At 67.0% G+C, this 55,688-nt stretch carries 56 protein-coding genes (1 of these 56 running past the window's edge); 26 read left to right on the forward strand and 30 right to left on the reverse strand.

Annotation, left to right across the window (positions count from 1 at the left end):
* The first annotated feature begins 294 nt into the window (after positions 1-294).
* The gene (locus Q0982_RS17985; RefSeq protein WP_299397761.1) at positions 295-1,929 is read left to right on the forward strand and encodes a hypothetical protein; all 1,635 of its coding nucleotides are present in this window, start codon (positions 295-297) and stop codon (positions 1,927-1,929) included.
* Positions 1,926-2,099 (forward strand): hypothetical protein, encoded by a 174-nt coding sequence (locus Q0982_RS17990; RefSeq protein WP_299397762.1) that lies wholly within the window; start codon positions 1,926-1,928, stop codon positions 2,097-2,099. The genes Q0982_RS17985 and Q0982_RS17990 overlap by 4 nt, the downstream gene beginning before the upstream one ends.
* 150 nt (positions 2,100-2,249) lie before the next feature.
* Here Q0982_RS17990 and Q0982_RS17995 read toward each other — a convergent pair whose 3' ends face one another.
* The gene (locus tag Q0982_RS17995) at positions 2,250-4,214 is read right to left on the reverse strand and encodes an acetoacetate--CoA ligase (protein WP_299397764.1); all 1,965 of its coding nucleotides are present in this window, start codon (positions 4,212-4,214) and stop codon (positions 2,250-2,252) included.
* A gap of 359 nt (positions 4,215-4,573) precedes the next feature.
* On the opposite strand from Q0982_RS17995, the gene Q0982_RS18000 reads away from it, so the two are divergent.
* Complete coding sequence (locus tag Q0982_RS18000; RefSeq protein ID WP_299397771.1) at positions 4,574-5,449, forward strand: DMT family transporter; 876 nt, start codon at positions 4,574-4,576, stop codon at positions 5,447-5,449.
* On the forward strand, positions 5,446-6,405 hold the full coding sequence (locus tag Q0982_RS18005; protein WP_299397772.1) for a DMT family transporter: 960 nt from the start codon (positions 5,446-5,448) through the stop codon (positions 6,403-6,405). Before Q0982_RS18000 ends, Q0982_RS18005 begins: the two co-directional genes overlap by 4 nt.
* Before the next feature lie 36 nt (positions 6,406-6,441).
* Here the strand turns inward: Q0982_RS18005 and Q0982_RS18010 are convergent, their stop codons facing one another.
* Together Q0982_RS18010 and Q0982_RS18015 are read right to left on the reverse strand one after the other, a co-directional pair.
* Entirely contained in the window at positions 6,442-6,936 is a 495-nt protein-coding gene (locus tag Q0982_RS18010; RefSeq protein ID WP_299397774.1) for a DUF3429 domain-containing protein, read from the reverse strand.
* A gap of 3 nt (positions 6,937-6,939) precedes the next feature.
* Positions 6,940-7,479 (reverse strand): YkvA family protein, encoded by a 540-nt coding sequence (locus tag Q0982_RS18015; protein ID WP_299397775.1) that lies wholly within the window; start codon positions 7,477-7,479, stop codon positions 6,940-6,942.
* 167 nt (positions 7,480-7,646) lie between these two features.
* Between Q0982_RS18015 and Q0982_RS18020 the strand changes: the two genes are divergently transcribed.
* The gene (locus tag Q0982_RS18020; RefSeq protein ID WP_299397777.1) at positions 7,647-8,714 is read left to right on the forward strand and encodes an aromatic ring-hydroxylating dioxygenase subunit alpha; all 1,068 of its coding nucleotides are present in this window, start codon (positions 7,647-7,649) and stop codon (positions 8,712-8,714) included.
* A 27-nt stretch (positions 8,715-8,741) separates the two neighbouring features.
* Here Q0982_RS18020 and Q0982_RS18025 read toward each other — a convergent pair whose 3' ends face one another.
* Positions 8,742-9,635, reverse strand: coding sequence for a LysR family transcriptional regulator (locus tag Q0982_RS18025; RefSeq protein ID WP_299397778.1), 894 nt, complete (start codon positions 9,633-9,635; stop codon positions 8,742-8,744).
* Positions 9,636-9,781: 146 nt separating this feature from the next.
* On the opposite strand from Q0982_RS18025, the gene Q0982_RS18030 reads away from it, so the two are divergent.
* The gene (locus Q0982_RS18030; protein ID WP_299397780.1) at positions 9,782-10,111 is read left to right on the forward strand and encodes a cupin domain-containing protein; all 330 of its coding nucleotides are present in this window, start codon (positions 9,782-9,784) and stop codon (positions 10,109-10,111) included.
* 52 nt (positions 10,112-10,163) lie between these two features.
* Here the strand turns inward: Q0982_RS18030 and Q0982_RS18035 are convergent, their stop codons facing one another.
* From Q0982_RS18035 to Q0982_RS18080, 10 genes are all read right to left on the reverse strand, one after another.
* Positions 10,164-11,384 (reverse strand): GNAT family N-acetyltransferase, encoded by a 1,221-nt coding sequence (locus Q0982_RS18035; protein ID WP_299397781.1) that lies wholly within the window; start codon positions 11,382-11,384, stop codon positions 10,164-10,166.
* 57 nt (positions 11,385-11,441) lie between these two features.
* On the reverse strand, positions 11,442-13,463 hold the full coding sequence (locus tag Q0982_RS18040; RefSeq protein WP_299397783.1) for a PAS domain-containing sensor histidine kinase: 2,022 nt from the start codon (positions 13,461-13,463) through the stop codon (positions 11,442-11,444).
* 310 nt (positions 13,464-13,773) lie between these two features.
* Complete coding sequence (locus Q0982_RS18045; protein ID WP_299397784.1) at positions 13,774-15,288, reverse strand: hypothetical protein; 1,515 nt, start codon at positions 15,286-15,288, stop codon at positions 13,774-13,776.
* 144 nt (positions 15,289-15,432) lie between these two features.
* Positions 15,433-16,152: an ABC-type transport auxiliary lipoprotein family protein gene (locus Q0982_RS18050; protein WP_299397787.1), complete on the reverse strand. Its 720-nt coding sequence runs from the start codon at positions 16,150-16,152 to the stop codon at positions 15,433-15,435.
* Entirely contained in the window at positions 16,139-17,167 is a 1,029-nt protein-coding gene (locus Q0982_RS18055) for an MlaD family protein (protein ID WP_299397788.1), read from the reverse strand. Before Q0982_RS18055 ends, Q0982_RS18050 begins: the two co-directional genes overlap by 14 nt.
* Positions 17,168-17,204: 37 nt before the next feature.
* Positions 17,205-18,104, reverse strand: a complete 900-nt coding sequence (locus Q0982_RS18060) for an ABC transporter ATP-binding protein (RefSeq protein WP_299397790.1) — start codon at positions 18,102-18,104, stop codon at positions 17,205-17,207.
* Positions 18,105-18,108: 4 nt separating this feature from the next.
* Positions 18,109-19,257: an MlaE family lipid ABC transporter permease subunit gene (locus Q0982_RS18065; protein ID WP_299397791.1), complete on the reverse strand. Its 1,149-nt coding sequence runs from the start codon at positions 19,255-19,257 to the stop codon at positions 18,109-18,111.
* 189 nt (positions 19,258-19,446) lie between these two features.
* Positions 19,447-19,941: an OsmC family protein gene (locus Q0982_RS18070; RefSeq protein ID WP_299397793.1), complete on the reverse strand. Its 495-nt coding sequence runs from the start codon at positions 19,939-19,941 to the stop codon at positions 19,447-19,449.
* Between the two features lie 64 nt (positions 19,942-20,005).
* Positions 20,006-21,355 (reverse strand): tetratricopeptide repeat protein, encoded by a 1,350-nt coding sequence (locus tag Q0982_RS18075; RefSeq protein WP_299397794.1) that lies wholly within the window; start codon positions 21,353-21,355, stop codon positions 20,006-20,008.
* A gap of 90 nt (positions 21,356-21,445) precedes the next feature.
* Complete coding sequence (locus tag Q0982_RS18080) at positions 21,446-21,847, reverse strand: hypothetical protein (RefSeq protein WP_299397796.1); 402 nt, start codon at positions 21,845-21,847, stop codon at positions 21,446-21,448.
* Positions 21,848-21,992: 145 nt separating this feature from the next.
* On the opposite strand from Q0982_RS18080, the gene Q0982_RS18085 reads away from it, so the two are divergent.
* Entirely contained in the window at positions 21,993-22,499 is a 507-nt protein-coding gene (locus tag Q0982_RS18085; RefSeq protein WP_299397798.1) for a DUF427 domain-containing protein, read from the forward strand.
* Between the two features lie 58 nt (positions 22,500-22,557).
* Here the strand turns inward: Q0982_RS18085 and Q0982_RS18090 are convergent, their stop codons facing one another.
* Positions 22,558-23,133: a cysteine hydrolase family protein gene (locus Q0982_RS18090; protein WP_299397799.1), complete on the reverse strand. Its 576-nt coding sequence runs from the start codon at positions 23,131-23,133 to the stop codon at positions 22,558-22,560.
* 72 nt (positions 23,134-23,205) lie between these two features.
* On the opposite strand from Q0982_RS18090, the gene Q0982_RS18095 reads away from it, so the two are divergent.
* Positions 23,206-24,231, forward strand: a complete 1,026-nt coding sequence (locus Q0982_RS18095) for a GlxA family transcriptional regulator (RefSeq protein WP_299397801.1) — start codon at positions 23,206-23,208, stop codon at positions 24,229-24,231.
* 4 nt (positions 24,232-24,235) lie between these two features.
* Here the strand turns inward: Q0982_RS18095 and Q0982_RS18100 are convergent, their stop codons facing one another.
* Positions 24,236-24,658 (reverse strand): NUDIX hydrolase, encoded by a 423-nt coding sequence (locus Q0982_RS18100; RefSeq protein WP_299397802.1) that lies wholly within the window; start codon positions 24,656-24,658, stop codon positions 24,236-24,238.
* Positions 24,659-24,940: 282 nt separating this feature from the next.
* On the opposite strand from Q0982_RS18100, the gene Q0982_RS18105 reads away from it, so the two are divergent.
* Both Q0982_RS18105 and Q0982_RS18110 read left to right on the forward strand, forming a co-directional pair.
* On the forward strand, positions 24,941-25,393 hold the full coding sequence (locus Q0982_RS18105; protein WP_299397804.1) for a hypothetical protein: 453 nt from the start codon (positions 24,941-24,943) through the stop codon (positions 25,391-25,393).
* A gap of 211 nt (positions 25,394-25,604) precedes the next feature.
* The gene (locus tag Q0982_RS18110) at positions 25,605-26,054 is read left to right on the forward strand and encodes a DUF695 domain-containing protein (protein ID WP_299397805.1); all 450 of its coding nucleotides are present in this window, start codon (positions 25,605-25,607) and stop codon (positions 26,052-26,054) included.
* A gap of 93 nt (positions 26,055-26,147) precedes the next feature.
* Here the strand turns inward: Q0982_RS18110 and Q0982_RS18115 are convergent, their stop codons facing one another.
* Positions 26,148-26,732, reverse strand: coding sequence for a TetR/AcrR family transcriptional regulator (locus Q0982_RS18115; RefSeq protein WP_299397807.1), 585 nt, complete (start codon positions 26,730-26,732; stop codon positions 26,148-26,150).
* 139 nt (positions 26,733-26,871) lie between these two features.
* On the opposite strand from Q0982_RS18115, the gene Q0982_RS18120 reads away from it, so the two are divergent.
* From Q0982_RS18120 to Q0982_RS18135, 4 genes are all read left to right on the forward strand, one after another.
* Entirely contained in the window at positions 26,872-27,717 is an 846-nt protein-coding gene (locus tag Q0982_RS18120; protein WP_299397808.1) for a sterol desaturase family protein, read from the forward strand.
* A gap of 458 nt (positions 27,718-28,175) precedes the next feature.
* Entirely contained in the window at positions 28,176-31,340 is a 3,165-nt protein-coding gene (locus Q0982_RS18125) for an Ig-like domain-containing protein (RefSeq protein WP_299397810.1), read from the forward strand.
* Positions 31,341-31,524: 184 nt separating this feature from the next.
* Positions 31,525-32,727, forward strand: coding sequence for a phosphoglycerate kinase (pgk, locus tag Q0982_RS18130; protein ID WP_299397811.1), 1,203 nt, complete (start codon positions 31,525-31,527; stop codon positions 32,725-32,727).
* A gap of 164 nt (positions 32,728-32,891) precedes the next feature.
* Positions 32,892-33,185: a GYD domain-containing protein gene (locus Q0982_RS18135; protein WP_299397813.1), complete on the forward strand. Its 294-nt coding sequence runs from the start codon at positions 32,892-32,894 to the stop codon at positions 33,183-33,185.
* 12 nt (positions 33,186-33,197) lie between these two features.
* Here Q0982_RS18135 and Q0982_RS18140 read toward each other — a convergent pair whose 3' ends face one another.
* The 6 genes from Q0982_RS18140 to Q0982_RS18165 all read right to left on the reverse strand — a co-directional run bounded on the left by Q0982_RS18140 (position 33,198) and on the right by Q0982_RS18165 (position 39,181).
* Complete coding sequence (locus Q0982_RS18140; RefSeq protein ID WP_299397814.1) at positions 33,198-33,824, reverse strand: LysE family translocator; 627 nt, start codon at positions 33,822-33,824, stop codon at positions 33,198-33,200.
* An 80-nt stretch (positions 33,825-33,904) separates the two neighbouring features.
* Entirely contained in the window at positions 33,905-35,101 is a 1,197-nt protein-coding gene (locus Q0982_RS18145; protein WP_299397816.1) for a cupin domain-containing protein, read from the reverse strand.
* A gap of 105 nt (positions 35,102-35,206) precedes the next feature.
* Positions 35,207-35,566, reverse strand: coding sequence for an AzlD domain-containing protein (locus Q0982_RS18150; RefSeq protein ID WP_299397817.1), 360 nt, complete (start codon positions 35,564-35,566; stop codon positions 35,207-35,209).
* Entirely contained in the window at positions 35,559-36,329 is a 771-nt protein-coding gene (locus tag Q0982_RS18155) for an AzlC family ABC transporter permease (RefSeq protein ID WP_299397904.1), read from the reverse strand. The genes Q0982_RS18150 and Q0982_RS18155 overlap by 8 nt, the downstream gene beginning before the upstream one ends.
* Positions 36,330-36,424: 95 nt before the next feature.
* The gene (locus Q0982_RS18160; protein ID WP_299397819.1) at positions 36,425-38,023 is read right to left on the reverse strand and encodes a PAS domain-containing hybrid sensor histidine kinase/response regulator; all 1,599 of its coding nucleotides are present in this window, start codon (positions 38,021-38,023) and stop codon (positions 36,425-36,427) included.
* 9 nt (positions 38,024-38,032) lie between these two features.
* Positions 38,033-39,181 (reverse strand): DUF2336 domain-containing protein, encoded by a 1,149-nt coding sequence (locus Q0982_RS18165; protein ID WP_299397820.1) that lies wholly within the window; start codon positions 39,179-39,181, stop codon positions 38,033-38,035.
* Positions 39,182-39,721: 540 nt separating this feature from the next.
* Between Q0982_RS18165 and Q0982_RS18170 the strand changes: the two genes are divergently transcribed.
* From Q0982_RS18170 to Q0982_RS18180, 3 genes are all read left to right on the forward strand, one after another.
* Positions 39,722-39,952: a hypothetical protein gene (locus Q0982_RS18170; RefSeq protein ID WP_299397822.1), complete on the forward strand. Its 231-nt coding sequence runs from the start codon at positions 39,722-39,724 to the stop codon at positions 39,950-39,952.
* Positions 39,953-40,054: 102 nt separating this feature from the next.
* Entirely contained in the window at positions 40,055-40,642 is a 588-nt protein-coding gene (locus Q0982_RS18175; protein ID WP_299397823.1) for an NUDIX hydrolase, read from the forward strand.
* 147 nt (positions 40,643-40,789) lie between these two features.
* Complete coding sequence (locus Q0982_RS18180) at positions 40,790-41,137, forward strand: Rap1a/Tai family immunity protein (protein ID WP_299397905.1); 348 nt, start codon at positions 40,790-40,792, stop codon at positions 41,135-41,137.
* Between the two features lie 13 nt (positions 41,138-41,150).
* On the opposite strand, the gene Q0982_RS18185 is transcribed toward Q0982_RS18180, so the two are convergent.
* The 3 genes from Q0982_RS18185 to Q0982_RS18195 all read right to left on the reverse strand — a co-directional run bounded on the left by Q0982_RS18185 (position 41,151) and on the right by Q0982_RS18195 (position 44,408).
* A complete protein-coding gene (locus Q0982_RS18185; RefSeq protein WP_299397825.1) occupies positions 41,151-41,996 on the reverse strand; it encodes an ion transporter in 846 nt (281 codons plus the stop codon).
* 150 nt (positions 41,997-42,146) lie between these two features.
* Positions 42,147-43,397, reverse strand: coding sequence for an ATP-binding protein (locus Q0982_RS18190; protein WP_299397826.1), 1,251 nt, complete (start codon positions 43,395-43,397; stop codon positions 42,147-42,149).
* Between the two features lie 96 nt (positions 43,398-43,493).
* Complete coding sequence (locus tag Q0982_RS18195; RefSeq protein ID WP_299397828.1) at positions 43,494-44,408, reverse strand: LysR family transcriptional regulator; 915 nt, start codon at positions 44,406-44,408, stop codon at positions 43,494-43,496.
* Between the two features lie 139 nt (positions 44,409-44,547).
* Between Q0982_RS18195 and Q0982_RS18200 the strand changes: the two genes are divergently transcribed.
* Positions 44,548-44,979, forward strand: a complete 432-nt coding sequence (locus Q0982_RS18200) for a DoxX family protein (protein ID WP_299397829.1) — start codon at positions 44,548-44,550, stop codon at positions 44,977-44,979.
* Positions 44,980-45,081: 102 nt separating this feature from the next.
* Complete coding sequence (locus tag Q0982_RS18205) at positions 45,082-46,041, forward strand: glutathione S-transferase family protein (RefSeq protein WP_299397831.1); 960 nt, start codon at positions 45,082-45,084, stop codon at positions 46,039-46,041.
* 242 nt (positions 46,042-46,283) lie between these two features.
* Here Q0982_RS18205 and ftsY read toward each other — a convergent pair whose 3' ends face one another.
* The 3 genes from ftsY to dapF are packed head-to-tail and all read right to left on the reverse strand — an operon-like array spanning position 46,284 to position 49,393.
* Positions 46,284-47,231: a signal recognition particle-docking protein FtsY gene (gene ftsY / locus Q0982_RS18210; RefSeq protein WP_322097061.1), complete on the reverse strand. Its 948-nt coding sequence runs from the start codon at positions 47,229-47,231 to the stop codon at positions 46,284-46,286.
* Between the two features lie 9 nt (positions 47,232-47,240).
* Positions 47,241-48,539 (reverse strand): tRNA (N(6)-L-threonylcarbamoyladenosine(37)-C(2))-methylthiotransferase MtaB, encoded by a 1,299-nt coding sequence (gene mtaB / locus Q0982_RS18215; RefSeq protein ID WP_299397832.1) that lies wholly within the window; start codon positions 48,537-48,539, stop codon positions 47,241-47,243.
* Complete coding sequence (dapF, locus tag Q0982_RS18220; RefSeq protein WP_299397834.1) at positions 48,536-49,393, reverse strand: diaminopimelate epimerase; 858 nt, start codon at positions 49,391-49,393, stop codon at positions 48,536-48,538. The genes mtaB and dapF overlap by 4 nt, the downstream gene beginning before the upstream one ends.
* A gap of 475 nt (positions 49,394-49,868) precedes the next feature.
* On the opposite strand from dapF, the gene Q0982_RS18225 reads away from it, so the two are divergent.
* A complete protein-coding gene (locus tag Q0982_RS18225; RefSeq protein ID WP_299397836.1) occupies positions 49,869-50,186 on the forward strand; it encodes a hypothetical protein in 318 nt (105 codons plus the stop codon).
* A gap of 136 nt (positions 50,187-50,322) precedes the next feature.
* Here the strand turns inward: Q0982_RS18225 and Q0982_RS18230 are convergent, their stop codons facing one another.
* Entirely contained in the window at positions 50,323-51,015 is a 693-nt protein-coding gene (locus Q0982_RS18230; protein WP_299397838.1) for a hypothetical protein, read from the reverse strand.
* Positions 51,016-51,192: 177 nt separating this feature from the next.
* Between Q0982_RS18230 and Q0982_RS18235 the strand changes: the two genes are divergently transcribed.
* From Q0982_RS18235 to trmD, 6 genes are all read left to right on the forward strand, one after another.
* Positions 51,193-52,035, forward strand: a complete 843-nt coding sequence (locus tag Q0982_RS18235) for a hypothetical protein (protein WP_299397841.1) — start codon at positions 51,193-51,195, stop codon at positions 52,033-52,035.
* Between the two features lie 303 nt (positions 52,036-52,338).
* Positions 52,339-52,545 (forward strand): cold-shock protein, encoded by a 207-nt coding sequence (locus Q0982_RS18240; RefSeq protein ID WP_167222589.1) that lies wholly within the window; start codon positions 52,339-52,341, stop codon positions 52,543-52,545.
* 364 nt (positions 52,546-52,909) lie between these two features.
* Positions 52,910-54,283, forward strand: coding sequence for a signal recognition particle protein (gene ffh / locus Q0982_RS18245; RefSeq protein WP_299397846.1), 1,374 nt, complete (start codon positions 52,910-52,912; stop codon positions 54,281-54,283).
* Between the two features lie 73 nt (positions 54,284-54,356).
* Positions 54,357-54,815, forward strand: a complete 459-nt coding sequence (gene rpsP, locus Q0982_RS18250) for a 30S ribosomal protein S16 (RefSeq protein WP_299397849.1) — start codon at positions 54,357-54,359, stop codon at positions 54,813-54,815.
* Positions 54,816-54,845: 30 nt separating this feature from the next.
* A complete protein-coding gene (rimM, locus tag Q0982_RS18255; protein ID WP_299397851.1) occupies positions 54,846-55,403 on the forward strand; it encodes a ribosome maturation factor RimM in 558 nt (185 codons plus the stop codon).
* A 122-nt stretch (positions 55,404-55,525) separates the two neighbouring features.
* Positions 55,526-55,688: the 5' end (the start) of a tRNA (guanosine(37)-N1)-methyltransferase TrmD gene (gene trmD / locus Q0982_RS18260; protein WP_299397854.1), read on the forward strand. 590 nt of this gene lie beyond the right edge of the window; only the first 163 of its 753 coding nucleotides appear in the window; its start codon is at positions 55,526-55,528; its stop codon lies off the right edge, out of view.

Genomic DNA, 55,688 nt, shown 5'->3' on the forward strand with positions numbered 1-55,688 from the left:
GCCCTGGAGGTGCTGATGCGTCAGCATGACATCAAGTTTGAAGATGTGGACGCGATAGGCAGCGGTTTCGGCTCCGGTGTCGACTCATCGGATTGGAGCCAAACGGAAATCTCCGAGACCGAAGAATCCGATTACTAGTGATGACTACGTCTGAGCGAGATCTATGGATCACGGAGCAGGGGACGATCAGCGATCGCGGGCGCGCCGCGCTGGAGGGCCGGCGACCCGCCCATACCCCCGGGCGGCATCCGGATGTGATCCGGCCGGTCCGGTCGGGGAAGTTTGGAGGGGGAGATGTCAGATAAATCAGTTAAGGCATTGTCACCGGCGCCGAAAACGGCAGTACTGCAGTCCGTCGGCAAGAAGACGGCGCACAACGCGGCGCAGTTCCACGAGTGCAGTGTTGTGCCGGAGACCAAACACGTGCCGGCGTCGGGTCACGACGGTTCCGATGTGGAAGAAGAAACAGTGCACCTCAACTTCTCCAACTACTTCGGCAATGAATCCAAACTCGATGACCGCGAGAACTCCAGCAGCTCAAGCGTGACCATCGGCAAAAGCCCCATCCACAGCGCAGACGCCTTCGACACCAAAGACTTCCGCCGCCTCGGCAGCAAGGATAGCATTCTTTATCCAGATCCGTCGCTGCTGAGGCGCGAAGACTCTCTCATTGGCAGTCGTGAATGGACTGAAATTAGTAGTCGCCGACGAACTGACACTAGTAATCGTCGATCGACTGACTCGAGTCAGTCGACGTCTTCGCTCACGAGGGCGACGACGTCTGTGGCCATGTCGCAAGAGCGCCATATCCCTCCGACGAGCATCACGATCAAAGCCCGGAACGAGTTGACCCCGATCAATTGGGCGGTGATCGGGGCCTTAGTGGGCGTGGCGGTTTTGGGCACGGCCGGTACACTTTTGGTCCCCGTGATAGGATCGGCGGTCGGCGCCTATGCTGGTGCCTATGGTGGTGCCGTTGTTGGTGGACTCCTTGGTGGGCTCCTTGGTGGGGGGGCTGGGTTCAAGTTCGGTGACCACAAGATGATCAAGGACTCTCATGAGGGCCACATCAAAGCGGCGCTGCAGTGGTTCCAAGATAAGGGCCACAGGTTCATGGACGAGGAGCGTTGGAATCTGGCGAACACGGGGTCGCCCACGCAATGGTGGGATTTGCTGCACGTGCCGGCCGAGCACTCATGGTCGAGCAAGGGGGTGGCAAAAAAGGAGGACAGGCAATTGATCCGCGCGGCGCTGATCATGGCGGTGGCCAAGACGAATGGGGAAGCCTGGCGGCGACTGGAGGCGGCGCAGCAGATCAAGGCGCGGCTGCTGAGCACACCGGAGAAGGGCGGGCGGGGCTACAGCGTGCTGGATCCGGATGACCACCACAGCTTTGAACCGGCCAGAGTCTGGAGTGCGGTTGAGGCGTTTCGCATGGAGGACAAGCTGAAAAAGATCGGCAATGAACTAGGGGACGCGGACCACGAGTTCGCCGCCGACTATCGCGAACTCGTCGACGAAGGCATGCTGAAGCCCCACGAAAGGGCCCGACTCTACTGGACCTATCCGCAGCACCTGAAGCAATTGTTCGTCCATGTCGATCGCATCAGTAAGGAAGATTCCGGCAAAATCCGTAAGGCGCTGTTGCTGTGTGCTGCCACAGAGGGGTACACAAACGCGAATATACTGAAAGAAAAGCTGTGTGAGGCCGTCTCAGAGTCAGCCCCCGGAAAATCCGGGCGCCCTCGCGCTCTTATGCGCCTCCCTGATGCCTCCTTCGGGCCCCGCGTCAGGAACTACCTGAGCCAACCAGCTTTCACATCGCCGGAATTGAGGGGGCTGGTGGAGAGCTGGGGCGGCTCTTCGCCACGGCTTAGGTCAGGCAAAAACCCAAGTCCAAATGCACAAGAGCCAAGTCTAAAGACTTGACCTTATATAGCAAGAAGCTCGAAGGCTTCTTGAACACCGGCGTGCCTGGCACGAGTTCCATGCAGCGGATGGCCGAGGTCTCGCTGGAGCGCGCGGAGGTCGAGGTGGTGCTGGCCGCTTACACCACGCCCCGCCGCTCCCTTAGATTTAGGGGTGCCTCCGCAGCATGAGGTCAGCGCGTTGGCATTGGCCCAAGCCTCACCCTGAGGAAGCCCCGCAAGGGGCTGTCTCGAAGGATGATCAAGGGCTCCATCCTCTGATGGCGATCGGATCATGTTTTGCCGCAACCACGAAGTGGTGCCGTCAAAACATGATCCGATCTAGCTCTGCAGCTCCTTGAGGCCGCGGTAGAGCTCCAGGGCCTCCGGATTGGCCAGGGCTTCGATGTTTTTGATGGCGCGGTCGTGGACGATGTCGCGCACCGCCAGTTCGACGATCTTGCCGCTCTTGGTGCGCGGGATGTCGGCGACCTGCACCACCTTGGCCGGCACGTGGCGCGGCGTCGCGCCGCTGCGGATCTGCCCTTTGATCTGCGCCACCAGGTCGTCGTCCAGCACTGCGCCGGGGCGCAGCTTGACGAAGAGCACGACGCGCACGTCGCCCTGCCAGTCCTGGCCGATGACGATGGACTCCTCCACCGCCTCCAGCTTCTCCACCTGCCGGTAGATTTCCGCCGTGCCGATGCGCACGCCGCCGGGGTTGAGGGTGGCGTCGGAACGCCCGTAGACGATGATGCCGCCATGCTCGGTCAGCTCGACGAAATCGCCGTGATGCCAGATGTTGGGATAGGTCTCGAAATAGGCGGCGCGGTAGCGCGCGCCGCCGGGGTCGTCCCAGAAGCCGATGGGCATGCAGGGGAAGGGCTTCACGCAGACCAGCTCGCCCTTTTCGCCGCGCACCGGCTGCCCGCGATCGTTATAGACCTCCACGGCCATGCCGAGGCCGCGGCGCTGGATCTCGCCGCGCCAGACCGGGCCGACGGGGTTGCCGCCGACAAAGCAGGAGATGATGTCGGTGCCGCCGGCGATCGACGACAGGCAGACGTCTTTCTTGATGTGCTCGTAGACGTAGTCGAAACCCTCCGGCACCAGCGGCGAGCCGGTCGAGGTGACGAGGCGCAGCGCCGAGAGATCGTGGTTCGCCTGCGGATCGAGGCCGGCCTTGCCGAGGGCGTCGATGTACTTCGCCGAGGTGCCGAAGAGCGTCGCTTGCTCCGCCTCGGCGAAGTCGAAGAGGATGTTGCCGTCGGGCGCGAAGGGCGAGCCGTCGTAGAGCAGAAGCGTGGCTTCGGAGGCGAGCCCGGGGACCAGCCAGTTCCACATCATCCAGCCGCAGGTGGTGAAGTAGAAGACCCGGTCCCCCGGCTTCACGTCGCAGAGCAGCTTGTGCTCCTTCAGGTGCTGCAGCAGGGTGCCGCCGATGCCGTGGACGATGCACTTCGGCTTCCCGGTCGTGCCGCTGGAAAACATGATGTAGAGCGGCGCGTTGAAGGGCTGGCGTGCGAAGGCGATCTCGCCCGCCTCGAAGGGCGCGACGAAGTCGGCGAGGGGAACGGCGCGGTCGATGGCGGAGACGTCGGGGGCGGCCTCGGTATAGGGCACCACCACGATCTTCGCGAGGCTCGGCATCTGGGCGGTGAACTCGGCCACGCGAGGGCGCGAGTCCAGGGTCTTGCCGTTGTAGTGGTAGCCGTCGGCGCAGAACAGCACCTTGGGCTCGATCTGGCCGAAGCGGTCCAGCACCCCCTGCACGCCGAAGTCCGGCGAGCAGGAGGACCAGACGGCGCCCAGCGCCGTCGCCGCCAGCATGGCGATCACCGTCTCCGGCATGTTGGGCAGGAAGCCGGCGACCCGGTCGCCCGGCCCGACGCCTTCGGCGGCCAGGGCCTGGCTCAGGCGGGAGACCTGCTCGTAGACCGCGCGGTGGGAGAGGCGGCGCTTCACTTTGTCCTCGCCCCAGAACACCATGGCGTCGCCGTCTTCGCCGGGTTCACCAGGGCGCCGCCGCAGCAGGTTCTCGGCGAAGTTGACCCTTGCTTCCGGGAAGAAGCGGGCGCCGGGCATCTTGTCGCCGTCGACCAGCACGGGACCGCCGGCATCGGCGATCACGCCGCAGAAATCCCAGACCGCTTGCCAGAACTGGGCCGGTTCCGCGACCGACCAGTCGTAGAGCGCGTCGTAGCCGCTCAGCCGGGTGCCCCGGTCCTGGTTCACCTGTGCGATGAAGGCGGTCAGGTTGGCATCGGCAATCCGCTCCCGCGAGGGCTGCCAAAGCGGTTCCGTCATGGTGTCTCCCTGTAGACGCGTGGTTTTTTCGGTCCGCCCGGCAAGGCGGCCGTTTCGCGCAGTATGGCGAAGCCGCCCTCCCCGATCCAGGCCCGATCCAGGCCCGATCCAGGCCCGATCCAGGCCCGATCCAGACCCGATCAGGGCCGGAACCGGGGTGCCACGGGTCGTTCGAGGACCATCCCTGGGCCATCCCTGGGTCATCCCAGGGCGACGGCGGGGGGCCTGCATGGCTGCCCTGCGCCCGCGTGGGTGGTGACGCTTCCGGCTTCACACTAAAATAGCGGTCCATGCCTTCCTCCATGACTCCTCGCGCGGGCGGAAGGAGCCTTCCCGCGCCGCTTCAGGGCGCGATCTACATGATCACCGCTGCTCTGCTCTTCGCGGTGATGAACGCGACCATCAAGCTCGCCGCGGCGGAAGGCCTGCACCCCTTTCAGATCGCCTTTTTCCGCAACAGCTTCGCCCTGGCCTTCATGCTGCCCTGGCTCGCCCGCATGGGCCGGGAAGGGCTGCGCACCGAACGCCTGAAGGTGCATTTCTGGCGCGCCGGCATCGGGTTGATCGCCATGCTGTGCTGGTTTACCGCCGTTGTGCGCATGCCGATGGCGGAGGCGGTGGCGCTCAACTTTACGGTGCCCCTCTTCGCCACTGCCGGTGCGGCGATTTTCCTGGGCGAGGTGGTGCGGGCCCGGCGCTGGACCGCCACCATCATCGGCTTCCTCGGCGTGCTCATCATCCTGCGGCCCGGCTTTGCCGAGATTACCCCGGTGATGGCGCTGCCGGTCATCGCCGCCTGCTTCATGGCCGTCACGGTACTGATCGTGAAGTCGCTGTCGCGCACCGAAGACCCCATGGTGGTGGTGCTCTACATGAACCTGCTGCTGACGCCGCTGTCGCTGATCCCTGCGCTCTTCGTGTGGCAGATGCCCAGCCTCTGGGCGCTCATGCTGATGGCGCTGGTTGGCGGCTGCGCCGTGCTCGCCCACATCGCCTTCACCCGTTCCTTCGCCCTGGCCGATGCCTCGGCGGTGCTGCCCTTTGACTACGCGCGCCTGCCCTTCGTCGCCGCCATCGGCTTTCTGCTGTTTGCCGAAGTGCCCGACGTCTGGACCTGGATCGGCGCTGCCGTTATTGCGGCCTCCGCGGTCTACATCGCCCACCGCGAAACCAAGGTGGCGCGGGAACGCGCGACGCATCGTCCGGGCAGCGAAGCGGTGAAGGCCAAGACGTGACGGAACCCGCCGCCGATCCGGACTCAGTTCAAGGAGAACACCGGGGGCTGATCGCCGCCTGGCTGCGGCTCTCGCCCAACCACCGGGGCGCGCTCTGGATGATCGGGGCAAGCCTCGGCTTCACGATCAACTCGGCCTTCGTGAAAACGCTCAGCGCCGAGGGCCTGGACACCTTCCAGATCGCCTTTGCCCGCGCGCTCTTCTCCGCCCTCGTGCTGGCGCCGTTCTTCTATCGGGCCGGGCTCGGCGTGCTGCGCAGCACGGTGCCGGGACTGCATGGGATCCGCGCGGTCAGCGGCTCGCTGGCGATGGTCTGCGGCTTCTATGCCGTCGGCCAGCTCCCCCTGGCCGAGTTCACGGCGCTCACCTTCACCCAGCCGCTGTTCGTCATCCTGCTGGCGGTGCTGATCCTCAAAGAGAACGTGCGCTGGCGCCGCTGGCTGGCGACCGCCATCGGCTTTCTCGGCGTCCTGATCATGGTGCGTCCGGGGGCCGCCGCCTTCGATCCTGCGGCCCTGATCGCCCTGGCCTCGGTCTTCGGCATCTCCCTGGCGGTGACGCTGGTGAAGAAGCTGCCGCCGGGCGAAAGCCACGTGACCATGCTCGCCTACTTCTGCATCGCCTCCATCGTCATGACCGCAGCGCCGGCGCTGGCCGCGTGGCAGGCGCCGAGCCTCTCTCAGTGGGGGCTGCTGGCGGCCATCGGTGTCCTGGGCATCGCCTCCCAGGCCATGATCATCCGCGCCTACCGCAACGGCGAGGCCAGTTTCGTCGCGCCCTTCGACTATCTGAAGCTGATCCTGGCCGGCCTCATCGGTTTTCTGGTTTTCGCCGAGATCCCGGATCACTGGACCGTGGCCGGCGCGGTCGTGATCGTTGGCTCGACCTTCTACATCGCCCGCAGAGAGGCCGCCCGGCAGCCGGCAGAGCCGCGGCCTGCGGCGCCCCTCGCATAGCGTACCGGCGCCGCTTCGACGAAAGCCGGGAACGCCTTAAACGCCGACCACCAGCGCGCCGTAGGAGCTGACGAGTGCGGCGATGACAATGATGGTGAGCGGCTTGCGCAGCGCCTTGTACCAGGCAGGCGTGTTGTCGGCGGCGATGCTGCGCAGGTCGCCGAAGTAGACCCCGGCAAAGCCGACCGCCATCAGGATCAGGCCGTAAGCAGGGTTCAGCAGCAGGGCCAGCCAACCGGCGAGCGCCGGCACGACGGACCAGCCGAGACGGCGGAAGGTCATGGCGCCGGGCCCGCCGGCCATGGCGAGGCCCCAGTGGACGGCGCCCATGAACGACAGGATCACGGCGCCGTAGGCGAGCTGGATGTCGAGGGCAATCAGGCTCCGCGGGTAGCCGGCGGTCCAGACTCCCAAGGCTGATGCGAGAAAGGGAATCAACCCCGCGAAGCCCAACACCAGGGCGGGCCGCGGTACGGCCGCCAGGGTTGTCCGGCCCGGGGCCGCCTTGCTTGGAGTTGCCCTGCCGGCCATTCCTTAGGGCGTGCTTTCCTTGAGGCCGCCATCCCTGGGGCCGCCGTCCCTGGGGCCGCCGTCCCTGGGGCCGCTGTCCCTGGGGCCGCCGTCCTTGAAGCTGCCGTCCTTGAAGCCGAGCTGGACCAGCGCCCTGCGCGCGCGGTGGCGGTGGCGGCCCTTCACGTGGCCGGAGACCAAGCTGATGGTGGTGAAGAGCACGGTCGCGTCGTCGGTGAAGCCGAGGCCGGCGATAAAGTCCGGGATTATGTCGGCAGGCAGGATGAAGTAGGCCAGCGCCGCCATCAGCAGCGCCTTGACCCTGAGGGGCGTCCCCGGGTCGGTGGCGCAGTAGTAGGCGGCCGTGGCTTCATCGAGGAAGGGAACCCTGCCCAGAACCAGGCGGGCCTTGGCCCAGAAGCCGCTTCGCACCGCGGCCTCATCGCGGCGGTGGCGTTCCGCGTCATAGGGCACCAGGGCTGCGCCGGTGCTGGGGACGGTGCCGCTGTTCGGGTTGGTCAGCCGAGCCTCGGCCCGCTTGGGCGCTGTTCCGGGATCGCTCATGAGCCAAATATGGTCCGTCCTCCAGCCGGGTGCAACGGCGGCCCTCTCGGCCAGGCCGTTTCCCGCCACCTGCAGGCTGGCAGGCCCTTTTCGCAGGCTCTTCTCCGGGACTGGTCCAAGACTGGCCGCCCCTGTATTTTCGTCGCCGTTGGAGGATACGGGACACCATGCTGGCAAGCGCGCCGCTGCTGCTGCACAACTTCTGGTATCTGGTCCTGCCGGCCGCGAAACTGCGGCGCGGGGAGATGCGTAAGGCTCGGCTTCTGAGCGAGCCGCTGCTGCTTTGCCGCGCCCGGGACGGCAGCGTCTTTGCGCTGCGCGATATCTGCCCGCACCGCGGTATTCCCCTGTCCTACGGCCGCTTCGACGGGCGGGAGGTGGAGTGCTGCTATCATGGCTGGCGCTTCGGCGCCGACGGCCGCTGCACCGCCATCCCGTCCCTGACGCCGGACCAGCCGATGGATGTGGGCAAGATCCGCTGCGGCGCCTATCCCTGCCGCGAGGTGCAAGGCAACATCTGGGTCTACATGCCGGAGAAGTCGGCGCGCCTGCCGCGCGCCGACGGCGACGGGCTGCCGCCGGTGCCGGAACTGCCCGGCTTAGGGGATGCGCCGCCGCAGATTTCCATCTCCCAAGTCTTTCCCTGCGACTGCGACCAGGCGGCTTTCGGTCTGATGGACCCGACCCATGCCGCCTTCGTCCATACCTCCTGGTGGTGGAAGAAGAACGCCACCACCTTGCGCCAGAAGGAAAAGCACTTCGAGCCGGCACCGCTCGGCTGGCGGATGAAGCGCCACCCCCTGCCGCCGCAGAACCGGGCCTACCGCGTGTTTCTCGGCGACGGCGCCACCACCGAGATCACCTACGCCTTGCCGGGCCTGCGCATCGAACTGATCGAGGGCGCCCGGCATTCCGCCGCCGGCCTTACTGCCATCACGCCGCTCAGCGAAACCGAGACCGAGGTTCATCAGGCGCTCTACTGGACCCTGCCCTGGACGGCGCCGTTGAGGCCCCTGGCGCGCCGCCTGGCGCACATCTTTCTCGCCCAGGACAGGAAGGTCGTCATCAAGCAGCAGGAAGGCCTCGCTCACGGCCCCAACCTGATGCTCATCGACGATGCCGACACCCAGGCCAAGTGGTACCACCGCCTGAAGCGCGAATGGCTTGATGCCGCGCGGGAGGGCCGACCCTTTGAGAATCCGATCAAGGCCAAGACCCTGCAGTGGCGGAGCTGAGGATGCACAGATGAGAAATCCGGCTGCCTAACCCCTGAGAGCCGCCCGGTTGTCGTCGAGCAGGAGGGCCAGGGCGTCGCGGGCCACCCGGCTGCGCGGCAGATGAGAGACGCGCCGCGCGACCAGCAGGCTGAGCGGCAGGCGCCCAAGCCGCTCGGCGGGAAACCAGCACTCCAGCGCCCGGTTGCGGTCACCGACGATGCTGGGCAGAAGGGTGGCGCCGAGATGGCGTTTGGCGGCGGCGAGACGCAGCGCTGCCGAGTTGCTGCGCAGCACGACCTCGGCGCCACGGCCGCCCCGGCTGAGCCAGCGCTGCGGGGCCACATGCCCGGCCGATTCGTCAAAGGCGATCAGGCGATGCCCGTCGAAGCGGTCGGGGGCCGGTGCGCGGCCGTAACGTCTTGTGTAGACCCGCGAGGCATAGAGGCCGAACCCGATCTCCGCTTCGGCCTCGGTCGCAAAGTCCCTTTCCCGGGCGGCATCGAAGCGGAGGGCCAGATCGGTTTCGCGTCTTGCCAGGATGGCGGTCGGGCTGCCGGTGACGACTTCCAGACAGAGCAGGGGATGGCGGCGCTGCAGCGTCGGCAGACAGGTCTCGGTAAGCCAGACGGCCAGAAAGGCTGGCGCGGTGAGGCGCAACTGCCCGGCCACCGCCGGGGCGTCGCCGGCCAGGGCCTGGCGGGCATTCAGGATCTCGGCCTCCACCCGCTCGGTCTGTTTCAGCAGGCGCTGCCCGGCTTCCGACAGCAGGTAGCCGCCCCGTTTGCGCTCGAACAGGCGGCAGCCAAGATCGTCTTCCAGAGCCGCCAGATGCCGCCAGACCGTGGTCTCGGCCTTCTCCAGATGCCGCGCGGCCCCCGCCAGGCTGCCGTGCCGCGCCAGGGCGAGGAAGTAGCGCAGATGCTCCCAGTTGTCCTGCACGTCGCCGGTCTTTCGATTGCAGAAATGAAATGAAGGCCTGCAGATTTTGCCTCTTTCCTTGCGTGACACAAGCGCCCAGAGTCATCCGCGCCAGAGTCTCCCCGACTGCGCCGTTCTGTCCTTTCCCGACATCCGGAGTTCCCGTCTTGACTGCCGATGCCACCTTTCGCCCCGCCCGCTTTCCGGAGGCCATCAAGCGTCTCGAACCCTACAGCGGGCGTTTCGACGCCTTTCGCCTGAACGGCAAGGGCTGCGACGTCTACTTCGCCTCCTATCCCGCCGGAACGGAGATCGAGCCGCACACCCACGACACCGACAACCACGGCCTCGTGACCCTGGGCACCCTGATCCTGATCGTGGAAGGCCAGGAGACGCGGGTGCCTGCCGGCCAGTGGTATCACGTCCCCGCCGGTCAGCGGCACGCCGCCCGTTTCGAAGAGGACACGGAAGAAATCGAGCTCTGGTTCACGCCGTGACGGCGCGTTGCAGAACGTCCAGACAGATTGCTCCGTCAGCCGTTCTTCACCATCAACCCTTTTTCAGGGTCAGCCAGATGGCCGGTCCGCCTTCCCAGTCGGCCTCCAACTGCCCGCCGGCAATGCGGTAACCGCGCGCCATGTACCAGCGCAGGCCGTGGTCGTTGACGGAGAGGACCGTCAGAGTGATCGGCATGCCGAGCCTCCGTTCAGCGGCTTCCAGCAGGGCGCTGCCCACGCCGCGGCCCTGCGCCGCCGGGTCGACGAAGAGATACTTTATGTGGCCGCCGGCTTCCTGCGCGCTAGCCCGGAACTCGACGAAGCCGACAGAGCGGGTTCCCTGTTCGGCCACGATGCGTTGCCGGTCTTCCTGTGCCAGCGGCCTGCGGTCGCCCAGCAAACGGGCCGCGTGCGGCACCCGCGGTGCGTAGGCGCTGGTTGCTGCGGCCGCTCCGACAATCCGGCCGCAGTCTGCGTCGTCCCGGGCACCGCCATCGCGCAGGCGCAGCGGCGCTTCCTGCATTGCGCCAGCTTGCGGATCGCGCCCGCCCCCGCCCCTGCTGTCGCTGTAGGCGCCGTCCTGCAGCAGCGGCACCGCCGCGCTGCTGTCTTCCGCTGCGGCCCAGGCGACGTCCTCGTCGAAGCCCCTGCCGATCAGCTCGCGCCCTGAAGGGCAGCCGGCCAGCGCTGCCTGCAGACTCTCCCGCAAGGCCTTGTAGGCGGCGACGGCCGCCATGGCATCGGCACTGAGCGTGCCTTTGAGACGCGCCAGCAGGGCGCCGGCACCGAGGAGGTCTTCCAGCGCGGGACGCAGGCTGCCGTCGGCCCAGTGTTCGCCGGCGGCGACCACCAGGATGCGCCCCTTTTTCGGCGCCCCGGCCAGCGTCTGCAGGGCCGCCGCCACGGCGGTTGCGTTGCGCAGGCAGGCGGCGAATGTGGGTGTGTCGCCCACCAGGGTCGAAAGGGTGGAGCCGTTGGGCGACGGCAGGACGACGGTGCTTCCCGCTTCGAGCGCCGCCAGGGAGGGCGGCGACAGACTGAGGCCGGCGGGACCCTCCCGCGGACCAGCCAGCAGCGCGCCCTGCGCCGCGGCGAAGCCCGCCGCCGTGGAGTCGCGGTAGCGGTAGGGCAGAACCCGGGCGCCGCGCGAAACCGCGACGTCGACGGCGGTGCTGAAGGACAGTACGTCGACGATGGCGATGGCTGTGCGGGATGCCTGCCCCGCGCGCAGGCCGGCGCCGCCCCAGGCCAGGTCGAGAGCGAGGTCAGGCATGGCGCGACCCTACTGCGCCGCCGCCGGTGGTTCCAGCCTACGCTTCCGGTTGTCGGGTCAGGTGCCGCTGCCGCCGGCGGAGGCTGTTGCCGAGGGGGTGGCCGCGGCCTTGCCGGTGGATTTGGAGGCGTCTGTGGATTTGGGGGAGTCGGGGGATCCAGGGGCTTCGGTCTCTTCGGTCACGCTGCCGTGGCCGACGGCGACGGCGGCCGGAAGCGTGACCACCACGCGGGTCCCCTGGCCCGGGGCGCTGGTGACGGTCATGTCGCCGCCGTGCAGTTCGACCAGCGCTTTGGTCAGCGGCAGGCCGAGGCCGGCGCCCTGGTAGGCGGCGTCGTGGGCGGAACTGAGACGCCGGAAAGGCTCCAGAACCGTGGGAATGTCCTCGGGGCGCATGCCGATGCCGGTGTCCGCCACAGTGATCGTGAAGGGCTGGCCGCCGCCGCCGCTGAGGTTCAGCGAGACCGAGCCCCCGGCGGGCGTGAACTTGATGGCGTTGGACAGCAGGTTGAGGACGATCTGGCGCAGCTTCGTGGCGTCGGCCCGCAGCCGCGGCCAGTCCGCCTGGTTGCCCGTGACCGTGAGGGTCACCTCCGCATGGGCGGCCTGGTTGCCCAGAAGCTCGGTACAGAGTTGGACGATGGCGGCCACGTCCACGGGTTCCTCGATCAGCTTCAGCTCGCCGGCCTCGATGATCGAGAGATCGAGCAGGTCGTTGATCAGGTTCAACAGGTGCTCGCCGCTGTCGTGGATGTGCCTGATGTAGCCGCCGTAGCGCGCATCGCCCAGCGGCCCGAAGGCTTCCCGCGCCATCAGGTCCGAGAAGCCGATGACGGCGTTCAAGGGAGTACGCAGCTCGTGGCTCATGTTGGCCAGGAACTCGGTCTTCGCGCGGTTTGCCTCCATGGCGGAGTCGCGCGCCCGGCGCAGTTCGGTCGTGGTCTCCTCGATACGGCGGTGCTGCTGTCCCAGTTGATCGTAGGCCCGCTGAACCTCCTGTGACTGCAGGCGCAGTTCCTCCTGCGTCGCCAGCAGTTCGGACTCGCGCTGCTTCAGCTCGGTGATGTCGACATGAACCACGGCCGTGTGGCCGCGGCCGGTTTCCCGGGCGATCGACTTGAGCCAGCGTCCGTTGGAAAGCTGTTCGATCTGTGCCGAGCGATCCTCCTTGCCGAGCTTCAACTGCCGTTCGATCCAGTCGTCGACCGACTCTTCGCCGCGCACCACCGAAACGGGGGCGGCGCCGCGCTGCAACAGCTCGCGCCGCTCGGCCCCGCGGTGGAGCTGGTCCTTGGGCAGGGAAAGGATGCGCCGGTAGTTTTCGTTCCACAGCAGCAGCCGGTCCTTGTCGTCGAAGAGGGCAAAGGCCTCCGAGGTGTCGGAAATCTCCAGCCAGTCGCTGCGTTCCTCGCGGATCTGCCCCACCAGGGCGGCGTTCTGCCGGCGCGCACGCACGGCCTCCATGAACGAGCCGTGGACGATGGAGGTGGAGATCAGCATTGCGAAGGTCATGATCAGCGCAAAGCAGGCCAGGGCGATGTGCACGCCGTCGCCAAGCCAGGCGAAGTATCCGGCCCAGGGCAGGATGGATGCGGCAATGAAGGCGGCGGCGGCCAGCGGGATGGCGCCCAGCGTGGTCGCCGCACCGGCCGCCATGGCCGCAATCAGGATCATGACCAGAAGGCGTTGATCCGGCCCGAGGTAGGGGTCGAAGGTGACGCTGGCGCCCCAGAGCACGCCCGCCAGGGCCGACCAGGCCGCCGCCTTGTGCAGGGTGGCCCTGCGTACACCTTTTGGTTGCTGCTGCTCCGGCCGAGCGGCTGTCCGGCTGCGCCAATGATGCCAGCGCTGGAGCCGGTACAGCGCCGACAGCCAGATCAGGCCGAGCCAGGTCAGCAGCATCGGCTTGGGAACCGTGTCCCAGATCATGACCACGGCGATCAGGGAATTGACCAGGCTGACCGTGGCGTTGATCGGCGTGTGGCGGGCGAAGCCCTCGAGCTGCTGGCGGCGCAGCTGTCCGTCTTCTGCGGTCAGGCGGCTCAACAGCCCTTCGCCCTGAACGTCACGCGACGCCATTCAAATTCTCTAAAGTATAGTTTCAGTAACGAGTGATGCTCCGCAAACGCTACACTTTAAGTTTCACCACAACCGCGTCAGAAAGCCAAACACAAAGTGAAGCGCATCTCTTTGCGTTTTATTTGGGTCTTCTATCTGGTGGGGACGCTGACTAAAGAGGTTGGAAGGCCACCCAGGTGAATGGCGGCGAAGTCGGTCACGCGGAGAGACGGCGTCCCCGCGTGGCCGTCAGAGAACCCGCCTGCGAAGCCAGGCCATGCCTTGGCGGTCGGTCCGTCCTTCCGGGGGGCCGCTGGCGGGATCATGGGGCTCAGCCCGTCGCGGCTGCCCCCATGGCGTGGTCGTCGGTCTCTGCGCCCCCTGTGTCCCCATCGCCGCCACTCTCCGGGGCCGCCGCCGGGGTATCGTCCGTGCCCGTGCTCTCAAGGCTGGCTTTGCGCTGGGCTTCGGCACGCTCAAGCTCCCGGGCCAGGTCGCCAACCCTTTTGATGATCTCCTTCACCGTCGGGGTCTCGTTGCCGGCTTCCTCGACGATGACCGGGCCCTTGTTGGTCTCGCCCGCTGCGGCGGGCTCCTCGGGAGCGCCGGGCTCCTCTCCGACCGCCTCTGCCGGAGTCTCCTCGGCGGGCATTTCCTCGGCGGTCATCTCTTCGGCAGCCATCTCTTCGGCAGCCATCTCTTCGGCAGCCATCTCTTCGGCGGGCGTCTCAGCCTCAGCCTCGGCTTCCTCCATGGCAGGCGCGGAAGCGTCCGCCTCGCCCTCGGCCTCCAGGGCGACTTCATCCTGAGCGTCGTCAGCCACAGTCTCTAGCTCCGCAGCCACAGCGGCATCTTCTTCGAATGCGGTTTCTTCGGGGATGGCCTCGTCGGCGGGCGTTTCGGATCCGGCTTCGGCGCTCGCGGGGTCCTCCATCACCGCAGCCGGCTCGTCCGCCTCGGGGCGGTCCTCGCTCAGCAGTTCGGCGATACGCTTCTCGGCGGCCTCGGCGTCAAAAGCGTCGTCGGCACCGGCGTCCGGGTCCGGGGCTGGCGTCTCGGAGGCTTCTGCTTCCGGTTCCTCTGCCTCCGCGCCCGCCGTTTCGGCGACCGGAGTCTCCTCGGCGCCGGCGTCTACCGCTTCGGCCTCGGCGGCATCCATGGCCGGTGCCGCGTTCTCTTCAGGCTCCTCAGGCTCTTCGGCGCTCGGGTCGAGCGCTTCGGGCGCTTCGATTTCAGCGGCGGGTGTCTCTTCTGCGGCGTCTGCCTCCGGCTCCGCCGCTTCAGCCGTCACAGCGGCGTCCTCGACGGTTCCGCTGGCCTCCGCGTCTTCGGTCACGGCTGAGTCTTCGGCGGCCATCTCTTCAGCAGCCATCTCTTCAGCGGGCATGTTTTCGGCCGCCCTGTCCTCGGCAGCCGCATCCTCGGCCGCCACGTCCTCGGCCGCCACGTCCTCGGCCGCCACGTCCTCGGCCGCCACGTCCGCGGCGACGGGGGCTTCCGGTGCCGCCGCCGGCATCGGCTCGGCTTCCGCAGCGGCCGGGGCGCTGCCGCCGACCATAGCCGAGACCCGCGTCTCGAGGTTTTGCAGGGTTTCCGTGAAGGTCTTCTTCTCGACCGACAGCAGGAAGGTGTGCAACAGGCTGCGCAGCTCCTCGTTCTCCGCCGCCATCCGCGTGTTCTCGTCGGCGCGTTGCTCGACCTCCGCCCTGGCGGTTGCGAGTTGGCCTTCGATGGTCTCGATCAGGCCGATCAGCCGGTCGCTGTAATGCTGCTGCTGTTCGTCGATCAATCCGAAGCGCTCTTCGGCCGCTTCCACGCGCTGGCGCAGGTCGTTCAGTTCCGTCATAGGAGGCGATTCCCTTAACTGCTGTAACGCGCAGTGTGCGGGGAAAAGGTTTGATTTTTCCTAAAGACAAGCTTTCGTTTACCAAGTGCGTTAAGCCTTGGCGTAGCAGATCCGAAGCGATTTCAACCCTGCGGTTTAGGGCTGCTAGCTTTCCGGCTTGAGGCGCGGACGGCCGCGGTTGATGGCGTTATCGCCTTCGATCAGGGTCCATTCCACCATCTGCCGCAACACCCGGCCGAGCGCCTCGTCGAAGGCCTCGATGATACTGCGCAGCTGGTCCTCGCCGGACTCCACGCGATGCTCGAAGGAGCGGGAGGCAACGATCGACCGGCGCGGCAGCTGCACCAGTTTCACGTTCATGGCAACCAGGGCCTGCGGGTTGCCGTTGTTGTAGTAAACGGCCTGAAACTCCCGCAGTTCGCTCTTCAGCACGAAGTCGGCGCGCAGGCCGACCGACTCGCGGCCGATCGAGACGATCTTGCGGGTGTTCTCGAAAGACTCGATCATCAGGGTCTGCACCATCAGCGGCGCCCGGTCCGCCCAGCCGGAACGGGCGTAGTACTCGATGGAAGTGGGCGTGCGCTGCAGGGCGATGCGCGTGGTGTTGAGCCCCGCATTGGCCACCGGCGGCTCCAGGATCAGCTGCCATCTTGCCTCCGGCAGGTCCTCGCGGAAGGTGCTCTTGGGCGACAGCCGGAAAAGCTCCGGCGGCGGCCCCTGGCCCGGAACCTGGAGGCTGCAGCCCGGCGCCAGGGCAACGACCGGCAGCGCGGCCAGGCCACCCAGAACGCGGCGTCGGCGCAGGCCGCTGGCGGCCTCGCCCGCCGCCGGCGCCCCGTCGATGTCGGATCTATTGTGCTTCATAGCCTTGCTGTTGATCTCCGAAAATGAAACGGGCCGGGTCTCTCTGGACCTCGGTGGTGACGCGGTTGAGCACCACGATGAGATCGCGCGCCTCGGTCAGCAGGTTGGTGAGTTCATAGAGGCCGGTGTTGGCGAAATCGCGGATCGGCTCGCGGTTCTCCGCGATCATGGCTTCCAACTGGGTGGAGGCATCGGCCAGGTTGTCCGCCGTGACCTGCAGGCTCTGGATGAGGTCGCGGGCGTCGGCGCTGGTCAGGGTGACCTCGCGGTCGATGGAGCCGGCCATGGACTCGAAGCTCTCCAGCGTGGTGCCGGCGCGCTCGGTCAGCTCCCCGACGTTGGACTCCAGCGAGCCGGCCATGGCCTCCAGGCTGCCGGTCGCATCGCGGAGGTTTTCCATGGTCAGCGCGGCATCGGCGATCAGTTGATCGATGTTGTCGCTGTTCTTGGCGACGGCGCCGGTGACGGCGCTCAGGTTTGCGATGAGCTGCTCGATGTTTCTGAGGTTGGTGTCGCTGAGCAGGAGTTGGGCACGGCGCAGCAGCAGATTGACGTTCTCCAGGACCTCCGGTGCACCTTCCAGAACCTCTTCGAAAGAGGAAACGCCGGGTGGGATTTCGGCGAGGTTACGGCCCTCCGGCGGCTCCAGCGGTGCGGCTTCCGGCGAGCCGCCGGTGAGCAGGACGTAGCGTCCGCCGGTCAGTCCTTCCAGTTCCAGGGTCGCCTTGCTGTCGGCGCGCACGGGGGTGCGCTTTTCCACCTCGATGCGCACGCGGATCGCCGTCGGGCGGTCCTCGTCCAGATCGACACGGATCACCTCGCCGACGCGCACGCCCTGATAGCGCACCGCGCTGCCTTCCTTGACGCCGGTAACCGCGCTTTCGAACACAATGTCGTAACGGGCGAACTCCTGCTCGAACTGAAACTTCGCCAGCCAGAGGACGAAGCCCAGCAGGCCGAAGGCGAGCAGCAGCACGAAGAGCCCGACCATGATGTAATTGGCGCGTGTCTCCATGAAGCCCTCAGTCCCCCATCCTCAGTGTCCTGCGCGGTCAGCCGGCGCTCTGCGGCGCCGTGCCGCTGCGCTCTGCACTGCCTGCGGCGGCCCGGCCGCGCGGACCGCCGAAGTACTCTTGAATCCAGGGGTCCGGCTCATGCATGAGCTCTTCGATGGTCCCCACCTTAACACGTTTGTCGACCAGCACGGAAACCCGGTCGCAGATCGCATAGAGCGAGTCCAGGTCGTGAGTCACCATCACGACGGTCAGCCCCAGGGCGCGCTGCAGGTCGCCGATCAGAATGTCGAAGTTGGCCGCGCCGATCGGGTCGAGCCCGGCGGTCGGCTCGTCGAGGAAAAGGATGTCGGCATCCAGCGCCAGGGCGCGCGCCAGGCCGGCGCGCTTGCGCATGCCGCCGGAGAGCTCGGCCGGATACTTGTGGGCGGCATCCGGCGGCAGGCCGACCATGGAGACCTTCACGTCGATCAGCTCCTGGCGCAGCTCGGGCGGCAGGTCGCTGTGCTCCTTCATCGGCACCTCGATGTTCTGCGCGACGGTGAGCGAGGAGAAGAGGGCGCCGTCCTGGAACAGCACGCCCCAGCGTGACTGCATGGCGGTCGTTTCCGCTGCGCTCAGGCTGGCGAGGTCGCGCCCGAAGACGGCGATGCGGCCGGCCGTGGGCTTGTTGAGGCCGATGATGGTGCGGATCAGGACCGACTTGCCGGTGCCGGAGCCGCCGACCACGCCCATGACCTCTCCGGGCTGAACGCTGAAATCCAGATTGTCGTGAATGACCGAGGTGCCGAACTGGGTGCGCAGCCCGGTGATGGTGAGGATCGGCGGCACTTCGGCGCGGCCTGCGTCACCGGCCCCGTTCGTGCCCGGATTACCGGCGCCCTGGCCATTTGTCTGGCCGCCGTTGTCCGGCGGCGGCATGCCCGTGGCATCAGTCATGGCCCTAGAACCCGATCACCGAGAAGAAGATCGACAGCAGTGCATCGAGCACGATCACCAGGAAGATCGCCTCGACCACCGCCCGGGTGGTCTGCTGGCCGACGGATTCCGCGCTGCGGGTCACCTGAAGGCCTTCGTAGCAGCCGATCATGCCGATGATGAAGGCGAAGAAGGGGGCCTTGATGATGCCGACGGCCAGGGTTTCCACCGTCACCGCATCGGCGAGCTGGCGGGCGAACTGGAAGAAGGTGATGTCGAGGACGATGGTCGCCATCACCGCGCCGCCCAGCAGCCCCATGATGTCGGCATAGAAGGTCAGCAGGGGCAGCACCAGCACCAGGGCGATGACCCGCGGCATGACCAGCACCTCCATGGGATCGAGGCCGAGGGTCCGCATGGCGTCGATCTCCTCGTTCACCTTCATGGTGCCGATCTGCGCGGTGAAGGCGCTGCCGGAACGCCCGGCGACGATGATGGAGGTCAGCAGGATACCCATTTCGCGCAGGATGCCGACGGCGACCAGGTTCACCGTGAAGATCTGGGCGCCGAACTGGGCCAGCTGGTCTGCCCCCTGGTAGGCCAGGACAACGCCGACCAGAAAGGAAATCAGCCCGACGATGGGCAGGGCGTTGAAGCCGGTCTGCTCCATCTGGCTGATCAGCGGCGTCAGCCGGATGCGCCAGGGCCGGGCCAGGGTGCGCGCCATCACGGTGACGGTGAGGCCGAGGAAGGACAGCAGGTCCGCCGCCTCGCGGCTGATGCGCAGAGTCTCCCGGCCGAGGCGGACCGCCACCGCGACCAGCGGATTGTCCGCTTTGGGGGCCGGCGGGCACTTGACGCGCCGCGCCGCCACGGTCCCCATCAGGGTCTCCACCGCCGGCGCGGCGCCGGCCACCTCCACCACCAGACCGCGCTCCTTCAGATCGCCGGCTGTACGGTCCAGAACCCAGGCCCCGGCACTGTCGACGGTGCCGCAGTGGGTGAGGTCGAGCACCGCCTGCTGGGCGCCTTGGGAGTCGAGCGAGCGCAGGGCGGGGTCGTGCTTGGCCAGCTCTCCGGTAGTCCAGTCGCCGATGAAACGCAGAATCAGGCGCGGGCCGTCGCGGACGACCTCCAGGGACGAGGCCGCCAGCAGTTCCTCTGCCGCGCTCACGCTGCTGCCCTCACCGTTCTCACCCCGCTGTCCGTGCCAGCGCCCCGCATGCCTCCTGCCAGGGGGAATCGCCCGGACGGCTGCCGGAAGCACTCCGGCCTGCCGCCCCGCCGCTGCTCGGGCCGTCATTTCACCCTAAAGGCTGGTGAAATAATAGCTATTTTGCCTGCTTTGTCTTCCGAATCAGGATCACGGAACCGATGCCGGCTGGCTCTGACAGGTTACGACCGCCTCGTGACGCACGGGGAAGTTGACCGAGTTGGCGATGAAACAGGTTTGGTTGGCGTCCTCGTGCAGGGACTCGCCGCGGGTCAGATCGCTGCCGGGGGCCAGGACCACGCGCGGGCGCAGCAGCACGTCGGTGAAGCGGCCGCCGCGCCCCTGCTGCTGCATGGTGCCCTGGGCGCTGTCTTCGTAGGCCAGCACCTCGATCCCTTCCAGGGCGGCGAGCGCCAGGTAGGACAGCATGTGGCAGGACGACAGCGCCACCAGCAGCAGATCCTCGGGATTGTGCAGCTTTGGATCGCCCAGAAAGGCTGGGTCCGAAGACCCGGTTATCGAGGGTTTTCCTTCGAAATCAACGCGGTATTCCCGCGAATAGCTCTTGTAATGGCTGGTCGGGCCGGCGGCGGCGCCTGTCCAGGTGAGGTTGAGTGCGTAGTGGTGATCCTTGCCGCGGGGCATTGGGGGCTCCTTTCGAAGGGGCTGCATTACGGACATGATGCCGATGGCGCGTTATGTGCGAGGTCTAGACCGGCTGCAGGGATGCAGCCTCCCGGGCGGCCTTCGCCATGGCCGCGTTCCAGGGATTACCCGGGCGCTGCAGCGCTCGTTCCGACAGCAGCGCCTTGGCGAGACCGCTGCGGCCGTCCTTCAGCGCCGCGTCGATCAGAAGCTGCTCGAAGAGGTCGCGCTGCGCCCGGCTGCCGCCCAGGCGGTGCAGCGCCGCGCGGTGGGGCAGCAGGGCCTCGATGGCGGCGCCATACCGCCCCTGGCGGTGGGCGACGGCGGCCCGGGCCAGGGGCAGCGCGATCGCGCGGGCGACCGCCTCTTCGCTGCCGTGGCCTTCGCCGAAGCGCTGCAGACTGGCCAGCGCGGTCTCGATGGCCGCTGCGTCGCCGCCGGCGGCCAGCGCCATGATGTAGTGGGCATCGCCGAAGACCATGCGATGGTCTTCGCTGAGGTCGCGGCAGACCTGGCTCAGCTCCTCCCAGCGGTCGCCGACCTCGACGCCGCGCTGCTCCAGGCGCCACAGCAGGGCGATGGCGTTGATCACGTCGAGAAACTCGTCGGAGCGGTCGGCCCGCACCTTGGTGTCGTAGTCCTTCAGCACGCCGTTGTGGTCGCCAAGCTCCAGCCGGAAGAGGGAACGGTGCCAGTGCACATGATAGGTGAAGTTGTGGCAGCCCTCCCAGGCGTCTTCCAGGCTGCTGACCCAGGCGATCCCGTCCTCCGGGCGATCCTGCATCTCCATCACATGGGCGACCGCGTGGGCGGCCCAGATGTCGGCGCGGTTGCGCTCTATAGCGGCGCGGCCCGCGCGCTCCGCCGCGGCATAGTCGCCGCACTCCTCCAGGGCGAAGGCCTTGATGCCCAGCACATAGCCATAGCCCGGCACGGCGTCGCTCCAGGCGTGCAGCGGGCGGGCCACCGAGTTGCGCAGGGCGACGGCGTCCCCGAGATAGAAGTGCAGGTACTGCGCCATGCGCAGGGCGACCAGGTCGTGGGGGTGATCGATCAGGATGCCGTCCCAGGTCGCGGCGGCGGCTTGCAGGTCGCCGTCCAGCCACTGCTGCAGGGCCGCCATGTGGTGCATTTCGCGGGGGCTGACGGCACGCTCGTTGGCGGCTTCGCGGGCGGCGGCCAGGGCCTTGGCCGCCGGCGGCACCAGCGCGCGCTTGCAGAACAGCAGCAGGAAGCAGCCTTTCAGGCAGAGCGCCATCGGCATGGTGGGGTCCAGGCCGAGCGTCTCCTTCAGGCGGTCGCCGGTCTGACGCTCGAAGGCCATGTAGGCTTCCACCGTGGCATCGAAGGCCTGCATCGCCGCGGCGCTGGCGGCGGCCTGCGGCAGGCCTCTCCTGTCGTGCTGCATCGTCATGGGGTCTCCCGCTGGAGCGGTGCGGCGGCGCCACGATAGCGCCCGCGGGCCGGTTTCGCCAAACCCGGAAAACCCCGACCCGGAAATCTCTTAAGTCCCGCCAGATGATCCGCGCGACCCCCAATAGGCCTGCGCCCGCTGCACTTCGTCCGCATGGCAGGCCGCCGCTGCCGGGCCATGATCGGGTCCGTCGTAGCGGCCGAGTTCGGCCAGCAAATGAAAGAAACCGCGGCCGGGCAGGGCGCGGCCGTCGGGCCCTCTTTGTGCGCGTCCGACCGCAAGGGCCGCCAGCAGCGGGCGGCCGGCGGCGTGGTCTTCGCGGATCATCGCCTCCAGTGCCAGGGTCAGACGGTGAATGCCGTGCGGTCCGGGAACCGCCGCGCGCTGGGCGAGATCGCGATAGGCAGGGGTCTCACCCGTGGCCGCGCAGGCGGTCAGCACCCGGCGCAGCCTTGCCTGCAGGTCACGGTCTTCGTCAGCGGGGTTTTGCAAAACAGACCTCGTCACAGCCGCAATTCAAGTGTCCCTCTGATTTCGCAAGGCCGATTGCCTTTGGCAAGGTCGCCTGTGGGCAGTGACACCGGCAGCGGAGGCCCGGCAGCCTTTCCGTTGCCCGCTACGGCCCTATGTCAGAGACATGTTCGATCCAAGACCCAAGGACCGTATCGTGCCCGGCCCCGGCCAGGAGTCGGTCTGGGACTATCCGCGTCCGCCGCGTCTGGAGCCGACGGGCCGGCACCTGAAGGTGGTCTTCGCCGACACGGTTATCGCCGAGACCCGGCGCGCTCTGCGCATTCTCGAGACCAGCCACCCGCCGAGCTATTACATCCCGCCGGAGGATCTGCGCCGGGATCTGCTGGTGCCCGCGCCGGGCCGATCCATCTGCGAGTTCAAGGGCCAGGCGGCCTATTGGTCGATCCAGGTGAGCGGCCGGGTCAGCGAGGCGGCGGCCTGGAGCTATGCGGAGCCCTGGCGCCCCTACGAGGCTCTGAAGGATCATCTCTGCTTCTATGCCGGCCGGGTCGAGGCCTGCTTCGTCGACGGCGAGCGCGTTGTCCCGCAGGAAGGCGACTTCTACGGCGGCTGGCGCACCGCCGACATCGTCGGTCCCTTCAAGGGCGGCCCCGGAACCCGCGGCTGGTAGCGCAGGTCCGGGGCAGCACTCTTGGGGCCATCTGCTCAGGGCCGTACTTTCACGGCCGTCAGGCGGCCTCGGCTGCACTCTCCAGATGCGCGTCGGTGGACACCACCTTGGCATAGGCGGCGGAGAGGGCGGCCATAAAGGCGGCATGCACCTGGGCCGCCGGCACGCGGACACCGTTGAACTCCAGGTCCCGTGATGCGCAGGCATCATGGACCACGGTGCAGCGGTAGCCGAAGTCGTCGGCGGCGCGGGTCGCGCCGTCGATGCAGAGGTGACTCATGGCGCCGCAGATCACCACCTCCTCGATGCCGTGCTGCTCGAGAATGGATTTCAGATCTGTGTCCCGAAAGCTGTTGACGTAGTGCTTCAGGATGACGGTGGCCCCCTCTGCCGGTGTGACGTCGGAGTGGATCTCGGCGCCCGGCGTTCCCGGCGCGAAGAAGGGGGCCTCGCTGCTCGTGAACTCGTGGCGGATATGGACGACGAGGTCGCCGGCCGCGCGGGCCGCCGCGATCAGCCGCGCGGCGTTCGCGGTGGCAGCCTCGATGCCTTCGCAGGTCCACTTGCCGCCGGGGAAGTAGTCGTTCTGCAGGTCGATCACCAGCAGGGCGGTTTTGGTGTTGGCTTCGGTCATGAGGGCGTCTCCTTTTGCGTCCCTTGGGGTTGCGATGCTCGACAAGGTAGGGATCGCCTGCCAGGATCGAAATTGGCGGAAACGACAAATCGCGAGGCAAAACTGACAAAAACCCCTGAGAAGCCGGCACCCGTCGACATCGGCGTCCTGCAGTATCCCGGTGCGCAGCTCTCCGCCGTGCACGGCCTCACCGACCTGTTCCTCACGGCGAACCGGATTGCGGAGCGGATCGGTAGCGCGCCGGGGCGGGAGCCTGTTTTTCTGCGCGTCAGCCACTGGCATCTGACGGAGGGGTCTGGCGCGGTGGAACGCTTTTACGCGAGCGGAGAAGGCGTGCCGGCGCAGTTGGCCTGTTTCATCCTGCCACCGAGCTTGGAGACCCGTCCCGGCGAAACCCCGGCCGTTGCCCTGCGCGCCTGGCTGACGGCCCAGCATAACGGCGGCGCCGTCGCCTGTTCGGTCTGCGCCGGCGCCTTTCTTCTGGCCCAGGCCGGCCTGCTGAACGGGCGCGGGGCCACCACCCACTGGGCCCTGCACGACGATTTTGCCGCCCTCTTTCCCGAGGTCGGGCTGGAGACCGAGAAGTTGATCGTCGAGGACGGGGACGTGATCACCGCCGGCGGCGTCATGGCCTGGGTCGATCTCGGCCTGCGGATCGTCGACCGCTTCCTCGGTCCTTCGGCGATGCTGGAGGTGGCGCGTTTCTTTCTGGTCGACCCCGGCGGCCGCGAACAGCGTTTCTACAGCACCTTCGCGCCGCGCCTGCAGCACGGCGATGAGGCGGTCCTGAAAGCCCAGCACTGGCTGCACAAAAGCTACCAGGATGCGATGTCGCTGGCGGCGATGGCAGCGGCGGCGGGCCTGAGCGAGCGCACCTTCCTGCGCCGCTTCCAGAAGGCGACCGGGCTGAACCCCACCGCCTACCTGCAGCGCCTGCGCGTCGGCAAGGCGCGCGAGCTGCTGGAGCTGTCGTCCCTGCCGTTCGGCCGCATCGCCTGGGAGGTCGGCTACGAAGATCCCGCCGCCTTCCGCAAGGTCTTTCACAAGGTGATGGGGTTGACGCCCGGCGACTACCGGCGGCGCTTCGCCGTGCGCTGAAGCGCTACTTCAGCGTCTTGCCGAAGCGGGCGATCAGCGTCTTAAGCTCCGCCTCACCGACGGCCGCAACGGCTTTCTCGATGCTCATCCACTTGCGTTGGCGCAGCGCCTTTTCCGGCCAGTTGCGCTTCACACGTGTCACCGCCATGGGATAGACACTGACCCGGCAGAGCGCGCCGCCCTTCAGCTCCGTCTTTTCGTAGTCGTAGCTGCCGCAGCTGCGCTTGGCCATGGTGCCTTCCAGCCCGGCTTCCTCGAAGGCCTCCAGCGCCGCTGACTCGCGGGCGGAAAGGCCATTGACCAGATTGCCCTTCGGCAGCACCCAGCGCCGCGTTTCCAGCGAGGTGACCAGGGCGATCTTCGGGCCGCGCTTGCTCAGCCGATAGGCGAGGACTGCGCATTGCTTCTTGAAGGCTTTTTTCGACATACACGTTGCATCCTGAGGGCACCCCAGGGGCATCCCATGGGCACCCCAAGGTCCCCCTGCGCCCCGCCGCCGTTGGGAGCCTAGCCGATTGCTGTCGCCGGGTGTCCAAAGAATTTCGAAGCAGGCCTCACCGGGGCAGGCTTTCAGGGAATCGTTCCCGCGTGGATTGACCGAGGTCAGAGCGCGGGCGCGCGTTTCGCACTAGCTTCACCAGGCAGGGTGCAGCGTGGCGGCTCGGTCGCGGGGAACCAGAAAGGCCGCACCAAAGCGGAGGACGGAGCGATGGATCAGGGCGAACGCCAGGCCATGATGAAATCGATGATGGAGCAGTGCTTCGGCGGCATGGACGCGAAAGAGAAAAAGGAAATGTGTGCCGCCATGATGGGCAAGATGACCGAGGGCCTCGATATGAAGGAGATGATGCCCATGATGATGGGCATGATGTCCGGCGGCGCGGCGGGAGGCGCCGAGGAGAAACAGAGTGCTGGCGAGGCGCCGCAGACGATGCAGGGCGGCCCGGCGCAGCACATGTCGCAAATGCCTGAGATGATGCTGAAGTCGATGATGCCCCACTGCATCGGCATGATGCTGCCGGCGATGGCACCGGAAAAGCGCGGCGAGGCGGCCGCTTCCATTCTTTCGGCCATTGTCGAGAAGGGCGCTACCGGCATGACCGAAGACCAGAAGCGGTCTTTGCACGACTCCTTGCAAGAGGTCCTTGATCGACTGCGGTGAGCGCGGGCGGCACGGCGGGAGCGGGCGAACAGCGCCTTGCTGTCGGTCAGGGGAGTCAAGAGTCGGTTAAGACTGGCATAGCGACGATGTGCAGTTTGGTTGTGGGCGCCTTCACCTGGGCCCTGGAAGTGTGGAGCGGGTTTTGACAGAGCGTCTTGCGAACTGTCGAGATCCTGGGAAGATTGAATCTGGTTGAATTTGAGGCATGACCATGGACGTTGCCAGCCTGATTGAGCGCGACGAATGGAAAGGCATCGCCGTGGAAAAGAAGCAGGGGCCCGGTCTCCTGCGGTGGCGGGTGCCTGTTCTGCAGCCGGGAGATGGTGACAGCCATCCCACGTTGATTCAGGTGGTTTGGCCCTATGCCGAGCAAGGCTCAGCGGCAATGCCAAGTGATCAACTGTTTGAAGAACTGAGAGTCTTCGAGGACAGGCTTTGCGCCGCCTGGGAACAAGACGCCCTAGCTGTTCTGACCGCGGTGCTTACGTTTGACGGGGCCAAGCAGTGGGTGTTCTACACAAACGATGTTCAGGCCTGCACCCGGCGACTAAATGAAATGCCTCAAGTGGAACAGCCCTATCCGATCGAGGTCACCGCCAGACCAGATGGAACTTGGGCGTTTCTGCGAGACGAAATCCTGCGCACCGTCGACACTCGATAGTCTCTGCAATCCTCGGTACCGGCACTTTTCGTTCCCGTGGTCTGCGCGTCGTGGGCTCGGCCGCTTCCTTGGGTGTAACCGGGCAATGGTCCCCTAATCCCCGAGCGTCGCCGCCAGACGCAGGGCGGCCCGTTGTGAGCGGGGGAAGAGCGCCTTGCCGTCGCCCAGAGGGGTCAGGGAGTCGGCGGAGAAGGCCATGCCGACGATGCCGCTGGCGACCTCGGCCCGAGCGCCCCGCTTCGCTTTTGGATAAGCCCGGCCCAACTCTTCGGTGACGATCTTTTCGAAGGCATCGTACCACGCACGCAGGCGCTCGCGCAGCTCTGCGCGGCTCTCCGCGGCATTGACGAGGGCGGCCCCCACCTGCAGGTCCTCGCCGGAGCTGGCGTAGCCGGGCGCGAAGAGGGCGGCGATAAAGGTCTCCAGGCGCTTCTTCTCCGGCAGCGCGGCTACCAGTTCGGCCATCTCCGCAAGGCTCTGGCGGCAGAAGCGCTCGGCCAGGGCCAGGATCAACTCCTCGCGGTTGCCGACGTGGTGGCGCAGCAGGGCCCGGGCCAGTCCGGCCTCGTCGGCCACCTTCTGCAGCGACGCGCCCTCTACGCCGTCGCGCGCCACGCAGCGTGCAAAGGCCTCCAGAATCTCTTCGCGGCGTGCCTCGGTCACCCGTGGCCGGGCCATGCTCGACTCCTCAGTTTATTATCAGGCTTGACAATTTATTGCTGCTTCCCAATTGATTGTCAGGCTAGATAATCAAGCGGCGCCTGCCAAGCCTGCGCCCGCTCACCGTTCCAACTCAAGGGCAAAGGGGACCGTCGCCGTGGTTGATCAGATCGAAGGCTGGATTGCACAGATGGACGGGCTCTCGCTGCTGATTGGCGTGGCCCTGCTCAGCATCGAAATCCTGCGCGATCTGATCCGCCGGCAGCAGACTGGCCGCCGCCTGCTGGAGACCCTGGCCAGCCTCTCGACCCAGATCCCCTATCTGGCGGGGGAACTGCTTTTCGCCACCGCCACGGTGATCGCCTACTTCACGCTCTACGAAGTGGTCACGCCGCTGCAGATCCCGGTGACGGTCTTCACCCTGGTTCTGGTGCTGATCGCCGCCGACTTCGTCTACTACTGGGAGCACCGCCTTGCGCATCAGGTGCGCCTGCTCTGGCTCTCCCACGCCGTGCACCATTCGGCCCGCCATATGAACACCGCCGTCGCCTTTCGCTTCGGCCCCTTCGAAAGCGCCTGGGCCGCCGTCATGCATCTGCCGCTGATCCTGATCGGCTTTCATCCCCTGGCGGTGCTGGGTGCCCAGGTCGCCGTTCTAGTCTACCAGACCTGGATCCATACCGAGATGATCGGCAGGCTCGGCCCGCTGGACCGCATCTTCAACACGCCGGCCAATCATCGCGTACACCACGGCTGCGACCCCAAGTACCTCGACAAGAATTACGGCGGCATCCTGATCGTCTGGGACCGGATGTTCGGCAGCTATCAGGCGGAGGAGGAGCGGCCGCGCTACGGTCTGGCCCGCGACTTCGACTCCGTGAACCCGCTGAAGGTCTGGTTCTCCGAGTATCCCGCCCTGTTCCGCGATCTGGCGTCCGCCCGCAGCTTTGCCGAGGTGCGCGGCTACCTCTTCCGCCGCCCCGGCTGGCGGCCACCTGCTTAGCGGATGGCTCCTCGCAGCTGTTGGTGGCGGCGCGCGACGTTCCGAAAGCCGTGGAGCGCCGTCCCTTTATATGTTGCAAATGATTCTTAGTTGCAATACCGTCCGGACATCAGGATGATCCGCGCCAAGGGGAGAGCCGCGACATGAGGGCGTCCGTTCGTCGATCCACCGGTGAACCGCATGGCGGATCCCACGCGCGGTCGGGCGCGAAGGGCCTTGCCGCCCGCCTAGTCCAAGTGGGCGCCGCTGCCGGGCACCTCCGAATTCGTCGGTCCTGGCCCACGGCGCCACCGGCCGGCCCTTAGGGCAATCCGGCCCCTAAACCGCTCCGACAACCTGACTCTTTCGGCAGTCCCGCAGGCGTCCGCCACCACTGCGAACGCAAAGGCTGCAGGCGCTGACGTCTGCCTGCGCCTTGGCTGCCGCCCCTGCTCTCGATCCGAATTGGAACCCGATCCATGCAGCGAACGAAGTCCGGCATCCTCCTCGGCGATCAGCGTGCCGATGCCCTCTTTCTTCTGACCGATGAGAACTTCGACGGCGACGCCCTCGATCCCGGCGAGCGGCGGGTGTTCTTCGACGGCAGCAATGCTTCCGGGCTGGCGACACCCACCAACAACATCTTCACGGTCGAGCAAACGAGCGACAAGTCGGTCTTCGTTGGTGACGGCAACACCGATGCGGTCTACCGCCTGCGCGATCTCAACCGCGACGGCGATGCCAACGACGCCGGCGAGGCGGCGGTGTGGTTCGATGCCGACAATGCCGAAGGGCTGGCGCTGGTTACCCCCAACGGGATCGCCGAAGGCCCGGACGGCGCCATCTACATCACCAATGCGGGCGTGACCTCCAGCCCCGACGATGTGGTCTACCGCACCGAGGACCTGAACGGGGACGGCGATGCCAACGACGCGGGGGAGGCCACCGTCTGGCTCGATCTTCAGACGATCCAACTGGCCGGCGGCGGCGCCCTGGGGTCTGCGGCGGTTCCCTTCGATATCGTTTTCGACGGCGAAGTGGCCTACGTGAACGACCTGACCGGCGGATCGGTGGTGGACATCATCCACCGCATCGAAGACCTCGACGGCAACGGCAGCATTTCCCCCGACGAAGTGACGCCTTTTATCACCGATGCCATGAACTTCGGGGCGCCGGTCGACATCAGCGCCGCCGTCCAGGGGGACAGCCTGCTGACTCTCACCTGGTTCCCCGACCTCTCCGATCCTGGTGCCCGGCCCGTCGTCTATCGTTTGACCGACCTTAACGGCTCCAACGATATCGACGCCGCCGAGGAGGCGGTGGAAGTCTGGAACGCCTCGGCCCTGCCGGAGGGTTACGACATGTTCGTCGGCTTCAACATCGAAACCGACGAGGACGGCAACGTTACCCTGACGGCGGACGAACATGTCGTGACCCTGACCGATCTGAACGGCGACGGCGATTACCTGGACGCAGCCGAGACGGTCATTCTGACTTCCGGTCTGGACGATCCGGCCGTGGACCGCCCGCGCGCGCTCTCGACCTACGAAGAGACCGTGCCTCAGACCGTCACCACCGTCGGCGGCGGCAACCACTTCTCGCTCTTCCTCGACAAGGACACGAACACGCTCTATGCGAGCGGCGAGAACGTGGTCGCGCAGCTTGGGATCGGCGTCAAAGGTTACGATATCAAGACGCCGGTGGAGGTGACGCTGCCGGAAGGCTTCGAGGGCACCATCGCCTCGGTTTCCGCCGGGCTGGTGCACAGCTCTTTCCTCACAGACGATGGCGACGTCTACACCTGGGGCTTCGGCAACTTCGGGCGCCTCGGCCACGGCGACGATGAGGATCAACTGATCCCGAAAAAGCTTGAGGCGCTGGACGATGCCAACATCGTCCTCATCGAGAACGGCAACGGGGCGTCTTATGCCGTGGACGACCAGGGAACGCTTTACGCCTGGGGTCAGAATTCCAACGGCCAACTCGGCCTCGGCGACGAAGACCACCGGGACGCTCCGACCGAGGTCGCGGCCCTCTCCGACGAAACCATCATCGCTGTGTCCTCCGGCACGTCCCATACTCTCGTCCTGACGGCCGATGGCGATGTCTACGGCTTCGGCTCCAACACCGATGGCCAGATCGGCGCGCCGGAGGGATTGGACGAGAACGGCGAGCCGATCCGCGAAATCCTTTCGCCGCTTAGGGTCGAGGGCCTGCCGGCCAACGTGGTTTCGATCACCGCCGACACCAAGACCTCCTTCGCCGTGACCGCAGACGGCGAGGTCTACGGTTGGGGCGAGAACCGCTTCGGCCAGCTCGGCATCGGCAGCGATAACGGCGACGGCACCTTTACGCCGGATACGGCCGACGTCCTGGAGCCGACCAAGATCCAGGGGCTGCCCGGCACCATCATCGATGTGCAGGCCGGTGCCCGCTGGGTGATCGCGCTGACCGAGGACGGCGACGTCTATGCCTGGGGGCCGAACGACGAAGGTCCTACCGGGGGGCTGGACGGCGATCCCGCGGCGGAAAGCGATGGCACCTTCTTCCCGACTCTTATCAGCGGCCTGGACGACGTGACCATCGTCGAGATCGCCAGCGGTCCCAACTCCATCATCGCCGTGGCGGACAACGGCGATGTCTACACCTTCGGCTCCAACTCCGACGGGCGCCTGGGCTATCGCACGGAGGGCAGCGTCTACGAACCCCAGGTCGTCGACTTCACCAGCGATCCGGAACCCTATCTGGTCAGCACTACGCCGGCCGACAACGGACGCGACGTCTCCATTCAATCCAGTATCACCTTCAGCTTCACCGAGGACGTTTTTGCCGGCGCGGGGTCTCTGCGCTTCGTCAACCGCGACGACCCCGCGGATACCCGAGAGATCGACATCACCGATCCGCGCTTTGTCGTCTTCGACGGCAGCGCGGTCGTGGTGACCCCTTCGGCCTTTCTCATGCCGGGCGGGCGCTATGCAGTGGAGTTCGACACCGGCGCTTTCGTCGATGCCGACGGCAACCCGGTGATCGGCTTCGACAGCGGCGATACCTCCTCCTTCAACTTCCAGGCTGCCGACGAGCCGATCGATCTGCCGCTGACGGAGGAAGGAACGGCCGAGGGCGAGTTGCTGCGCGGCGGGGCGGGCGACGACCTGCTGCGCGGCCTGGCGGGGGACGACTTCCTTTTCGGCAATGAAGGGAACGACACCCTGGTCGGCGGCCGGGGCGACGACGAAGTCGCGGGCGGCGACGGCAACGACCGGCTGCGCGGCAACCGGGGCGAGGACACGCTGCTGGGCGGCGACGGCAACGACCGCCTGAACGGCGGGCGTGACGACGACCTCATCGACGGCGGCGCCGGCGACGATACGGCCCGCGGCGGCGACGGTGAGGACACCTTCGTGTTCGGTGCCCTCAGCGGCCACGATGTCATCGAGGATTTCGAGACGTCATGGTTCTCCTTCTTCGGCGAGGAGGACACCCTGCGCCTGGACATCGACGGCATCGACAGCAAGCTTGACATGCTCGGCCACCTGGACCGCCAGGGCGGCGACCTGGTCTTCGCCTTCGATGACAGCACCAGCCTGACCTTCAAGGACACCTCCGTCCTCGACTTCATCAGGATGGAAATCGAGTTCGTGTGACGATCGCGGGCGTCCGATTGCAGGCCCTCTGATGCGAGACCCTGGAAGAGATCGCTAGTCGGGACGGGTAGGGGCGACTGAATCAGCCGGTCCGCCGTTCGGTTCCTCTTGCGCCCGAAGGCGGCTTTGGCAACACTCCGGCGCGAGTGTTCGGACCCCCCTAACCGCGCGAGGTTCCCCCCCCATGCCCGCTTTCAAGACCCTGGACGATCTGGACGTGGCCGGCAAGGCCGTGCTGCTGCGCGTCGACTTCAACGTGCCCATGGCCGACGGCAAGGTGACGGACCTCACGCGCATCGAACGGGCGGCGCCGACGATCCGCGACCTGACCGCGGCAGGGGCGAAGGTGCTGCTGCTGTCCCACTTCGGCCGGCCCAAGGGCAAGCCGGTGGCGGAGATGTCGCTGGCTCCCCTGGCGCCGGTGGTGGGGGCCGTCCTCGGCGGCACCTCGGTCGGCTTTGCCAGGGACTGCGTGGGGCCGGAACCGCGGGCTGCGCTGGGCGAGTTGGAGAGCGGCGGCGTGCTGCTGCTGGAGAACCTGCGCTTTCACGGCGGGGAAGAGGCCAATGAGGCCGCTTTCGCCGACGACCTGGCGAGCCTCGGCGACCTCTACGTCAACGACGCCTTCTCCGCCGCCCACCGCGCCCATGCCTCCACCGAGGGGCTGGCCCGGCGCCTGCCGGCGGCGGCCGGGCGGCTGATGCAGGCGGAACTGGAGCACCTGGCCTCGGCGCTGGAGCAGCCCAAGCGACCCCTGGCCGCCGTGGTTGGCGGCGCCAAGATCTCCACCAAGCTTGACCTGCTGGGCAACCTGGTCTCGCGGGTCGACATGCTGGTGATCGGCGGCGGTATGGCCAACACCTTCCTCAATGCCGTCGGCGTCGATGTCGGCCGCTCGCTCTGTGAGCACGAGATGGCCGAGACCGCCAAAGAGATCCTCGCCAAGGCCAAGGAGGCCGGCTGCGATGTCGTGCTGCCCACCGATGTGGTGGTCGCGGGCGCGCTGTCAGAGGGAACGGCGACCGAGGTGGTCTCGGTCAAGGCCGTGCCGGCGGGCCAGATGATCCTCGACCTCGGCCCGGCTACGGCGGAGCACCTGGCGCGGCGCCTCGGCGACTGTGCCACGCTGGTCTGGAACGGTCCGCTCGGCTGCTTCGAGGTGCCGCCCTTCGACTCCGCCACCAACACGGTGGCGCGGGCGGCAGCGGCGCTGACCGGGGAGGGCAAGCTGCTCTCCGTCGCCGGCGGCGGCGATACCGTCGCGGCGCTGGCTCACGCCGGGGTGCTGGACGACTTCTCCTACGTCTCCACCGCCGGCGGCGCCTTCCTGGAATGGCTGGAGGGCAAGACCTTGCCGGGGGTCAAGGCGCTGGAGGATGCCGCCTGACACTTCCGCGCGGACGCCTCTGCGCCCTCGCCTCGGCGCCCCGCTTCCCGCTGATGTGCTATCCTCTGCGACGGGGACCCGCCGCAGGACCCGGCGCGGCTGTGCCGCGCTTTGCTCTGCGGGCTGCAAGAGATCAACGATGCAGCACAGCGAGGAGCAGGCAGATGGCGACCTTTATCTCACTCGTGACCTACACCGACCAGGGCATCAAGGCGATCAAGGATGCCCCCAAGCGCGTCGACGGCGTGCGCCTGTTGGCGAAAAAGCTCGGCGGCGAGTTGGGGGAGCTCTATCTCACCATGGGCGGCTATGACATCGTCGCCTTTTCCGAGTTTCCCGATGCCGAGGCGGCGGCCAAGTTCACCCTGACCCTGAACTCCCTGGGCAATGTGCGCACCACGACCCTGCGCGCTTTCCCGGAGGAGCAGTTCCGCGGCATCGTCGGCGGCCTGCCGTAAGCCGCCGCGGCGCTACTTTTCCTGGAGGGCGAGGCGGACGCCGAGGGCGCAGTAGATGGTGCCCACCACCTTGCCCTGCCAGCGCAGGACCAGCGGGTTGCGGCGCAGGAAGGTGCTGAGGCTGCCGGCACCGAGCGCCACCGCCACCGTGCTCACCAGCCCCATCAGCACGAAGAGCACGCCCAGAACAACAAGCTGCAGCGAGACCGCGCCGTTTTCCGGCTTCACGAACTGCGGCAGGAAGGCGAGAAAGAAGAGGGCGGACTTGGGGTTCAGCACCTCGGCCAGGACGGCCTGGCGAAAGGCGGCCTTCGGGCTCAGCGCCGTAGCAGCCGCCGGCTGGCTGAAGTCGACCTTTTCCAGGATCGCGCGGATGCCGAGGTAGACCAGATAGGCCGCGCCCAGGTACTTGACGAGGGTAAAGAGAAACGCCGAGGCCAGGATGATGGCAGAAATGCCGATCACCGCCATCAGGGTGTGAATGATGTCGCCTGCGGCAATCCCCAGGCCCGTCGCCAGGCCGACCCGGGTGCCGCCGGTGCTGGCCCGGGCCAGCGTCAGCAGGACGGCGGGGCCGGGGATGAAGACAAAGCCCAGCAGGATGGCCAGATAGGTGATCAGTGTTGCTTGGTCGATCATGAGGCCGCGCGTTCAGTGTGGTTTTGTTCCGTTTGGCTTTTGCGCGCAGCACAGCATGGCCCGCACGGCCGCGCAAGCGGTCACGCGATGACGCGCATCTGCTTCATGTTGCGGAACAGTTCGGCGACGGCGGCTTCGCTCATTTCCGGGAACTCGGCCTGCAGCGCCGCCTCGGTGACGCGCTCGCGCGTCATGATGAAACTGACCTGCTGGGCGACATCGGAGGGGATCTCCACCTGCTGCTTGCCGTCGGAGAGATAGGGCTTGCCGTTGTGGCGGGTCACCTTCACCTGTTTGCTGACCCGGTAGCCGCCTTCTTCGGTGGCGGGCGTTTCCGGCTCCGCCGCCACCAGACCTTCCAGGTCGTAGCCCTTGAACGCATAGGGCCAGGTCTCGATGGCCTTGGCCGCCACTTCGCGGGCACCGTCGGAATTGAGGGCGCCGGCGATGGTCTCGCCCATGCGTGCCAGGGTTTCCTTCAGCGCCGCGGCGTCCATCGCGCGGGGCAGGTCGCCTCGCATCCAGGGGTCCTGGATGGCCGCGTCCCAGATGATCGGCAGCAGGTCGAGGGGCTTGGGCAGCGTCACGCCGAAAGCGATGTGAATGGCGCCGTTCTCGGAGGCCAGGGCGTCGTGGTAGAGCCCGCGGGGAATGTAGAGCAGGTCGCCCGGCTTCATCTCCACCTGGGCGACCACCTTGCCGGCGCGGCGCGCCCGCTCCTCGTCGGAGGGTTTGAAGGCCGGGTGGTTCACCGGCGCTTCGTCGCGGGCCTCGTAGATGTTCCAGGTCTTCTCGCCGGCGCAGTGGATGGCGAAGACCTCGTGCACGTCGCAGTGCGGGCCGAAGGCCTTGTGCTGGTGCATGGAGAAATAGAGGTTCGCCTGACTGCGCCCGCCGGTCGCGCTCTGCAGATCGTTGGCGAGCGCGCGCACGCCGGGCGCCAGGGCGTCGATGTCATTGAGGATGACCGAGGCGCCCTTGGCGATCCAGTCCTGCACCTTGTCCGGATCGGGGCGCAGGGCGCTGCCGCCCTGCATCGCCGGCACGCGGGCGCAGTAGTCGGCGGTGGCGACCGGCTGCAGGTCGAGATAGAGCTTCATGGTCTCCGGCGTCCAGACCGAGGTCATGGACATGAGCTCGTTCAGCCGCGCCAGGGTCATGATTTCGGCTGTACGCTCCGGCGTTCCGGGGAAATGCCGGTGCGTCTTGCCGAAGACGTCGCCGAAGAAGGTCTCCCGCCCCAGGGGATCCAGGAAGCCGTCCAGAAGATCGCTCATAAGTGTCCTCGTTGCCGTCCCCCGTCATACAACAAGGGGGTGATACACCAAAGAGCCAACGCCCTCAAAGCCGTACCATCAAAGCCGGCGCCATCAAAAACCGGGCTACAGCAGCCAGCTGCGGCCCAGGGTCATCAGCACCAGTGCGCCGGCGCCGGCGGCCACGCCCAGGCCGATGTTGCGCCGGGCGAGGAAGAAGATCGCCAGCGCGATCACGGCCGCGGCGATGCGGTCGGCGGCGGCGGTCTCGGCCAGCGGCCCGTTGGGCAGGACGATCATGCGGGCGATGAGGCCGGCCAGCATGGCATAGGCGACACAGGCCACCCATTCGAAGAGCGGGCTGCCGGCATCGATGCGCCCGGAGAGCGCAACGCCCAGGGCGCGCCAGAAGTAAGTCACCAGGGCGCCGGCGACCATCAGGACGACGGGCCAGAAGGCATTGTCCATCAGCGCCGCTTCAGACATGGCGCCGGCTCCACAGGCGGTCGCCGAAGAAGGCCAGGCTGCCGGCAAGCACGCCGGTCAGCAGCAGGCCCCAGTCGGCGGAGACCATGTGCATCAACGGCCCGGCCAGGGCGCCGATGGCCAGCGCCAGAATGCGCGCCCGGTGCTTTGCGTCGGCGACAAAGACGAGCATGAAGTAGATCGGGTTGAGGAAGACCAGGCCCAGGGTGACATAGCCCGGCAGCAGGTCCGACAGGAAGAACCCGACCGCCGTTGTGACCAGGCACATGGCCCAGAGCGCCACCGCGAAACCGGCGAAGTAGGGCAGGCGTTGATCCTCCGGCAAGGAGGGGCAGCGCCGCATGGCAGCCGCCCAGCCCGTCACCGCCACATAGTGGGCGAAGAGGTAATAGTGCCAGCGCGGCGTGCCCGGTGCGCGCAGGTAGGGCATCAGCGCGACGGTCATGGGCAGCAGCCGCGCGTTGGTCATGGCCACGGCGGCGGCGACCACCAGCAACCCGGCGCCGAGGCTGTAGAGTTCCACCAGGATGATCTGGCCGGGCAGGGCCCAGCCGGTGAAGGTGGAGAACAGGCCGTGCCAGACCGTCAGCCCGGCACCCTGGATCAGCGCCCCGAAGCCCAGGTAGGAGGCGCCGAGCACCAGGGCCGGCACCCCAACGGCCTCGCGCAGCCCGGTCAGGGCGGCTCCGCGCGGCGAACCGAACCCTCCGGGCCGGGCGGTTTCGCCCGTGACATCTTCGCCCGTGGCGTCGCTGTTAGGCATGGTGGTCAAAAGGCTAACGCCCGCGCCGCGGCGGCGTCAGCAGGAAATGTTCGCTTGCATAGGAGCCCTGCGGGCCGCGCAGGGCAGCCGGAGGCTTAAAGCACCCGCTCGGGCGGCAGGCGCACGATGGCCTTGGTGCCGACGCCCGGCTCGCTTTCCAGGTCCAGGCGGCCGCCGTGCAGCTTCACGAAGCCGGCCGACAGCGGCAGACCCAGGCCGGTGCCCTCGAACTGCCGGTTCAGACGGCTGTCGACCTGTTCGAAGGGCGCGAAGGCGCGCGGGATGTCGTCCTCGGCAATGCCGATGCCTGTGTCGCTGACCTGGAAGACGAAGCTGCCGTCCGGGTCACGGCGGGCGGCGAGCTCGATGGTGCCTTCCTGCGGCGTGAACTTGATGGCGTTGGACAGCAGGTTCAACAGAACCTGTTTCAGTTTGCGCTCGTCGGCCCGCAGGCGCGGCAGATCGTCCGGCAGGCTGACTTCCAGGGTCTGCTCGGCGCGCTTGGCGCGCTCGGCCACCAGGCGGCGCACCGCACCGATGATGTCGCGCGGGTCGATCACCTCTTCGCGCAGCTCGTGGGCGCCGGCCTCGATCTTGGCGACATCCAGGATGTCGTTGATGAGCGTCAGCAGGTGTTGCGCGCTCTCGTGAATGTCGGCGGCATAGCTCTTGTACTGGCTGCTGCCCAGGGGCCCCAGCAGTTCGCTCTCCATGATCTCCGAGAAGCCGATGACGGCGTTCAGAGGCGTGCGCAGTTCGTGGCTCATGTTGGCCAGGAACTCGGTCTTGGCGCGGTTGGCCAGTTCGGCGCTTTCCTTGGCGCTGATCAGCGCGTCCTCGCGCTGGCGCAGCGCGGTGACGTTCTCCGCCGTGCCGCGGTAGCCGAGGAAGGCGCCGCTGTCCGGGCAGTAGACCGGCAGGCCGTTGAGGCGGAACAGCAGGCGGGCGCCCTCCTTGTTGAGGACCTCCACCTCGATGTCGCGGAAGGGAGCGTGTTGCGGCGAGGTGACGAGGCCCGTCAGCTTGATCGAGCGCTCCACCGGCAGTTCGGTCAGCGCGCGGCCGATCAGCTCGCGGGGATGGTAGCCCAGCGCATCGTGCACCCGCGGCGAGACGAAGGTGAGCACGAGGTCGCGGTCGGTCTCCCAGACCCAGTCGGAGACTAGGCGCGTCGTGTCGTCGAGACGGGTCGTGGCCTGAACCAGCGCCGTTGCCGTCGCCTTCAGCTTGGTGGTCGGTTCATAGACCAGGGCGGTCGCTTTCAGGCTGCCGTCGGCGCCGCGGATCGCGCGTCGCTTGGCGCGGAAGTATTCGGTGCGCCCGTCGAGGATCAGCTTGTGTTCCTGGCTGACCGCCACGGGAGAAGAGCCGGGCCCCTGGGACCAGGCGCCCAGGGCCGACTGGTTGGGCAGGGCGTCAGCCGCGGCCAGTGCATCGCGGATGCGTTCGAAGGCCTTGTTGGCGTAAGTGATGGCGCCCTCGGCGTCGACGATGCAGGTCGGCGGGCCGTCGTCCAGAAGATCGCGCTGCAGGATTGCGACCAGGCTTTCGTCTTCGCTGCCGAGCGGCCCGGCGGCAGGCGACGGGGCTGCTGCATGAGCAGACTGGTGCGCCGCCTGGTGAGCGGATTGGGCCGCCCCACCCGCTTCGGCGCTGCGCGAGACCACTGTCGGCTTGCCTGCGTCGGTCTTCACCAGCTCAACTCAGCCCTGTTTTGCCTTGCTCATCGCAACATCTTCCACAGCCGCCTGGAACCCTTTGTCGCGCTGCCAGGATCGCAGAACGTGTTCAGCGTCTTCACGGCTTGCCTGATCGTAGATCCGTGTCGCCCGCGACAGGTCCCCCGGTGATGTCCTGCGGCTGCCGCCGCCGGCACTGCGGGTCAGCAGAAACAAGGTTGCAAAGTCCTGCTTCGAAACCCCCAATGCCAGACAGGCAATCGCCAGGCCCTCCCCACCGGGACCATAAAGCACTTCGGCGCGCCGCGGCATCGAAATCCCACTCCATTCTTCGAAAAGAGCCTCAAAAAGCGGTACTTCGCCTTGCCGAATAGTCTTGATCAGCAGGGCGGCATTGACGTTTTGTTCAGATACCATGCAGCGCGCCAAGTCGGCAGCGGTGGTTTCAAGGTTCCCGGCCCCGTTGGACTTGGTGATCTTATCCTGGGCAACTTCCAGGACGGCAGCCTCCACCTCGTCGTCCAGCGCCGTCGGGTGCACGTCGTAGGTCTTCAGGATTTCAGCCCGCAGGCTGGCCGCCACGATCCAGTAAAGCCGCATGGCCAGATCGTCGGTGAGGTCGCGGCGGCGGACCAGCGGCTCCTGAAACTCGTCGATGTGTTCGGCCTGTTCGGTGAGGTAGGCCAGCGTCGCCTCGGAGATCCGGGCGCTGTGGTTGGCCAGCAGGGTGGCAATGACGTCGTTGTCCTTGGTGTTCACCAGCTCGTCGGAGACTTCTTCGCTGAGCTCGCGCCGTCTGGCGATGGTGATCTGATGCTGGCGGCTGCGGTGCTGGATGACTCGGATCAGGTCGTCGTCGGACAGCAGGGTCGAGCGCAGCAGCACCGGGCGGGCGACGTCGATCTCGTCATTGGCCAGGGCGATCACCAGGGCACGGGGGGCCGCCGGATTGCGGGACAGGCGCTCGCTCAGCTTGCTGCGGATGGGGACTTCGAATTCGTGGATCAGCTTGTCGAGGATCTGCGAGATCAGGTCGCGCTCATGGTCGCTCAGCATATGGTCGCGATCCATGGAAAGCTGGGCGATCTGCGAGGACAGCTGCTCGCGGCCTTCGATCGACTTGTTGAGCGCAAGCTGCAAAAGCGCGTGAAGATCCCTATCCCGATCTTCCATCAAAGGTCACCCTGATCCGCTGCGCAGTATCGGAAGAATCCTCTCAGCCCCTCGTACGCGCCCGTGGATCGAAGACGAGGGCGCTTCGGAGCAATTTGGCACAAATCTCTAATAGAATAATAAAACAAGGTAAAAACAATGTGAAGTTTGGTCGGCTAAACTTTTGGAACCTTGAGGAAATACGCTGAACTGCCGCTTCGCATGAGAACTCGGAATCGTAACTACACGCTCTACTTCGGTGCTGGAATACCAGAGCAACCTCTATAACCGGGCCTTTTCCGCATTGCCGCCAAGAATCTAAGCGTATCAAACGCTTAGCGATTAATCGCTCCAAGTAAACACCTTTTGCGTGCAAGCCGTTTGTCAAAGGACACCTAATAGTGTGGGGTAAGCTGGTTAATTTTGACTGTATGCGGCAAGTGGTGTGATTGGGGGCTTTGCCTGGCGGTCCTGCACGGGCTGCGGCTTTGGGGCGGCCGCTGCCCTCCTTCCTCCGGGGGCCTTCACCGCTCCTTAACCGCCTGACGGCATAGTCGGGCGATGCAGATCACGCCCGGCAACTCGCCGCTCACCCTTGCGATGCTCAAGACCCTGGGCGGCCAGACGGCCGGCAGCGGTACCTCCGTCGCCGCCGGCCTCGCGTCTTCGCAGACGTCCAAGGCCATGGCGAGCGATCTCGGCGGCGGGGCCTCCGCCCGCAACGAGCCGGCCGGCCCGCCGGAGCCGGGCCGCTTCATTCCGCGTGGGACTTTCGTCGACCTGAAAGCCTGAAGCCCTCACCGGTCCGTTCCCGGGCGGTCTGGCTGTTGGCGCCTTTTCCGTGTTGCCGGTGCCCTGCTTGTGGTCTCCGAAAGGCTGGGTCACAGTACCTGGATGACCGCAGAAGAGCCTTCTCCAACGAGGACCCCGACCCCGGCGCAGCCGCAGGACGACCGCTTCGAACCGCGGGTTCCCGAAGGCGACGACCGCCAGCGCCTCGTCTGCCGTGACTGCGGTTTCATCAACTACGAGAACCCCAAGATCGTCGTTGGTTCCGTCGCCACCTGGCAGGAAAGCATCCTGCTGTGCCGGCGCGCCATCGAGCCGCGCCGCGGCTACTGGACGCTGCCGGCCGGCTATCTCGAGCAGCACGAGGATGCTGCCAGCGGCGCCCGCCGCGAAGCCTGGGAGGAGGCACACGCGGACATCGCCATCGATCAGCTTCTCGCGGTCTACTCGATCCCACGGATCTCGCAGATCCAGCTGATCTACAGGGCCCGCCTCGTCTCCCCCGACGTCCGTGCCGGGGTGGAAACGCTCGAACTCGATCTCTTTCGCTGGCAGGCTATCCCTTGGGAGGACCTTGCCTTTCCCTCGGTGCATTGGGCGCTGCAGGACCACCATGCGGTGCGGGAGCAGAGAGCCTTCGCGCCGCGCAGCAACCCGGTCGAGACCGCCGGACCGGGTGAGACCATCGGGTAGGTCCCGCCGCGCAGCTTTTTTCGGGGTGCGGCAGCACGAAGAACAAGAACCGGCGGCGGGAGGAGGATCATGCAACAGCCACTGTGCCGGAGGGTGCGAGGGGGCCGTGGGGCGCGGGCTACATGCCTTGCCCTTGTCTTGGTCCTGGTGTCGGGCAGCCTTTCGGGGGGCGCAGTCCGGGCGGCCGAGCCGCTGTTCTCGCACGAACTGCCGCGCTTTCGCAGCGGCGCCGAACTGCTGGCGGACTGCAGCGCGCAGGACCCGGCGGCCCGTGGCCGCTGCCACGGCTACATCATGGCCATCGCCGACGTTCTGGGCGGCGCGGGTGCGCGCGTCGACGGCATCCAGGCCTGCCTGAAGGGCGATGAGAGCCTGGAAGAACTGGTGGCGACCGTCGACCGGCATCTTCAGGAGAACCCGGCGCGCCAGGCCCTGAAAGGCGACGGTGCGGCGGCTTACGCGCTGGCTCTCTACCGGCCCTGCGTCACCAACTAAGGGGTCCGGAGGGTCAGGAGCCCTGACGCTCCAGCAGGCTGCGGATCTGCTGCACCTCGCGATGCAGCGCCTTGATGTCGTCTTCCAGGCGCATCGCATCGCCGTGGGACTGCCGCGTGATCTCCTCGAAGGCCTGCTCGCGCTCCGCGTCGTGCTGGCTCTGCATCGCGTTGACGATGATGGCGATGAAAAGATTGAGCACCGCAAAGGTGGTGACGAGGATGAAGGGCACGAAGAAGGCCCAGGCGAAGGGGAAGACGTCCATGACCGGGCGCACGATGCCCATCGACCAGCTCTCCAGGGTCATGATCTGGAACAGGGAGTAGGCCGAGGCGCCGAGCGTGCCGAACCAATCGGGAAAGGCCGCGCCGAACAGCTTGGTCGCCATCACCGAGAAGACATAGTAGAGCAGCCCCAGCAGCGCGGCGATGGAGCCCATACCGGGAATGGCCTGCAGCAGCGCCTGGACGACCTTGCGCATCGAGGGGATGACGGAGATCAGCCGCAGCACCCGAAGCACGCGCAGTGCGCGCAGCACCGAGAAGGCGGCCGAGGCCGGCGCCAGGCTGATGGCGACCACCGTGAAGTCGAAAACATTCCAGGCGTTCTTGAAGAAGCCGAGCCGGTAGACCAGCAGCTTCGCCAGGATCTCGACGACGAAGATGCCGACGATGATGCGGTCCGACAGCAGCAGGATGGGGCCGATCTCGGCCATGACGCTGGCCGAGGTCTCCAGACCCAGTATGGCTGCGTTCACCAGAATGAGGCCGGTGATCGCCCGTTGCATGCCTTTCGATTCGAGCAGCCGCTGCAGGCGGGCGAGTGCGACCGGTGGCGTTGATTCGGAACTAGACGGCATGACCGGCCCCTTCTTGCATCGGCTGCGGATCCATCGGGATCGCTGACAAAGCTGCTTAGATGTGCGGTTGCCGGCAAGGGGTCAAGGGCCGATTGGGGGGCTGCGGCGCAGCGGCGTCCGGCCGGGGGCCTCGGAAAGGCATAACCGGGGTCAGGCGATATCCTTCTGACCGCCGCCGGCAGCGTCCGTCTCGGCGCCGCGGTCGGTGACCCGGCGTTCGGCCGGCAGGCGGATCTCGACTTCCGTGCCGAAGTTCAGCTGGCTGCGCAGAAGCAGTGTGCCGCCGTGGAGTTCGATCAGCGCCTTGGACAGCGGCAGGCCGAGGCCGGCGCCCTGATGCGGGTGCGCGCGCTTGTCGTGGGCCTGTCCGAAGGGCTGCAGGATGACCTTGATGTCCTCCTCGCGGATGCCGATGCCGTTGTCGGCAATGACGACGCGGATCTCACCGTCGAGGGAGGTGGCCAGGCTGAGGCGGACCTCGCCGCCGGCCGGTGTGAACTTCACCGCGTTGGTGAGGAGGTTCAGCAGGATCTGCTTCAGCTTCACCTCGTCGACGCACAGCGCCAGGGCCTGGGCGCCCAGTTCGGTCTTCAAGCTGATGCCCGCCTTGGCGGCCCGCGGCTCGACGAGCTTTGCGCAGGCGGCGGAGAGTTCGCGCAGTTCGACGGTCTCTTCGTGCAGCTCCATCTGTTGTGCCTCTGCCACCGAGAGGTTCAGCAGATCGTCGACCAGGCTCAAGAGCAACTGGCCGCTGTGGTTGATGTAGCCGACATGCTCGCTCTGCTGTTCCGTCAGCGGGCCGTAGAGGCGGCGGCTCAGCAGGTCCGAGAAGCCGATGATGGCGTTCAGCGGGGTGCGCAGTTCGTGGCTGACGTTGGCCAGGAACTTGGCCTTGGCGGCGTTGGCCTCGGTGACCTGATGCAGCGCGCTGCTCAGGCGGTCGAAGCGCTGGCGGGCGATGGTGGTGGTCATCCGCATCAGCTCTGTGGCCGTGGCCACGCCGCTATAGGCGCCGTCGCGGGTGACGATGAAGCCGTCGATCATCGCCTTGGGCTTGCATGACAGCAGCACGTCGCCGATCTGGTCGATGCGCCGGTCCCACTCCACGATCAGCGGGGCCGGATCCATCAGCTTGGTGATCGGTTTGCGGTTGAACAGCTCCGGCCAGAAGGGCCGCGCCATGTTGGCGAGAAACTCCAGGCGGCCGACCAGCCCGATGGGCCGCTCGCCACGCACCACGGCAACCGCCAGGATCGAGCTGTCGCCGTGCAGCATGGCGTGCACTTCGGCGCAACTGGTCTGGGGGGAAACAGCGGGCGCTTCGTTCACAAGAATGCTGGCGCAGAGCGACTCGCCGTCTGGGCTCGAGGGGGCGGTTAGCTCTGCTGCGGCGCCCATCATGGGGACAGTCCCGGAGTGGTGCTGGTGTGGTCGCGCAACGCTAAACGCTGGGTCGTTAACAAAACCTTTTGGTTGCAGTCGCTCTGCCGCCCGCGATCAACGGTCGGTGTCCCCGCAGAGTTGTTCTTCCATCGCCTTCAGCGTCTCGTAAAGCAGGTCCAGCAGCGCGCGCACCCGCGCGGCGCGGCGCAGGTCCGGATGGGTCAGCAGCCAGAGCCCCGTATCCAGCTCCGCCGGTGGGTCCATCACCCGTTGCAGTTCCGGATCGGGGTCGGCCTGAAAACAGGGCAGGATCGCCAGCCCCAGTCCGGCGCGGGCTGCGCTCGCCTGGTTCAGGAGGGAGTTGGAGCGGTAGACGACGGCGCTGCGGTCGATGCGGTCTTCCAGCCAGCGGGTGACGGCCGGTGGGCCCGCACCCTCCTCCCAGGCGATCCAGGGCTCGCTGGCAAAGGGCTCCGCGGCAAGGTCCTTCTCTCCAACGGGTGTCGCCGAGGACGCGCGGTACACGGTCGAGGCCAGGGTCGCGACCCGTCGCCCGACCAGGGTCTCCGGCGGCTCACGGGTCGGGCGCAGGGCGATGTCGGCCTCCCGCCGGGTCAGGCTCAGCATGCGGTTGTCGATCACCAGTTCCACGGTGATGTCGGGATAGCCGCGGCGGAAAGCGGCCAGCACCGGCATCAGCAGCACCTCGGCGATGTCGTCGGGGGCGGTGAGTCGCAGGGTTCCGGTCAGGCGCAGGTCGCGTCCGCTGAGGCGCCGTTCCAGGGCCTCCACCTCGGCTTCCACCCGCTCGGCCGTGCGCAGCAGGTCTTCGCCGGCGGCGGTGGTGACGTAGCTGCCCTCGCGGCGCTCGAACAGCCGGGTGTCGAGGCGCGCCTCGATGGCGGCCAGGCGGCGGAAGACGGTGGAGTGGTTGACCCGCAGGCGCCGGGCCGCGCCGGCCAGGCTGCCCTCCCGCGCGATGGCCAGCAGGGTGCGCAGATCGGCGGTGAGATCTCCGTTTGCATTCATGCAACAGAACTTTGCGTGATTCTGCAATCGACTTGCGTGAGAGCAAATCATAGATCGGTAGGCAGAACAAGGCGCCCGTGGCCGGAGACGGCGGCGTGGCGGTGCGGAACAAACAGCCTCAAAACCAAGGAACCGAGCCATGATCGACACCAGAACCGCCCCTTACGCCGCCCTGACCCTGCGGGTCGCCCTCGGCGTCATGTTTCTCGCCCACAGCCTCTACCTGAAGGTCTTCGTCTTCACCGTGCCCGGCACCGTCGGCTTTTTCGAATCCCTCGGCCTGCCGGCGATCGCCGCCTACCTGACCATCTTCGCCGAGATCGCCGGCGGCATCGCCCTGATCCTCGGCATCCAGACCCGCCTCGTTTCGCTCGCCCTCCTGCCGGTGCTGTTGGGCGCGACCTGGGTCCATGCCGGCAACGGCTGGCTGTTCTCCGCCGAAGGCGGCGGCTGGGAGTATCCGGTCTTCCTCGCGGCGGCGGCCGTGGTGCAGGCCCTGCTGGGCGACGGTGCCCATGCCATGAAGCTGCCCTTCCTCAGCCATCAGAAGACGGCGCCGCAGACCTCCTGAGCCTGAACGGACAGTGCGCACAGAGGCCGCCCCGAGTCTCCGCTAACGGCGAGGCTCGGGGCAGTCCTCTCAGAACCAAACAAAAAACGGAGCACAGCAATCATGAAAGCCCTGATCAGAGGCGTCTGGCATTCCCGCGTCATCGACCGCGACGCTTACGAGCGCGCCCGGTCCGAACAGCCGGAGGGCCTCTTCCGCGACTGGGTCAGCGCCGACCCGACGGCGCGCTTTCCGGCGGCGCCGGGGCGCTACCACCTCTATGTCTCCTACGCCTGCCCCTTCGCCCACCGCACCATTCTCTACCGCCGCCTGCTGGGCCTGGAAAAGGTGCTGCCGGTCTCGGTGCTGCATCCGCGCTGGGGCGGGCCCGGCGGCTGGACCTTCACCCCGGACCCGGCCTTCCCCGAGGTGACGGTCGACCACGCCGGCGGGCACCAGGCGTTGTGGCAGATCTATGGGAAGGCGCGCGGCGACTACACCGGCAAGGTGACCGTGCCGCTGCTCTGGGACCGGCGGGAGGAGACCATCGTCAGCGACGAATCCGCCGACATCATGCGCATGCTGGACCTCGGCTTCGCCGCCTTCGGCGAAAGCGGGCGCAGCTTCTATCCGGCACGCCTGCGCGACGAGATCGACGCCCTGGGCGGGATGATCCGCCGCCGCGTCAACGGCGGGGTCTACCGCGCCGGCTTTGCCGCCGACCAGCAGGCCTACGACCGGGCGCTGGCCGACTTCTATGCCGCCCTCGACACCCTGGAGGAACAGCTTGGCGATGGGCGGCCCTACCTTCTGGGCAAGACCGCGACGGAGGCCGACTGGCTGCTGTTCCCGACGCTGGTGCGCCTCGATGCCGCCTATGCCGGCGCCCTCAAGATCAACGCCCGGCGCCTCGCCGACTATCCGAACCTCGACCGTCACACCAGGCGCCTCTACGCCTGGCCCGGCGTCGCCGAAACGGTGAAGCTGAACCACGTGAAGCGGCACTACTACGACGACCTGGGCATCACCAACCCCGGCATCGTCCCGCCGGGCCCCTCCACGCCGTTTGAAGCGGCGGCGTAGCGCATACCTTTCACGCGGGCGAACACCCCCCCCCTCCCGCTTCGCGGGCCCCTCCCTCTCCCACGGTGGGGAGAGGGAAATCCAGTGGGCCTCAAAAGAACCCTCTCCCCTGGCGGGAGAGGGTTGCGCAGGCTTGGCGAACCCGAAGGGTGAACCTAGCCGGAGCTGGGTGAGGGGGCGACTCCATAGAGGGATTTGACGCAAGAGCCGCGACCGCGATATCGGGACTGCCAGAGTTGGGCCTAGGGGCTCTCGTCGACGCCCACCAGTGCGCGGGCGAAGTCCTTGGCGGTGAAGGGACGGAAGTCTTCGGCGCCTTCGCCGACGCCGACGGCGTGGACCGGCAGGCCGTATTTTTCGGCCAGCGCCACCAGCACGCCGCCGCGCGCCGAGCCGTCCAGCTTGGTGACCACCAGGCCGGTGAGGTCCACCAGTTCCTTGAAGGTGCCGACCTGGGTGAGGGCGTTCTGCCCGGTGGTGGCGTCGAGCACCAGCACCACGTGGTGCGGCGCGCTGGGCTCCACCTTCTTGATGACCCGCGCCACCTTCTGCAACTCGGCCATCAGTTCGGCGCGGTTGTGCAGGCGTCCGGCGGTGTCGATCAGCAGCACGTCGTCGCCCGCCGCCTTGGCCGCCTCCACGGCCTCGAAGGCAAGGCCGGCGGAATCGGCGCCCTGTTTGCCGGCGACGACCGGGCAGCCGGTGCGCTCGCCCCAGATCTTCAACTGCTCGATGGCCGCGGCGCGGAAGGTGTCGCCGGCGGCGAGGCGCACCGAGAGGCCTTGCGCGCGGTAGTGGCTGGCGAGCTTGCCGATGGTCGTGGTCTTGCCGGAGCCGTTCACCCCCACCACCAGGATCACGTTGGGCGTCTGCGCCGGGTCCAGGACCAGGGGCCGGGCCACCGGCTCCAGCACCCGGGCGATATCCTCGGCCAGGGCGCTGCGCACCTCTTCCGGGTCGACGTCCTTGTTGAAGCGGGTCTTTGCCAGCTCCGCCGTCAGCCGCGTGGCCGTCGCCACGCCCAGGTCGGCAGTGATCAGCAGTTCCTCCAGCTCCTCCAGCGCTGCGTCGTCGAGCTTGCGCTTGGAGAAGATGCCGGCGATGCCGTCGCCCAGCTTGGAGGAGGAACGGGTGAGCCCGGCCTTCAGGCGGGAGAACCAGCCGCCTTTTTTCTCCGCTACGTCACTCATCCGTGTCGCTCACGCTGCGGGGGAGAGCTGCTGGTGCAGAGGCTCGGCCGTCAGCCGCGCGCCGTCCCGTCCGGTGATGCGGACCTGGACAACCGCACCGATCTCGCCGCGTTCAAGCAGCACCGGTGCAAAGGTCTCGCTACGGCCGAGCAGGCGCCCGTCATCTTCCTGCTTTTCGATCAGCACGGCGGCCGGCCGTCCGACCTGACTGTCGAGGAAATGGTCCAGCGCCGCAGCGCCGGCAGCGCGCAGGCGCGCCGCGCGGTCCTTGCGCAGGGCGAGGGGGACCTGCGGCATCTTCGCTGCCGGCGTGCCCTTGCGCGCAGAATAGGGAAAGACGTGCAGGTAGGTGAGGCCGCAGTCCTCCACCAGCGCCAGGGAGTTCTCGAACATCGCTTCGGTCTCGGTGGGGAAGCCGGCGATGAGATCGGCGCCGAAGACGATGTCGGGGCGGAGGTCCCGCATCGCCCGGCACAGCGCCACGGCGTCGCTGCGCGAATGGCGGCGCTTCATGCGCTTCAGGATCATGTCGTCGCCGGCTTGCAGGGAGAGATGCAGGTGCGGCATCAGCCGTTCCTCCTCCGCCACCAGGCGGCGCAGGTCGGCGTCCAGCTCGATGGCGTCGAGGGAGGAGAGGCGCAGGCGCTTGAGGTCGGGCACCTGGGCCAGCAGGCGCCGGACCATCTGGCCGAGCGCCGGGCGCCCGGGCAGGTCGCCGCCGTAGGAGGTGATATCGACGCCGGTCAGCACCACCTCGGCGACGCCGCGCTCCACAAGATTGCGGACCTGGCGCACCACCTCGCCCAGCGGCACCGAGCGGCTGTTGCCCCGGCCGTAAGGGATAATGCAGAAGGTGCAGCGGTGGTCGCAGCCCTGCTGTACCTGCACGAAGGCGCGGGTGCGCTCGGCAAAGCCGTCGATCAGCTGCGGCGCGGTCTCGGTGACCGCCATGATGTCGTTCACCAGAACCGGCGCGCTGCTCTCCGGCAGGAAGCTTTCCAGCTTCAGCTTTTCCTCGTTGCCGAGCACGCGGTCGACCTCGGCCATCCCGGCGAAGCCCTGCGGGTCGATCTGGGCGGCGCAGCCGGTGACGATGATCTCCGCCGCCGGGTTTTCGCGCCGGGCCTTGCGGATCGCCTGGCGGGCCTGGCGCTCCGCCTCGCCGGTGACCGCGCAGGTGTTGACGATGACCGCATCGTTGAGCCCGGCTGTTTGCGCGTGACCGCGCATAACCTCCGACTCGTAAGCGTTGAGACGGCAGCCGAAGGTGAGGATGCGCGCTGCGCCGTGCTTGCCTTGGCCGGTCATGGCCGCAGCTCCTGCGGCGCCAGGCCTTCCGGCAGCAGACCGGTGAAGGCGGTGGCGACCGGGCCCGTCATCAGCACGTGGCCGTCCTCGCGCCACTCCAGCTCCAGCGCGCCGCCGTCGAGCACCACCTCGACCTTGCGTCCGGTGATGCCCCGGCGCGCAGCGGCGACGGCGGCGGCGCAGGCGCCACTGCCGCAGGCCTGGGTCAGGCCGACGCCGCGCTCCCAGACGCGCAGGCGCAACCGGTTGGGGCCGATCACGGTGGCGGCGCCGATGTTGGCGCGCTCCGGGAACAGCGGGTCGTGTTCCAGCGCCGGGCCGAGCTGCGCCAGCGGCAGGCTCTCCACGGCTTCGACAAAGAAGACGGCATGGGGGTTGCCCATGTTGACGCCCACGGGGTCGCTCAGCGGTCCGCTGGCGAGACCCAGGTGCAGGGTGTCGCGCTCCTCGCTCAAGGGAATGTCCTGCCAGCCGGTCAGCGCCTCGCCCATGTCGACGGTGACGCGGCCCTGGCCGGCGGCGCGGGCCTCCAGCAGGCCGCGCCGGGTTTCGATGGTCAGCTCGTCGCGCCCGGTTTCCGCCATCACCAGGGCGGCGACGCAGCGCGTGCCGTTGCCGCAGGCACCGACCTCGCCGCCGTCGTGATTGCGGATGCGCATGAAGATGTCGGCATTGCCGTTCCCGGCGTTGCTCGGCGGCTCGATGATCAGAAGCTGGTCGCAGCCGACGCCGGTGCGCCGGTCCGCGATGGCGCGGGCCAGCGCCTCCGACGGCGCAAAGGCCTCGTCCCGGGCATCGACCACCACGAAGTCGTTGCCCAGGCCGTGCATCTTGATGAAGGGCCGTGCGCTCATAAGGCGGGTTATAGGACCGCCGGGCCGGGAAAGTCCAGGACGGGCTACCCCCTCAGGGACAGGCGGGGAGTCCCGGCTCTGAAATCCCCGGAAGCCGGGGCCGAACGGCGCCTCCGGCCGCTGTCATGCAAAGCTGCATGGAATACATGCGTGTTCTCGGGTTCACGCCGGTGCCGGTTCTCTGTATCTCACTGCCCGCCGCCCTCGCGCTGCCCCAGCGATCCCGGCGATCCCCAGTGATCCCCGTCGATCCCCTGGCAGCGCCCAGTACAGGAACCCGATTCCTTACCAACACCTAATTTCAGTACAGGCCTTTGTTTCAGGGGGTTCTGCGGGTTTTCGCCCGCATCCCTCCCCGATACCTGATGTTCGCCGCATCGGATTTTTGGCGCAAACCAGACGATTTCATCCGTCTCCCGCATCGATGCTGTGTGGAGGCAGAGCCCAGTTATTTCTGCAACAAGGAATAGATCTCATGCGCAATTGGAAAACGAAGACCTTTCTCGGACTTGCCGCCGCTGCCCTCGTGGCGCTGACCATGGCGATGACCTTCCATGGCACCGCCGAAGCCGACACGAGGAAGAGCCCCACTGTGAAAATGCAGGTGCAGAAGAAGCCGGTGGTGCCGCCCCGCCCCACGGGCCCGCAATCGACGGGCAACATCAAGGTCGAGCAGGTCTTCATCAAGGATCACTGGTGGGCCCAGTTCTATGATGTGGTTACCGGCGAGCACACCGGCTGTCACGACACGGACAACGGGCTGTCCTGCGAAGGCTCGTGCCCCTGCAACTGAGGGCCCTCTTTCCCAGGATTGTAGCGGTTTCCGACGGGGGCCGGCATCGTCCGGCCCCCGTTGCCGTTCTTCAGATCGTGGATTTACCGACCGCTGGGTCGGGAAAGCCCAGGGGGCGTTGGGCTTTCAGGCCCGTTCACTGCCTCGACTCAAGGGCTGGCCTTGAGGGCATTTGAGGAGCCGGTATGCGCCGCGGCAGATCCCCAACGGCTTCGTTGACACTCTCCTTTCCGATGCGCAGCGGCTTGCCGATGCTCGGTGCGAAGGGATCGCGGGGCTTGTGCACCGAGATGCAGAGGTCGTTCTGAAGCGGCAGCAGCGTCATCGGATCGCCCTGGTCCCGTTGTTCCTGAGCATCCCAATACTTGTAGTCGAAGAACACCACGTACTCCTGGGGTGTCGGTTCGGATGCCAGCAGGTCGGCGATTTTCTGAGCGGCTGGCTGGTCAACAACGCGCCCGCGCCAAAGGACGAACTTCGAACTGAGGCCGTAGGGGTCGCGGTCTCGGCCGTCCGCTGTGCAGGGATAGACCAGGGCACTGGCCCGACCGGCTTCCAAGGGATTGAACAGCTGGCGTTGCGATTGAAACGCCAGCCGCAGGGTCGGCCAATCCGGCGCGATCACCGTGATTGGCGGCAGGCCCGAAGGGCCGAGATGGAGATCTTTGGCCGCTTCGAAACGCGATATCTCAGCGGGCGTTGCGAGCGTGAGGGCTGTCACCTCTGCGTCGTCTAGCGACGGCGTTCCTGCGCAGGCTCCGACAAGGGCCAGAGCAAGCCCTGCAGCCGTGAAACGCCGGATGCGCACCTGAATCGGGGTCGTTTTCATCGTTCCACCTTCTCGGGAAAGGGCGGCGAGGCGAACCTACCGCTGCGATAGACCGAAACCAAGGGGCGCATGCCCCATTTTCGCCACAGGACCGCCCTCATTGCGGGCATTTCCTGGGAGAGGATCGCAGTGCCGGGCGCGGCAGGGGGCCGCGCCGCAATGCAAAGGGGGAGAGCCATGCATCCGAACACCGTGCTGAAAGCCGCCGGTGCCGCGGCGCTCGTCGCCGTGCTGGCGGCCTGCGGGCACACCGTCCAGACCACGTCCGGATCGAAGTATCTGTCTACCTATGACCTGAGCAGCCGAGACCTCGATCATCTTGTGGGAACCGATGAAGGTATTGCGGCGGCTGCGGACGTGGAGCCGCAGTTGCGGTTTCCGGCCCGACTCGGCCTGGCGCGGATCGACGCGCAGGGTTTGACTGCAATTCCGCCGGCCGAGGCCAAGGCCTGGATGGCCCTGGCGGAACGGCTGGGAGACGGCTATGGCGAGTTCGTTCCGGTTTCGCCGCTGGTTGCCGCCTTGGCGACCCCGGAGACCCCTCGGCGTGTCGTTGTCGGGAACCTTGTCTGGGACTACCGGACGTCGCTTGCGCGGGTCGTCCGCGAAGTGCGTCTCGGGGCGGCGCGCCAGCATCTTGACGCGGTGCTGATCTACGAGACCTCCGGCACCGCCGCGGACACCAGCAATGTGCTGGCGGTCACCAAGCTGGCGCTGATCGGCTTCTTCCTGCCCACTGAGGACGTGGAGGCTGAAGGCGCCGCCCAGGCGGTCCTGGTGGACGTGCGCAACGGCTACACCTACGGCATGGCCTCGGCGGTGGCGGAGCAGCCGGTGCAGCGGATCACCACCTCCGGCAACACCTCCGCCGTGCGGCGTGCGGCCGCGCAGGAAGCGGGCGTGCGCGCAGTTGCGGCGCTGACCGGGGAGGTCGAGACCATGATGCGCGACCTGCGTCTTGCCCTTGCCGAACGGCGGGCCGAGTCCGGAATGCCCGAAGCAGCGTCAGGGACACGCTAATATGTCGATTCCGGGAGAAAGGGCTATCCGTTTGGATTAGCGGGAAAATCAGGTCCGATTCACCTTGCTTTCCCGCGCCGCACCCCCTAGGTCTATGGGTGGTGACGGACGCAAAGTCAGAAGCCGCAGGATCGGTTGCACCGCCGCTGGTCGGAACTCGCGAGGCCAAATCTCAAAAAGTTCGATGGGTGGGTCGGTAAACGTCCGTGCCTGAGCCTTCCTGTACCTTGTTGTGCTTTCACTCGGCCCGGGCAGAAGCGTTCCGGGGCGCACTAAGTTGCAGTTCGAAGGAAGACCCAGACCATGATCACGGGAACCGTGAAGTTCTTTAACACCACCAAAGGCTTCGGCTTTATCGCGCCGGAAGACGGCTCCAAGGACGTGTTTGTCCACATCTCCGCCGTCGAGCGCTCGGGCATGGGCCCGCTTGTCGAAGGCCAGAAGGTGACGTTCGAGGTTCAGCCCGACGCCCGCGGGCCCAAGGCGGTGAACATTCAGGCTGCCGACTGACCAGAGAGGTCGGAACGCAGAGGGACGCCGCCCTGGACGGGAGGGTTTCGTCCCAGAAACGAGAAGCGCTTTTCGATGCGGCCGCCCAGGAAGGGCGGCCGCTTTCGTTTGCAGGCCGCTTTCGTTTGCAGGCGGACGGAGTGCTGGGGGAGTGCCGGGGGAAAGTCAGGTCGCAGAGGTGCTTGACCTCCCGGGCCCGGGCCCCTAAATTCCGCGCCGTTCAGGCCAAGGTGACGTAACCGGCTGAAAGCCCCATATGCCCGGGGCGGCCCCGCCAGTCCGCGAGTTTCGCGCACTGGCGCGAAATGCTTTGGCTCGACGCGCTTTAACCGGCGCGGGACTTTTTGAGGATCGACCGAGACCCATGTTTGACAGCCTGCAAGAACGGCTTTCCGGCGTATTCGACAAGCTGACCCGGCGCGGCGCCCTCAGCGAGGCGGACGTCACCGCCGCGCTGCGCGAGGTGCGCGTCGCCCTGCTGGAGGCCGACGTCGCCCTGCCGGTCGTGAAAGACTTCGTCGAGGGCGTGCGGGAAAAGGCGGTCGGGCAGGAGGTGCTGCGCTCGGTGACGCCGGGCCAGATGGTCATCAAGATCGTCCACGACCACCTGGTCGAGACCCTGGGCAGCGAGAGCGTCGGCCTGGACCTGCGCGCCACGCCGCCGGTCGGCATTCTGCTGGTCGGCCTGCAGGGCGCCGGCAAGACCACCAACTGCGCCAAGATCGCCCGCCGCCTGCAGGAGCGGGAAAAGAAAAAGGTCCTGATGGCCTCGCTGGACGTGCGCCGTCCGGCGGCCCAGGAGCAGCTCAAGGTCCTGGGCGAGCAGGCCGGGGTCATGACCTTGCCGATCGTGCCGGGCGAGCCGCCGGTGGCGATCGCCAAGCGCGCCATGCAGGCCGGCGCGCTGGAAGGCTACGACGTGGTCATGCTGGACACCGCCGGGCGGCTGGCCATTGACGAGGAGCTGATGGCCGAGGTGGCGGCGGTGCGCGATGCCGCCAAGCCGCATGAAAGCCTGCTGGTGGCCGATGCCATGACCGGCCAGGACGCGGTGACCGTGGCCTCGACCTTCAACGAGAAGGTGGGCCTCACCGGCATCGTGCTGACCCGCGTCGACGGCGATGCCCGCGGCGGCGCGGCGCTGTCCATGGGCGCGGTCACCGGCTGCCCCATCAAGCTGATCGGCGTCGGCGAAAAGCTGGAGGACCTGGAGGGCTTTCATCCCGACCGTGTGGCCTCGCGCATCCTCGGCATGGGCGACGTGGTCTCGCTGGTGGAAAAGGCGGCGGAAACCATCGAGCAGGACGAGGCGGAAAAGCTCGCCAAGAAACTGCAGAAGGGCACCTTCGACCTCGACGACTTCGCCAAGCAGCTCCAGCAGATGCAGAAGATGGGCGGCCTTTCCAGCCTGATGGGCATGCTGCCGGGCATGTCCGGCGCCCAGATGCAGCAGCTCAAGAAAGCCAAGCTGGACGACGGCATGGTGAAGCGCCAGCTCGCGGTGCTGTCCTCCATGACCCCCAAGGAGCGCCAGAAGCCGGAGATCATCAAGGCCTCGCGCAAGCAGCGCATCGCCAAGGGCTCCGGCACCACGGTGCAGGAAGTCAACAAGCTGCTGAAGCAGCACAAGGATGCGACCCGCGTGATGAGGCGGGTCCAGAAGATGGGCAAGAAGGGCATGCTGCGCGGCGGCCTGCCGGGAATGATGCCGGGTGGCGGCGGCAACCCCTTCGGCTAGGTACCGCTTCGGCCTTTCTCCAAACCGAGATCAACGAACAGAACAGCGTGAAAGCAGAAAGAGAGTAACCGCAATGTCCCTGAAGATTCGTCTGTCCCGCGGCGGCGCCAAGAAGCGGCCCTTCTATCGTATCGTGGTGGCGGATTCCCGCAGCCCGCGCGACGGCCGCTTTATCGAGCGCATCGGCTCCTACAACCCGATGGTCGCCAAGGATCATCCGGAGCGCATCGTCCTGAACACCGAGCGGGCCAAGCACTGGCTCTCCGTCGGCGCCACCCCCAGCGACCGGGTGAGCCGCTTCCTGGCCGCTGCCGATCTGGCGCCGGCGCGCCGCATCCCGCGCCAGACCAAGAAGAACCAGCCCGGCCAAAAGGCGCAGGAGCGTCTGCAGGAGGCTGAGGAGGCCAAGAAGGCCGCCGAAGAAGCCGCCGCGGCCGAGGCGGAGGCTCCCGCCGAGGAAGCCCCGGCTGAAGAGGCGCCGGCTGAAGAGGCCCCTGCGGAAGAAGCTGCCGAAGAGGCGAAGGCCGAGTAAGCGGCCGGGCTTGGCTCGGGCGGCTCCGCCATGGCGCGCGCGCCTGAGGACGGGGACCGCGTTTGCCTGGGGGTCATGGTCGGCGCCCACGGCGTGCGCGGCCTGGTGAAGGTCAAAAGCTTCACCGAGGTGCCCGAGGACGTCGCCGCCTATGGCCCGGTGAGCGACCGCCCCGGCCGCCAGCGCTGGACGCTGGAGGCCGTCGGCCGGGCCAAGGGCGTGGTGCTGGTCAAGGCCACGGGCGTTTCGGACCGCGATCAGGCCCAGGCGCTGCACGGCACCGAGCTTTACGTCGAGCGGGCCGCGCTCCCGGCGCTGGAGGAGGAAGAGACCTTCTACCACGCCGACCTGATCGGCCTGCGCGCCGAGGACCCGGCCGGGGCCGAGATCGGGCGGGTGGCGGCGGTCGAGAACTACGGCGCCGGCGACCTGCTGGAGATTGTCGATGGCGAGGGGCGCAGCCGTATCCTGCCCTTCACCCGGGCGGTGGTGCCGGAAGTGGACCTGGCCGCGGGCCGCCTGGTGGTGCTGGCGCCGGAGGAGACCGAAGGCGGCGCGGACAAAGACGGCGGCGACAAAGAAGCCTGAGGCCCAGGGCTGATTGGATTGGGGGGCTGGACAAAGCGGCGCCCCGGCGGCATAAAGCGCCGCCCTGGCCGCTGGACGCAGATTTGTGGCCGAGTTTCGGGGGCGTCGGGGGAGGAAATGCCATGGCGGCATGGCGGTCGCTGGTCCTGACGCTCTTCCCGGAGATGTTTCCGGGGCCGTTGGGGCAAAGTCTGGCGGGAAAGGCCCTGGACAAGGGCCTCTGGGCGCTCGATGTCCTGGACATCCGGGATTTCGCGCGCGATAAACACCGCAGCGTGGACGACA

The sequence above is a fragment of the Pelagibius sp. genome, assembly GCF_028281305.1.
Lineage (GTDB): Bacteria > Pseudomonadota > Alphaproteobacteria > Kiloniellales > Kiloniellaceae > Pelagibius.

Coding starts and splice junctions, on each gene's coding strand:
- Q0982_RS17985 (WP_299397761.1), top strand. CDS start 295: ATGTCAGATAAATCAGTTAAGGCATTGTCACCGGCGCCGAAAACGGCA.
- Q0982_RS17995 (WP_299397764.1), bottom strand. CDS start 4,214: ATGACGGAACCGCTTTGGCAGCCCTCGCGGGAGCGGATTGCCGATGCC.
- Q0982_RS18000 (WP_299397771.1), top strand. CDS start 4,574: ATGATCACCGCTGCTCTGCTCTTCGCGGTGATGAACGCGACCATCAAG.
- Q0982_RS18010 (WP_299397774.1), bottom strand. CDS start 6,936: ATGGCCGGCAGGGCAACTCCAAGCAAGGCGGCCCCGGGCCGGACAACC.
- Q0982_RS18015 (WP_299397775.1), bottom strand. CDS start 7,479: ATGAGCGATCCCGGAACAGCGCCCAAGCGGGCCGAGGCTCGGCTGACC.
- Q0982_RS18020 (WP_299397777.1), top strand. CDS start 7,647: ATGCTGGCAAGCGCGCCGCTGCTGCTGCACAACTTCTGGTATCTGGTC.
- Q0982_RS18035 (WP_299397781.1), bottom strand. CDS start 11,384: ATGCCTGACCTCGCTCTCGACCTGGCCTGGGGCGGCGCCGGCCTGCGC.
- Q0982_RS18040 (WP_299397783.1), bottom strand. CDS start 13,463: ATGGCGTCGCGTGACGTTCAGGGCGAAGGGCTGTTGAGCCGCCTGACC.
- Q0982_RS18045 (WP_299397784.1), bottom strand. CDS start 15,288: ATGACGGAACTGAACGACCTGCGCCAGCGCGTGGAAGCGGCCGAAGAG.
- Q0982_RS18050 (WP_299397787.1), bottom strand. CDS start 16,152: ATGAAGCACAATAGATCCGACATCGACGGGGCGCCGGCGGCGGGCGAG.
- Q0982_RS18055 (WP_299397788.1), bottom strand. CDS start 17,167: ATGGAGACACGCGCCAATTACATCATGGTCGGGCTCTTCGTGCTGCTG.
- Q0982_RS18060 (WP_299397790.1), bottom strand. CDS start 18,104: ATGACTGATGCCACGGGCATGCCGCCGCCGGACAACGGCGGCCAGACA.
- Q0982_RS18070 (WP_299397793.1), bottom strand. CDS start 19,941: ATGCCCCGCGGCAAGGATCACCACTACGCACTCAACCTCACCTGGACA.
- Q0982_RS18075 (WP_299397794.1), bottom strand. CDS start 21,355: ATGACGATGCAGCACGACAGGAGAGGCCTGCCGCAGGCCGCCGCCAGC.
- Q0982_RS18085 (WP_299397798.1), top strand. CDS start 21,993: ATGTTCGATCCAAGACCCAAGGACCGTATCGTGCCCGGCCCCGGCCAG.
- Q0982_RS18090 (WP_299397799.1), bottom strand. CDS start 23,133: ATGACCGAAGCCAACACCAAAACCGCCCTGCTGGTGATCGACCTGCAG.
- Q0982_RS18100 (WP_299397802.1), bottom strand. CDS start 24,658: ATGTCGAAAAAAGCCTTCAAGAAGCAATGCGCAGTCCTCGCCTATCGG.
- Q0982_RS18105 (WP_299397804.1), top strand. CDS start 24,941: ATGGATCAGGGCGAACGCCAGGCCATGATGAAATCGATGATGGAGCAG.
- Q0982_RS18110 (WP_299397805.1), top strand. CDS start 25,605: ATGGACGTTGCCAGCCTGATTGAGCGCGACGAATGGAAAGGCATCGCC.
- Q0982_RS18115 (WP_299397807.1), bottom strand. CDS start 26,732: ATGGCCCGGCCACGGGTGACCGAGGCACGCCGCGAAGAGATTCTGGAG.
- Q0982_RS18125 (WP_299397810.1), top strand. CDS start 28,176: ATGCAGCGAACGAAGTCCGGCATCCTCCTCGGCGATCAGCGTGCCGAT.
- pgk (WP_299397811.1), top strand. CDS start 31,525: ATGCCCGCTTTCAAGACCCTGGACGATCTGGACGTGGCCGGCAAGGCC.
- Q0982_RS18135 (WP_299397813.1), top strand. CDS start 32,892: ATGGCGACCTTTATCTCACTCGTGACCTACACCGACCAGGGCATCAAG.
- Q0982_RS18140 (WP_299397814.1), bottom strand. CDS start 33,824: ATGATCGACCAAGCAACACTGATCACCTATCTGGCCATCCTGCTGGGC.
- Q0982_RS18145 (WP_299397816.1), bottom strand. CDS start 35,101: ATGAGCGATCTTCTGGACGGCTTCCTGGATCCCCTGGGGCGGGAGACC.
- Q0982_RS18150 (WP_299397817.1), bottom strand. CDS start 35,566: ATGTCTGAAGCGGCGCTGATGGACAATGCCTTCTGGCCCGTCGTCCTG.
- Q0982_RS18155 (WP_299397904.1), bottom strand. CDS start 36,329: ATGCCTAACAGCGACGCCACGGGCGAAGATGTCACGGGCGAAACCGCC.
- Q0982_RS18165 (WP_299397820.1), bottom strand. CDS start 39,181: ATGGAAGATCGGGATAGGGATCTTCACGCGCTTTTGCAGCTTGCGCTC.
- Q0982_RS18170 (WP_299397822.1), top strand. CDS start 39,722: ATGCAGATCACGCCCGGCAACTCGCCGCTCACCCTTGCGATGCTCAAG.
- Q0982_RS18175 (WP_299397823.1), top strand. CDS start 40,055: ATGACCGCAGAAGAGCCTTCTCCAACGAGGACCCCGACCCCGGCGCAG.
- Q0982_RS18185 (WP_299397825.1), bottom strand. CDS start 41,996: ATGCCGTCTAGTTCCGAATCAACGCCACCGGTCGCACTCGCCCGCCTG.
- Q0982_RS18190 (WP_299397826.1), bottom strand. CDS start 43,397: ATGATGGGCGCCGCAGCAGAGCTAACCGCCCCCTCGAGCCCAGACGGC.
- Q0982_RS18195 (WP_299397828.1), bottom strand. CDS start 44,408: ATGAATGCAAACGGAGATCTCACCGCCGATCTGCGCACCCTGCTGGCC.
- Q0982_RS18200 (WP_299397829.1), top strand. CDS start 44,548: ATGATCGACACCAGAACCGCCCCTTACGCCGCCCTGACCCTGCGGGTC.
- Q0982_RS18205 (WP_299397831.1), top strand. CDS start 45,082: ATGAAAGCCCTGATCAGAGGCGTCTGGCATTCCCGCGTCATCGACCGC.
- ftsY (WP_322097061.1), bottom strand. CDS start 47,231: ATGAGTGACGTAGCGGAGAAAAAAGGCGGCTGGTTCTCCCGCCTGAAG.
- mtaB (WP_299397832.1), bottom strand. CDS start 48,539: ATGACCGGCCAAGGCAAGCACGGCGCAGCGCGCATCCTCACCTTCGGC.
- dapF (WP_299397834.1), bottom strand. CDS start 49,393: ATGAGCGCACGGCCCTTCATCAAGATGCACGGCCTGGGCAACGACTTC.
- Q0982_RS18225 (WP_299397836.1), top strand. CDS start 49,869: ATGCGCAATTGGAAAACGAAGACCTTTCTCGGACTTGCCGCCGCTGCC.
- Q0982_RS18230 (WP_299397838.1), bottom strand. CDS start 51,015: ATGAAAACGACCCCGATTCAGGTGCGCATCCGGCGTTTCACGGCTGCA.
- Q0982_RS18235 (WP_299397841.1), top strand. CDS start 51,193: ATGCATCCGAACACCGTGCTGAAAGCCGCCGGTGCCGCGGCGCTCGTC.
- Q0982_RS18240 (WP_167222589.1), top strand. CDS start 52,339: ATGATCACGGGAACCGTGAAGTTCTTTAACACCACCAAAGGCTTCGGC.
- ffh (WP_299397846.1), top strand. CDS start 52,910: ATGTTTGACAGCCTGCAAGAACGGCTTTCCGGCGTATTCGACAAGCTG.
- rpsP (WP_299397849.1), top strand. CDS start 54,357: ATGTCCCTGAAGATTCGTCTGTCCCGCGGCGGCGCCAAGAAGCGGCCC.
- rimM (WP_299397851.1), top strand. CDS start 54,846: ATGGCGCGCGCGCCTGAGGACGGGGACCGCGTTTGCCTGGGGGTCATG.